The 57,671-nt window shown below is 69.2% G+C and carries 43 protein-coding genes and 1 pseudogene (2 of these 44 running past the window's edge); 20 read left to right on the forward strand and 24 right to left on the reverse strand.

Translation table 11 applies throughout. From position 1 onward, the window contains the following. From OG787_RS36220 to OG787_RS36235, 4 genes are all read left to right on the forward strand, one after another. Positions 1 to 782 carry the 3' portion of a hypothetical protein gene (locus tag OG787_RS36220; protein ID WP_369030833.1) on the forward strand. Its footprint begins 217 nt before the window's first position, so the window shows 782 of its 999 coding nt (coding positions 218–999); the start codon falls outside the window, past its left edge; it ends in the stop codon at positions 780 to 782. 6 nt (positions 783 to 788) lie between these two features. Beyond that, entirely contained in the window at positions 789 to 1,304 is a 516-nt protein-coding gene (locus tag OG787_RS36225; RefSeq protein ID WP_405538061.1) for a hypothetical protein, read from the forward strand. Between the two features lie 51 nt (positions 1,305 to 1,355). Then, positions 1,356 to 1,859: a hypothetical protein gene (locus OG787_RS36230; RefSeq protein ID WP_369030835.1), complete on the forward strand. Its 504-nt coding sequence runs from the start codon at positions 1,356 to 1,358 to the stop codon at positions 1,857 to 1,859. A gap of 206 nt (positions 1,860 to 2,065) precedes the next feature. Further along, on the forward strand, positions 2,066 to 6,223 hold the full coding sequence (locus OG787_RS36235; RefSeq protein ID WP_369030836.1) for a Tat pathway signal protein: 4,158 nt from the start codon (positions 2,066 to 2,068) through the stop codon (positions 6,221 to 6,223). 5 nt (positions 6,224 to 6,228) lie between these two features. On the opposite strand, the gene OG787_RS36240 is transcribed toward OG787_RS36235, so the two are convergent. The 5 genes from OG787_RS36240 to OG787_RS36260 form a co-directional block, all read right to left on the reverse strand. Next, complete coding sequence (locus OG787_RS36240; RefSeq protein ID WP_405538062.1) at positions 6,229 to 6,840, reverse strand: SMI1/KNR4 family protein; 612 nt, start codon at positions 6,838 to 6,840, stop codon at positions 6,229 to 6,231. 33 nt (positions 6,841 to 6,873) lie between these two features. Beyond that, entirely contained in the window at positions 6,874 to 8,628 is a 1,755-nt protein-coding gene (locus OG787_RS36245; RefSeq protein ID WP_405538063.1) for an NAD+ synthase, read from the reverse strand. A 115-nt stretch (positions 8,629 to 8,743) separates the two neighbouring features. Continuing rightward, positions 8,744 to 10,687 carry a protease pro-enzyme activation domain-containing protein gene (locus OG787_RS36250; RefSeq protein ID WP_369030839.1) on the reverse strand — a complete coding sequence of 648 codons (1,944 nt, stop codon included), beginning with the start codon at positions 10,685 to 10,687 and terminating at the stop codon, positions 8,744 to 8,746. A 205-nt stretch (positions 10,688 to 10,892) separates the two neighbouring features. Further along, positions 10,893 to 11,516 carry a DUF305 domain-containing protein gene (locus OG787_RS36255; RefSeq protein WP_369030840.1) on the reverse strand — a complete coding sequence of 208 codons (624 nt, stop codon included), beginning with the start codon at positions 11,514 to 11,516 and terminating at the stop codon, positions 10,893 to 10,895. Beyond that, positions 11,513 to 12,199, reverse strand: a complete 687-nt coding sequence (locus tag OG787_RS36260; protein WP_369030841.1) for a DUF3105 domain-containing protein — start codon at positions 12,197 to 12,199, stop codon at positions 11,513 to 11,515. Before OG787_RS36260 ends, OG787_RS36255 begins: the two co-directional genes overlap by 4 nt. Before the next feature lie 321 nt (positions 12,200 to 12,520). Here OG787_RS36260 and OG787_RS36265 point away from each other — a divergent pair, with 321 nt between their 5' ends. After that, entirely contained in the window at positions 12,521 to 13,882 is a 1,362-nt protein-coding gene (locus tag OG787_RS36265) for a glutamine synthetase family protein (protein WP_369030842.1), read from the forward strand. A 97-nt stretch (positions 13,883 to 13,979) separates the two neighbouring features. On the opposite strand, the gene OG787_RS36270 is transcribed toward OG787_RS36265, so the two are convergent. The 3 genes from OG787_RS36270 to OG787_RS36280 are packed head-to-tail and all read right to left on the reverse strand — an operon-like array spanning position 13,980 to position 15,755. Continuing rightward, entirely contained in the window at positions 13,980 to 14,423 is a 444-nt protein-coding gene (locus OG787_RS36270; RefSeq protein ID WP_405538065.1) for a VOC family protein, read from the reverse strand. Positions 14,424 to 14,466: 43 nt separating this feature from the next. Next, positions 14,467 to 14,970 (reverse strand): pyridoxamine 5'-phosphate oxidase family protein, encoded by a 504-nt coding sequence (locus tag OG787_RS36275; protein WP_369030844.1) that lies wholly within the window; start codon positions 14,968 to 14,970, stop codon positions 14,467 to 14,469. A 38-nt stretch (positions 14,971 to 15,008) separates the two neighbouring features. Continuing rightward, on the reverse strand, positions 15,009 to 15,755 hold the full coding sequence (locus OG787_RS36280) for a response regulator transcription factor (RefSeq protein WP_405538066.1): 747 nt from the start codon (positions 15,753 to 15,755) through the stop codon (positions 15,009 to 15,011). A 174-nt stretch (positions 15,756 to 15,929) separates the two neighbouring features. Between OG787_RS36280 and OG787_RS36285 the strand changes: the two genes are divergently transcribed. After that, positions 15,930 to 16,775 (forward strand): hypothetical protein, encoded by an 846-nt coding sequence (locus OG787_RS36285; RefSeq protein ID WP_405538069.1) that lies wholly within the window; start codon positions 15,930 to 15,932, stop codon positions 16,773 to 16,775. A 1,034-nt stretch (positions 16,776 to 17,809) separates the two neighbouring features. Further along, positions 17,810 to 20,818, forward strand: coding sequence for a bifunctional [glutamine synthetase] adenylyltransferase/[glutamine synthetase]-adenylyl-L-tyrosine phosphorylase (locus OG787_RS36290; protein ID WP_369030847.1), 3,009 nt, complete (start codon positions 17,810 to 17,812; stop codon positions 20,816 to 20,818). A gap of 20 nt (positions 20,819 to 20,838) precedes the next feature. On the opposite strand, the gene OG787_RS36295 is transcribed toward OG787_RS36290, so the two are convergent. Together OG787_RS36295 and OG787_RS36300 are read right to left on the reverse strand one after the other, a co-directional pair. Then, a complete protein-coding gene (locus OG787_RS36295; RefSeq protein WP_369030848.1) occupies positions 20,839 to 21,750 on the reverse strand; it encodes a phosphatase PAP2 family protein in 912 nt (303 codons plus the stop codon). 98 nt (positions 21,751 to 21,848) lie between these two features. Then, the gene (locus OG787_RS36300) at positions 21,849 to 22,883 is read right to left on the reverse strand and encodes a LacI family DNA-binding transcriptional regulator (protein WP_268828249.1); all 1,035 of its coding nucleotides are present in this window, start codon (positions 22,881 to 22,883) and stop codon (positions 21,849 to 21,851) included. A 463-nt stretch (positions 22,884 to 23,346) separates the two neighbouring features. On the opposite strand from OG787_RS36300, the gene OG787_RS36305 reads away from it, so the two are divergent. From OG787_RS36305 to OG787_RS36320, 4 genes are all read left to right on the forward strand, one after another. Beyond that, a complete protein-coding gene (locus OG787_RS36305) occupies positions 23,347 to 24,621 on the forward strand; it encodes an extracellular solute-binding protein (RefSeq protein ID WP_405538071.1) in 1,275 nt (424 codons plus the stop codon). A gap of 84 nt (positions 24,622 to 24,705) precedes the next feature. Further along, on the forward strand, positions 24,706 to 25,710 hold the full coding sequence (locus OG787_RS36310) for a carbohydrate ABC transporter permease (protein WP_369030851.1): 1,005 nt from the start codon (positions 24,706 to 24,708) through the stop codon (positions 25,708 to 25,710). Positions 25,711 to 25,729: 19 nt separating this feature from the next. Continuing rightward, complete coding sequence (locus OG787_RS36315; protein ID WP_405538072.1) at positions 25,730 to 26,644, forward strand: sugar ABC transporter permease; 915 nt, start codon at positions 25,730 to 25,732, stop codon at positions 26,642 to 26,644. A 201-nt stretch (positions 26,645 to 26,845) separates the two neighbouring features. Next, a complete protein-coding gene (locus tag OG787_RS36320) occupies positions 26,846 to 28,582 on the forward strand; it encodes an alpha-amylase family glycosyl hydrolase (protein ID WP_405538075.1) in 1,737 nt (578 codons plus the stop codon). Positions 28,583 to 28,757: 175 nt separating this feature from the next. On the opposite strand, the gene OG787_RS36325 is transcribed toward OG787_RS36320, so the two are convergent. Then, positions 28,758 to 29,228, reverse strand: coding sequence for an Lrp/AsnC family transcriptional regulator (locus OG787_RS36325; RefSeq protein WP_369030854.1), 471 nt, complete (start codon positions 29,226 to 29,228; stop codon positions 28,758 to 28,760). 95 nt (positions 29,229 to 29,323) lie between these two features. On the opposite strand from OG787_RS36325, the gene OG787_RS36330 reads away from it, so the two are divergent. Then, entirely contained in the window at positions 29,324 to 30,199 is an 876-nt protein-coding gene (locus OG787_RS36330; protein ID WP_369030855.1) for a TIGR03619 family F420-dependent LLM class oxidoreductase, read from the forward strand. Beyond that, a complete protein-coding gene (locus OG787_RS36335) occupies positions 30,196 to 30,621 on the forward strand; it encodes a nucleoside deaminase (protein WP_369030856.1) in 426 nt (141 codons plus the stop codon). The genes OG787_RS36330 and OG787_RS36335 overlap by 4 nt, the downstream gene beginning before the upstream one ends. A gap of 329 nt (positions 30,622 to 30,950) precedes the next feature. On the opposite strand, the gene OG787_RS36340 is transcribed toward OG787_RS36335, so the two are convergent. Further along, positions 30,951 to 32,288 carry a ferric reductase-like transmembrane domain-containing protein gene (locus tag OG787_RS36340; RefSeq protein ID WP_405538076.1) on the reverse strand — a complete coding sequence of 446 codons (1,338 nt, stop codon included), beginning with the start codon at positions 32,286 to 32,288 and terminating at the stop codon, positions 30,951 to 30,953. 250 nt (positions 32,289 to 32,538) lie between these two features. Between OG787_RS36340 and OG787_RS36345 the strand changes: the two genes are divergently transcribed. Further along, on the forward strand, positions 32,539 to 33,921 hold the full coding sequence (locus OG787_RS36345) for an alpha-amylase family protein (protein ID WP_369030858.1): 1,383 nt from the start codon (positions 32,539 to 32,541) through the stop codon (positions 33,919 to 33,921). A 28-nt stretch (positions 33,922 to 33,949) separates the two neighbouring features. Here the strand turns inward: OG787_RS36345 and OG787_RS36350 are convergent, their stop codons facing one another. After that, positions 33,950 to 36,019, reverse strand: a complete 2,070-nt coding sequence (locus OG787_RS36350) for a carbohydrate-binding module family 20 domain-containing protein (protein WP_405538078.1) — start codon at positions 36,017 to 36,019, stop codon at positions 33,950 to 33,952. Positions 36,020 to 36,225: 206 nt separating this feature from the next. On the opposite strand from OG787_RS36350, the gene pulA reads away from it, so the two are divergent. The 3 genes from pulA to OG787_RS36365 all read left to right on the forward strand — a co-directional run bounded on the left by pulA (position 36,226) and on the right by OG787_RS36365 (position 43,878). Continuing rightward, the gene (gene pulA, locus OG787_RS36355) at positions 36,226 to 41,670 is read left to right on the forward strand and encodes a pullulanase-type alpha-1,6-glucosidase (RefSeq protein ID WP_405538079.1); all 5,445 of its coding nucleotides are present in this window, start codon (positions 36,226 to 36,228) and stop codon (positions 41,668 to 41,670) included. Positions 41,671 to 41,741: 71 nt separating this feature from the next. Then, positions 41,742 to 43,373 (forward strand): SpoIIE family protein phosphatase, encoded by a 1,632-nt coding sequence (locus tag OG787_RS36360; protein ID WP_369030862.1) that lies wholly within the window; start codon positions 41,742 to 41,744, stop codon positions 43,371 to 43,373. A 148-nt stretch (positions 43,374 to 43,521) separates the two neighbouring features. Further along, positions 43,522 to 43,878 (forward strand): 5-carboxymethyl-2-hydroxymuconate Delta-isomerase, encoded by a 357-nt coding sequence (locus OG787_RS36365; RefSeq protein WP_369030863.1) that lies wholly within the window; start codon positions 43,522 to 43,524, stop codon positions 43,876 to 43,878. A 12-nt stretch (positions 43,879 to 43,890) separates the two neighbouring features. Here the strand turns inward: OG787_RS36365 and OG787_RS36370 are convergent, their stop codons facing one another. From OG787_RS36370 to OG787_RS36385, 4 genes are all read right to left on the reverse strand, one after another. After that, complete coding sequence (locus OG787_RS36370) at positions 43,891 to 44,616, reverse strand: TetR/AcrR family transcriptional regulator (protein WP_369030864.1); 726 nt, start codon at positions 44,614 to 44,616, stop codon at positions 43,891 to 43,893. Positions 44,617 to 44,672: 56 nt separating this feature from the next. Next, a complete protein-coding gene (locus OG787_RS36375) occupies positions 44,673 to 45,752 on the reverse strand; it encodes a PDR/VanB family oxidoreductase (protein ID WP_405538080.1) in 1,080 nt (359 codons plus the stop codon). After that, positions 45,752 to 46,615, reverse strand: a complete 864-nt coding sequence (locus OG787_RS36380; protein WP_369030866.1) for a metal-dependent hydrolase — start codon at positions 46,613 to 46,615, stop codon at positions 45,752 to 45,754. Before OG787_RS36380 ends, OG787_RS36375 begins: the two co-directional genes overlap by 1 nt. A gap of 129 nt (positions 46,616 to 46,744) precedes the next feature. After that, positions 46,745 to 48,679 carry a hypothetical protein gene (locus tag OG787_RS36385; protein WP_405538082.1) on the reverse strand — a complete coding sequence of 645 codons (1,935 nt, stop codon included), beginning with the start codon at positions 48,677 to 48,679 and terminating at the stop codon, positions 46,745 to 46,747. 188 nt (positions 48,680 to 48,867) lie between these two features. On the opposite strand from OG787_RS36385, the gene OG787_RS36390 reads away from it, so the two are divergent. Continuing rightward, a complete protein-coding gene (locus OG787_RS36390; RefSeq protein WP_235479701.1) occupies positions 48,868 to 49,323 on the forward strand; it encodes a hypothetical protein in 456 nt (151 codons plus the stop codon). Between the two features lie 115 nt (positions 49,324 to 49,438). On the opposite strand, the gene OG787_RS36395 is transcribed toward OG787_RS36390, so the two are convergent. From OG787_RS36395 to OG787_RS36420, 6 genes and pseudogenes are all read right to left on the reverse strand, one after another. Continuing rightward, a complete protein-coding gene (locus OG787_RS36395) occupies positions 49,439 to 51,031 on the reverse strand; it encodes a DUF1996 domain-containing protein (RefSeq protein ID WP_405538084.1) in 1,593 nt (530 codons plus the stop codon). 245 nt (positions 51,032 to 51,276) lie between these two features. Beyond that, positions 51,277 to 51,441 (reverse strand): annotated as a pseudogene (locus OG787_RS36400) (DNA-binding response regulator); the annotation flags it as partial. Positions 51,442 to 51,525: 84 nt separating this feature from the next. Beyond that, positions 51,526 to 52,131, reverse strand: coding sequence for a winged helix-turn-helix domain-containing protein (locus tag OG787_RS36405; protein WP_369030869.1), 606 nt, complete (start codon positions 52,129 to 52,131; stop codon positions 51,526 to 51,528). A 297-nt stretch (positions 52,132 to 52,428) separates the two neighbouring features. Next, a complete protein-coding gene (glnII, locus tag OG787_RS36410) occupies positions 52,429 to 53,457 on the reverse strand; it encodes a glutamine synthetase (protein ID WP_369030870.1) in 1,029 nt (342 codons plus the stop codon). A gap of 360 nt (positions 53,458 to 53,817) precedes the next feature. Beyond that, a complete protein-coding gene (locus OG787_RS36415) occupies positions 53,818 to 54,474 on the reverse strand; it encodes a hypothetical protein (RefSeq protein ID WP_369030871.1) in 657 nt (218 codons plus the stop codon). 97 nt (positions 54,475 to 54,571) lie between these two features. After that, the gene (locus OG787_RS36420; RefSeq protein WP_405538086.1) at positions 54,572 to 54,943 is read right to left on the reverse strand and encodes an ArsC/Spx/MgsR family protein; all 372 of its coding nucleotides are present in this window, start codon (positions 54,941 to 54,943) and stop codon (positions 54,572 to 54,574) included. Between the two features lie 129 nt (positions 54,944 to 55,072). On the opposite strand from OG787_RS36420, the gene OG787_RS36425 reads away from it, so the two are divergent. Further along, positions 55,073 to 55,381: a hypothetical protein gene (locus OG787_RS36425; RefSeq protein WP_369030873.1), complete on the forward strand. Its 309-nt coding sequence runs from the start codon at positions 55,073 to 55,075 to the stop codon at positions 55,379 to 55,381. A 151-nt stretch (positions 55,382 to 55,532) separates the two neighbouring features. Here the strand turns inward: OG787_RS36425 and OG787_RS36430 are convergent, their stop codons facing one another. After that, positions 55,533 to 57,179 (reverse strand): alpha/beta fold hydrolase, encoded by a 1,647-nt coding sequence (locus tag OG787_RS36430; RefSeq protein WP_405538087.1) that lies wholly within the window; start codon positions 57,177 to 57,179, stop codon positions 55,533 to 55,535. Positions 57,180 to 57,436: 257 nt separating this feature from the next. Between OG787_RS36430 and OG787_RS36435 the strand changes: the two genes are divergently transcribed. Then, positions 57,437 to 57,671, forward strand: partial view of a hypothetical protein gene (locus OG787_RS36435; protein ID WP_369037839.1) — the 5' portion only. The gene runs 62 nt beyond the window's last position; the window shows 235 of its 297 coding nt (coding positions 1–235); its start codon is at positions 57,437 to 57,439; its stop codon lies beyond the right edge, outside the window.

A 57,671-nucleotide genomic window follows, 5' to 3' on the forward strand; every position in this document is an offset into this window, starting at 1 on the left:
TGCCCCTGGAGGCCTACATGGAGACCTATCAGGACACCGTCGCTCTCGACGACGCCGAGCGGCACCTGGAAACCCAGTGCATGGCCGACTACGGCCTGCACATCAGTTTTCCGCCGGCCGGCCAGAACCCGCCGCCCAACGCCGACGACTCCAACATGCCTCGCCGCTACGGGATCACCGACCAGGCCATGGCGGAGAAGTACGGCTACGGCCTGCCCGACAGCATTCAGCACCAGGAGGGCACCAGGATGCCCGAACTGACAAAGGAACAGATCGAAGTGCTGACCGGCCGCACCGGCATCCGCAACAGCCCTGCCGACCCGGCTCCTGCCAAAGCGCCTTCTGCCTACCACGGCAAACAGATCCACAAGGACGGCTGCGCAGGCTGGGCGGACGACCAGATCGGCAGCCGCAATCTGGACTTCTCGCTGGTCTCCCGGCTCGACGGCGAAAGCCTCACGCAGTCCCAGCAGACGCCCGCCGTGCACAGCGCCATCACCGCCTGGTCGACGTGCATGAGCAGCAAGGGCTACACCGTCGACACCCCCTACCACGCCGACGAGATCGTCCCGCACACCGACGGCAGCCCCTCCAAGGAGGAGATCGCCGTCGCGGTCGCCGACATCGGCTGCAAGAAGAGCACCGACCTCGTGAAGACCTGGTTCACCGAGGACTCCAGGATCCAGGAGCGGCAGATCAAGGACCACCAGACAGAACTCGACGCCCTGCGTACGCGCCGTACCCGAACGGTCGACGCCGCGCAGAAGACTCTGAACGGCTGAGCGGCGATGCCACACCTGCGCCACATTCTGGCCGGAGCCGGCGTAGCCGCTGTCCTCGTCGGTGCGGCCGTCTACGGCGGCGTGCGCGCCACGCAGACTTCCGGCGCCGAATCGCGAGCGTCGTCCCACGATCCGCTGCCCACCACGCTTGTCACTCCGCAGCCTGTCGGAACGCGGGCACCGACCGCATACGGCTACGGCAGGCCGATGGCCACCGCCGAACACGGCGAAGTCCTCGCCTACACCCCGCACCGGCTTCCGTACAAGCTGCTCCAGGTCCCGTTCACCATCACCAACACGGGCCACGAAGCAGCCATGTACAGCGTGTACTTCACCGTGGAGATCGGCGACGGCGCAGACAAGGCGTCCTACCGGCAGGTCGTCACCAGCGGCGGCCTCGACGCCCACCGCACCATGGCGACCCGGGCCACGATCGGGAACGTCGGCGAGCTGCCCGCGGGAGCGATCCGCATCACCATCACCGACGTACAGAAAAGGAGCCACAGTGACCTCCCTTCGTAGGAGATCGCCGGCGACCCCGCCCTCGCGGCGCGTTCGCGGAAGGGCTGACCCGTGCCGTCCATGAAGGCGATCGCGGCTGCCACCGCGGTAGGCCTGGTACTCGTGGGCGCGGTGGTCTACGGCGGCATCCGCCTCGCCGACAGTGTCGATCACGATTTCGCGGCCCCGTTCCCCGCTCCGAGCGCGAGCAGCACCTGGCTGCCGGCGCCGTACGACACGCTCAGTCCCGCGCAGTACCACTTCGGAGACGCTGTCGCCCACGCCGCCGGCAGGGATGTGGTCGCGTATGTGCCGCAGCAGCACTCGGATCATGTGCTGACCGTGCCGTTCACCATCACCAACCACGGCAGCAAGCCGTACGACTACGAGATCACGGTGACCGTCACCGGGGCGATCGATCCCGGTATGCCGCAGAGTGCGCACATCTCCAGTGCGGGGATGCTGCCGCCGAACGCCACGATGAGCACGGAGATCAACTTCGAGAGCCGTGGCGACGAGCCGGTCCGGGACATCGATGTCCGCATCGCCAATGTCAACAAAAAGGGGGAAACGTGATAGTCCGTCGTAGGCGAAGAGCGGTGACGGTTCTCGCTGTTGCCGCCGCTGTGGCAGGACTGACACAGGTCCAGCCCGCCGCTGCGAATCCCACCACCTCCAGTCCCACGTCCACTTCGAGACCGACGCCCGCTGCTCCGAAAGGGGCCGTCAAGGCTCCGGACACCACGTTGGGCAAGGGATGGAAGACCTCCGCGGACCGAGCCGTGACCACCGCCGCCGACAGTGACGGACTGCATCTGCTCGTCGCGGACAGCAGGAACGCCTATGTGTGGAAGACGGTCACGGTGCTGAGTGAGCCTCAGCTTCCGGCCGACACCTGGATCGGCAACAGTTGCGTCATGGACGACGACCACGCGGCCGTTGTCTACGCTCCCCGCACCTTCACCAACAAGCCGGACCTGATGATGGGCGGCGCGTTCACCGCGATCGTGAACCTCGATGACGGCAGCGTCACCAAGCTGCCGTTCACCGCGTCCCTGGCCTACTTCGACCCGACGTGCAACCCGGCCACGCACACCGCCGTCTTCACCGCGCTCCGCGACACCGAGACGCGCCTGGTCACGGTGAACGCCAAGGGCTCCACCCTCGCGGACACCACGGCGAAGGGTGAGATCACCTCCGCCGTGCCCACCGGCGACGGCGTGATCGCGGCCGCCGGAAACCGGCTCGTCCACGTCGACCGCGAGGGCAGGACGGCCGAACTCACCACCACCCGGCACGCCCCGTACGGCATCCGGGTGAGCGGCGACGGCACCGTCACCTACATCGACCGCACCGGCGACACCGACGCCGACGTGCAGACGTACGCGCACGGCAGGAAGACGACCGTCGCGAGCGGCAGGCTCACCGCGATGAACCTGCGCCAGGGCACGGACGGCACGGTCTACCTCACCGGAACGGCCGACCACGGCAAGGACTTCGCGGCCAGCGGCATCAAGGCCCTGAACGTCTCACCCGACGCGGAACCATCCACCCGTGGACGCCTGGCCGTCGACCCCGTCGTCTCCCCGGCCGTGCTGGCGGGCGTCGACAACGTCCAGGGCGCGGGCCAGGGCTTCACCAGGACCACGACCAGGGAACCCGCAGCCGAGACGACGCCGGGCCGCGTCAGCCACGCGCTGACCATCACCGCCACCGTGCCGGGCACGGGCAGGCGCACGACACAGCGGGCCGCCGAGCCGGGCACCACCGCGGGCAGCCGGCCGTCACCGGCACTGACCGGCTCCCCGAAGCCGCAGCTGTCGACGATGAGCACGCTGACCACGGCCGACGACGACACCAGGGCCAACGACCCGGTCGACACCGACGCCTGGTGCTCCGTGCCCCGCAACGACACCGCGACCCAGGCTCTGCAGCCCACCCCGAACCAGGTCGAGTGGGCCGTGGACATGGCCGTCCGGGGCGACCTGCGCTCCGGCTATCTCACCCAGGGCGGCTGGCGCTCGCAGACCGGGATCTCCACCATCGACCCGCAGGGCCTGTTCCCCGTCCCGACGCTGAACTCCACCACCGGCCGGATCCCCGCACAGGTCGAACTGGGCATCCTCGCCCAGGAGTCCAACCTGTGGCAGGCCGAATCCGGCGCCATCCCCGGCCAGATGGGCAGCCCGCTCGCGGCCGTCGACGGCTACTACGGGCACCAGAGCGGCGGCACGCTCGCCGACTACTGGACCATCCACTGGGACCTGTCCGACTGCGGCTACGGCGTCGGCCAGGTCACCGACGGTATGCGCAAGGCCGGTTACGAGAAGGAGGGCGAGACCTCGCTCCCGGCCACCACCCAGCGCGCGATCGCCGTCGACTACGCCACCAACATCGCCGCCTCGCTGTACATCCTCGCCGACAAGTGGAACGAGGTGCACGAGTCCGGCCAGACGATCACCGTGAACAACGACGACCCGGCGAAGCCCGAGAACTGGTTCACCGCCGTGTGGAACTACAACCTCGGCCTCAACACGAAGGCGGACGAGGCCACCAACGGCAACTGGGGCCTGGGCTGGTACAACAACCCGGCCAACCCGGTCTATCCGGCGTCCCGGCTGAGCTTCATGAACACCGACATCGACCCCCTCGCCGCCAAGGACGCCGCCGAGCCCCAGAAGTGGCCGTACGAGGAGAAGGTGATGGGCTGGGCCGCCTGGTCCATCGACACCGGCCACTCCTACGCCACCTCGGGCCGCCAGGACTGGCCCGGCGAGTCCGGCTTCTCCTCCGCCGGCTTCCGGCCCGCCTACTGGAACGGCACGACCGCCCTCTACACCGTCCCGGGCAGCGCGACCTACAACCGGGCGCACGTCTCGCCGCCGCTGGACACGTTCTGCAACTCCCAGAACGGCTGCGACGCGGCCGATCCGCCGGACTGCTCCGACGCCGCCTGCTACACGCCGTACTGGTGGAACGCCTCCAACGCCACCTGGAAGTCCGACTGCGCCACGACCTGTGGCTTCGAGAACATCAAGTACCAGACCCTGGTCAGCGAGCCCGGGCGCGGTTACCGCCTCCAGTACGGCACACCCGTCTGCTCCGGCGCACCCTCGGGCGCCCTCGTGGTCGATGACGTACCGACGGGCACCAGCACCTGGAGCGACTGTGGGTCCACCACGACCGACGGCTCGTTCCAGTTCACCTTCTACCCCGACCCGGACGCGACCGGCCCCGGCCTCGGGCAGTACGACGCCAAGGCCGACCTGCACCAGATCGGCGGCGGCTACGAAGGCCACTTCTGGTATACGCACGCACGCGACGCCGACCATCTGGGCGGCGACGGGGGACGTATGACCGTCCTCGGCGACTGGAAACTGAACTCGGCCGTCGACGGCAGCCAGGCCAAGGTGTACGTACACATCCCGGACACGGGCGCGCAGGTCGCGGGCGCCTCGTACAAGGTCATCACCCCGTTCGGCGCGGTGACCAGGACCGTCGACCAGAACGCCAACGCGGCCGACACATGGGTCTCGTTGGGCGCATACAACTTCAAGGACCAGGCGCCGGAGGTGCAGCTGACCAACACCACCTCGGACGGCGCCGCCGACAAGGACGTGGCGTACGACGCCGTCGCGTTCGTGCCCGGCGACTACAGCGGTATCCCCTCCGACCTGACCTTCCACGACCCCGACCTCAACGCGGCGCAGCCCGCGGACATCACCACCCCGACCGACGTCGGCATGAGCGTCATCGGCGGAAGCGGACCGGCCGGGCCGTCCGCCACCTCCGCCGCCTCCGTCAGCGCGGTCGTCGCGGAGCGGCCGGGCAGCTTCGTCCTCTGGTGCAACGCGGAGCCCTTCAACCTCCTCCAGCAGTGGGTCAACCGGTCGGAGGCGTGCATCAAGAACCACGTCACCGTCGTCATCGTCGACGAGGACCAGAACATCATCGGCACCATGGAGTTCGACGAGCAGGCGGAGCTCAAGGCCTATTCGGACAACGCGACCTCCAACGCGCTGCTGAAACTCGTACCCACCGCCGCGACCGGTGTGGGAGCGACAGCGCCCGTCACCATCACCTCGGCCGGTGTCTGCTCCATCGACTGCACCCCCACCAGCCAGATCTGGAACACCTCCGACACCTGGGACTGGGCGACAGGGGACCGGCATGTCGGGGAAGTACAGACAGGGATCGTCTGGGGACAGTCCCTCTCGGAGGACATTCTCGGCATGACGTGGAAGCTCGGCGCCCTGGTGGCGGACGTTCCGTCGGAGAACGAGGCCGCCATCGGCACCGACCGCTACTCAGAACTGCGCTGCGACACCGTCGTCAAGACGACGCCCGGCTGCATCTTCGACTACTACAAGCCGACCTACTCCATGAACTCCCAGAAGTTCCCGGCCGCGGCGGCCCACGCATGGTTGGTCCAGCACCAGCTGCCTGCCCACCTCGGCCTCAGGGGTGAGGGTCAACCGCTGACCTATCTCGGCGACAGCGTGATGTCTCCGACGAATCCGAGCAAGAAGCAGAGCGACGCCAACAGGGACCTCATGTGCCCGACCGCCTGGGAGCGCAATCAGGACGTCACGCTGTCACCGGAACTCTCCTCCCAGGGAACGGACACACCCAGCTGCGACGAATTCGCCTTCGCCAAGAGCTATCAGAGCGGCGGCACGCCGACCTCTGTGGGCGGTACGAATCCCGTCGGCTCCGGTGACGACTGTCTTCAGACCTACGCGAAGAAGGACGCCGACGGACTGTGGCGGCTCCATGCGGATCTGCGCTATCCCCTTCCGACGTGGCAGGAGGTCTGCGGACGGTCCAGCATGTCCAACAATCAGAACACACAGTCCATGTCCCTGTTTCCGACGTTCCGCCGGAACAACCGGGTCATGGACAAGGACGACTACTGGCTTGACGTGGCCAAGCCGGACTGAGCCGGTCAGCTCGTCCAGCGGAGCCTTCCGTCGGTAACGGTGAAGCGCTCGTGCTCCATGACGGAGCCGGGCGCCGAACCGGTCTCCAGCAGGTTGGAAAGAGGCCGGAGATAATCATCGAGAGAGGGCAGGAAGAAGCTCGGGAAGTCGCCTTCGCTGAACGTCAGAAGGGGCGGCGGGCCAGGAGGGTTCTGCGCGTCCAGAATGACTCCGTAGGGCCCGTCGCTCTTCTCCATGATCGGGATCCACGGCGACTGCCAGTACTCGTCGTCCCCGATGTCCTGGGCGATGTGCAGATACTCCGCGTGCCGGCCGGCCATTTCCTTGCAGCCGAGGAATCTCATACCGCCAGGGAAGATGACCGAATCACGGTGCGGGAGGAGGGAGATCCCACCACCAGGAATGGGCTTCGCGGAATCCTTCGCGGTACTTCCGTTGTTCATGCGGAGCCAGGTCTCGAGAACGGTGGGGATCTCGAATCCCAGGTTCTCGTTCAGGCCCGCGATCTCCTCGTCCGAGGCCCCCGGGCGTAGTGCCTCCGCACTTGCCGGAGCGTGTCCCTGGAGCCAGCTGACGATGCGCTCCCACACCGAGGCCACCTCGTAGCCCTGTGGCATATCGGTACGTCCTTTCCGTTCCGTGTCCGGCCTTTACACCGACTCCCGCCACCCATTGGTAATAGGCAACCGCCGGTCCTTCCCGAACCCCTTAGCCGAGATCTTCGTCCCCGGCGGATACTGCCGCCGCTTGTACTCCGCCGTGTCCACCATCCGCAGCACCCGGGTCACCAGCTCCGCGTCGAACCCGGCCGCGACGATCGCATCGGCACCCGTGTCCCGGTCCACATAAAGCTCCAGGATCGCGTCCAGCACCGGATAGTCGGGCAGTGAATCCGTGTCGATCTGCCCCGGACGCAACTCCGCACTCGGCGGCTTCGTGATCGAGTTCTCCGGGATCGGCGGGGTCTGACCCCGCTCCTCCGCCGCCCGATTCCGCCACTCCGCCAGCCGGAAGATCGACGTCTTGTACACGTCCTTGATCGGGCCGTACGCGCCCACCGAGTCGCCGTACAGAGTGGAGTAACCCACCGCCAGTTCCGACTTGTTGCCGGGGGCCAGCACGATGTGGCCCTCCTGGTTGGAGATCGCCATCAGCATCGTGCCGCGCAGGCGGGACTGGAGGTTCTCCTCCGCCAGGCCCGTCAGGCCCAGGGAACCCATGTACGCGTCGAACATCGGCGCGATCGGCACCGTACGGAAGTTCAGGCCCGTCCGACGAGCCAGTTCCTCCGCGTCGCCGATCGAGTGGTCCGAGGAGTACTTGGACGGCATCGCCACGCCGTACACGTTCTCCGCGCCCACCGCGTCGCACGCCAGGGCTGCGACCAGGGCGGAGTCGATGCCGCCCGAGAGGCCGATCAACACCGACCTGAAGCCGTTCTTCGTCACGTACGCCCGCAGGCCCACCACCAGCGCCGAGTACATCTCCTCGGCGTCGTCCAGGCGTTCCGCGTACGCGCCCGTCCGGTCGGCCTCGTACGCCGGTACCGGCTCCTCCGACAGCACCACCCGGTCGATGCGCAGGCCGTCGTCCACCACGCCCGCCGGCGGGTCCGGCAGCGCTGCCGGCAGGTCCAGGTCCAGGACCACGCAGCCCTCCGTGAACTGGGGGGCCCGCGCGATCACCTCGCCGTTCCCGTCCACCACGATCGAGTCGCCGTCGAAGACCAGTTCGTCCTGGCCGCCGACCATCGCCAGGTAGGCGGTCGTGCAGCCCGCCTCCTGGGCCCGCTTGCGGACCAGCTCCAGGCGCGTGTCGTCCTTGTCGCGCTCGAAGGGGGAGGCGTTGATCGAGAGCAGCAGGCCCGCCTTCGCCGAGCGTGCCGCCGGGACCCGGCCGCCGTCCTGCCACAGGTCTTCGCAGATGGCCAGGGCCACGTCCACACCGTGTACCCGCAGCACCGGCATCGTGTCGCCCTGCACGAAGTAGCGGAACTCGTCGAAGACGCCGTAGTTGGGGAGGTGGTGCTTGGCGTAGGTGAGGATCACCTCGCCGCCGTGCAGTACCGCGCCCGCGTTGCGCGGGGAGCCCGCCGGGCGGCCGAACTTCGGGAGGTCGGTCTCCGAGCGGTCGAGGTAGCCGACGACCACCGGGAGGTGGCCGAAGCCCTCCTCCGACAGGCGCGTGGCCAGCGAGCGCAGGGCCGCGCGGGACGCCTCCACGAAGGAGGAGCGCAGGGCGAGGTCCTCGACGGGGTACCCGGTCAGCACCATCTCCGGGAACGCCACGAGATGCGCTCCCTGCTCGGCGGAGTGCCGGGTCCAGCGGAGGATCGATTCCGCGTTCCCGGCGATGTCGCCGACGCGCGAGTCGATCTGGTTCAGGGCGAGGCGTAGTTGAGGCACGCCGCCAAGTGTAATCGTCAATGCGACGCGATGGGGTGGCGGCGGGAGGGATGTGGGTCACCCCACGTCTCTCCCGCCGCCACCCGTCACCACCTGGAACCGCTGGAAAAGCGCCTCAGCGGCGGTACGACTCCACGTAACCCTTCGCGGGCGTACCCACGCCGGTCACGTCGTCGTAGCCGCGTACGGCCTTCAGCGAGCTGTCCTTGCCGAGGCTGCGGACAGAGGTGAGGATCCCGTCCGTGGCGTCGTACCCGTTGGTGAAGTCCAGGCGTGCCACGGCGAGCCCGTACCCCGTGGGGTTGTCGGTCACGTCGTGGTAGAGCCCCGCGTGGGAGGCGTACCTCGCGTAGATCGCCGGGTTGGCGAAGCCGATCGGCGCGCCGCCGCGGGCCTCCTGCGCGAGGGCCTGTACGGCCGCGATCACCGGTGCCGCAAGGGACGTACCGCCGATGCGGTACTCGCTGTACGCGACGCCGCCCTCCGGCAGGGTCTGGGTCTGGCCGACCTTGAAACCGGTGTTCGGGTCGGCGATCGCCGCGATGTCCGGGACGACCCGGTTGCCCTTCTCGCTGTTGGCCTTGGCCAGCGAGTTCGGGACGATGCCCTTCTGGTAGAAGGGCTCCGCGACCGTCGCGCTGGTGCCGCCGCCCGCGCCCGAGGTGAAGGCGCCCGGGAAGTCCGTCCAGCTCTTGCCGTCGGCCGACAGGGTGGCCTTCTCGGTGCCCCAGCCGGTCTCCCACTGGTACGCGTCACCCTTGCCGACCGCCAGCGAGGTACCGCCGACCGCCGTCACCCACGCCGAGTTGGCCGGGGTGTCGACCTGCTTCGTACCGGTGTTGACGACCTCGTCGCCGTTGTCGCCGGAGGAGAAGTAGAAGCCGATGCCCTCGACCGCGCCCAGCTTGAACACCTGGTCGTAGGCGGCGGCCAGGTCCGGCGTCTGGTTGGCCTCGATGTCGCCCCACGAGTTGGAGACGATGTCGGCGAGGTGCTTGTCGACGATCGTGCCGAGCGAGTCCAGCAGGTCGTCGTCGGTGCAGGACGCCGAGCCGACGTAGGTGATGTCCGCCGCCGGCGCGACCGCGTGCACGGCCTCGACGTCGAGGGTCTCCTCGCCGTACCAGCCGGCCGCGGAGCACTCCTCGGTGTACCGGTAGTCCGTCGGCAGAACCTGCTTGAGCTGGCCGCTCCGGTAGGCGGCGTCGCCGTGCTTGGCCGCGTAGGTGGCGGCGTCGCCGGCGATGTACGGCGAGGCGTAGGCGTCGGTGATGGCGACGCGCACCTTCTTGCCGGTCCAGCTGCCCGCGCCGTACGCGGCCCGCAGCTGCTTGCCCGTGTAGCCCTGGACGGCGTACGGGATCTGCTTGCCGTACGCCGTCGGCAGCGTGGTGGCGGTGTTCGAGCCGTAGTACGTCGAGAACGGCCCGGAGTTGCGGAACACCGTCTCCGGCGCCGGCAGCGTGTCGTCGTGGGTCGCCGTGTGCGGGGCGTTGTCCAGACCCGTGACGGTCAGGACGGCACCGTTCAGGCTCTCCGGCGCGGACGCCGTCTTTGCGGGAGCCCGATAGGTCCGCTTGCCCTTGGCGTAGTTGTGCAGCTGCGTGCCGAAGGCCTTCTCGGCGGCGGCCACGTCACCGGTCACCGTGACGTAGTGCGCCGTGACGCCGGTGACCTTGAGGCCCGCCGACGTCAGCCACGCCTTGACCGCGGCGACCTGGGCCGGGGAGGCCCCGAAGCGCTGCTGGACCTGGGCGGCGGTGAGGTACTTGCCGTACACGGCGGACGTCGGGTCGGAGACGGCCTTCGCGTACGCGGCCAGGCCGGTGGCGTCCCGGCCGGCGAGGTAGACCCGGGCGGAGACCTTGGAGCTGTCGGACGTGGCTCCCTTGTCGGCCTTGGCGGTGGCCCACGCGGGCCTGGTGCCGGCCAGCGTGTCCCGGCCCGGGGCGTCCGCGGCATGGGCCGCGGGTATGCCGAGCGCCAGCGCGCCGGCGAGCAGAGGCAGTGTCGCTGCCAGGCTCACCCCGGCGCGCTTGATGGCGCGATTGGATCTCATGGAACCCCCTGATGCGGTTCAACGCGAGCAAGACGAGTGATCACTCGCCGCTGGCCACTCTCGCGATGAACCGTTCATGCCAGGGGAATCCGGGGGGAATGGCTGGGCCAAGAAGCCCCCAAGGAACCGTATACGCAAGCGATTTGGGGCCGTACGCCCCAACAGTCCCGCTGAACCGGCTCCCAGGAACTGCTGAACCGGGCTCCTAGGAGAGGGCCTTGGCGCCGCGCTCCTTCAACATCCCCGCCATCAGGGAGATCTCCGACTCCTGCGCGTTGACCATGCCCTGCGCGAGCCGCTTCTCGACCCCCACCTCGCATCGCTCCACACACCCCTCGGCCATGTGGACCCCGCCCTGGTGGTGCTCGGTCATCAGCTGGAGGTAGAAGACCTCGGCCTGCTTGCCGCTGAGCTTGCCCAGCTTCGTCAGGTCGCTGTTGGTCGCCATGCCCGGCATCAGCGCGCCGTCCTTGCCGTCGGCCATGCCCGCCATGTCCATCCAGGACATCGGCGCGTCCGAGGACACCTTCGGCAGCTCCCACAGGTCGAGCCAGCCCAGCAGCATGCCGCGCTGGTTGGCCTGCGTCTGCGAGATGTCGTACGCGAGCCGCCGGATCTCCTCGTTGTCCGTCCGGTCGCGCACGATGTACGACATCTCGACGGCCTGCTGGTGGTGGACGGCCATGTCTCGGGCGAACCCGGCGTCCGCGGAGTCGGCGGCGGGCGCCGTCATCCCGGAGTCGTCGCCGTCGGCGACCGCGTAGGTGATCGCGCCGGCCGCGACGAGCGCCGTCACGGCGGCAGCGGCGATCCAGGGCGCGCGATTCACTGCGACAGCCCGTTCGTGCAGGCGGCACCCGGCTCGGGGGTCTGGTCGCCCTGGACGAACTCCGAGAAGAACTTGTCCACGTTCGGGTCGGTGGCGCTGGTCACCGTGCGCTGCTTGCCCCACGCGGAGAGCATGATCGGGTCCGCCTGCTTGTCGTCCGGGCTCATCAGCGTGTACGGCGTCTTCTTCACCTTGGCCGCGAGCGCGTCGATGTCGGTCTTCGACGCCTTGCTGTTGTACGTCACCCACACGGCGCCGTGTTCCAGTGAGTGCACGGCGTTCATGTTGTTGATCGCCTTGGTGTATACGTCGCCGTTGCAGTTCATCCAGACCTGGTTGTGGTCACCGCCGACCGGGGGCTCCATCGGGTAGTTCACGGTCTTGGTGACGTGGTTCTGGGTGAGCTTCGTGTCCCAGGTCTTGACGCCGTCCGCGCCGGTGACGAACTTGCCCGTGCCCTTGGAGTCGCTCGCGGCGGTGCTGCTGTCGTCGTCGGACTGCGACCGCACGAGAACCGTCGCACCGACCACGAGGCCGGCCACTATGACGACGCTCACGCCGATCGTGAGGATCCGGTTCCGGCGCTCGCGCGAGCGCTCGGCGCGCCGCATCTCCTCTATGCGCGCCTTGCGCGCCGCGCTGCCGCTGCCGCTGTCTTTGGCGCTCTTCTTGGCGGAACCCATGGGATCGATCCTTCTGGGGAAAGGGACGGGGAAAGGGACGGTCGGTCCCCTGATCGTAATCCGTGGCGGCCGATCGCCGGTCCCGATGGCCCGCAACGGTTCCGGTCGGTGGTCGCCCATTACGGATATCGCCGCGAACAGGCAAGATGGGCTCCAGAGCGGTCCACCCGCCGTACGCGAGGCGTTCACTCCGAGGTCGGCTGGACGATCAAGGTGCGCAATGCGCATGAAATGCTGTTGTGGTGGGATGCTCAGGTGCCCGACCGCCTTCCGTGGTGCGGGAGACAGGCGGCCTGACCAGCAAGGATGGGGAAGCGGAAGATGGACAAGCAGCAGGAGTTCGTGCTCCGGACGTTGGAGGAGCGTGACATCCGGTTCGTCCGGCTGTGGTTCACGGACGTGCTGGGCTTCCTCAAGTCCGTGGCCGTGGCCCCGGCCGAGCTGGAGCAGGCCTTCGACGAGGGCATCGGTTTCGACGGCTCCGCGATCGAGGGCTTCGCCCGCGTGTACGAGTCCGACATGATCGCCAAGCCGGACCCGTCGACGTTCCAGATCCTCCCGTGGCGCGCGGAGGCCCCCGGTACGGCCCGGATGTTCTGCGACATCCTCATGCCGGACGGCTCCCCGTCCTTCGCGGACCCGCGCTATGTCCTCAAGCGCGCCCTCACCCGCGGCTCCGACCTGGGTTTCACCTTCTACACCCACCCGGAGATCGAGTTCTTCCTCCTGAAGGACAAGCCGCTCGACGGCACGCGCCCGACCCCGGCCGACAACTCCGGCTACTTCGACCACACCCCGACCCACGTGGGCCAGGACTTCCGCCGCCAGGCGATCACGATGCTGGAGTCGATGGGCATCTCGGTCGAGTTCTCCCACCACGAGGGCGCCCCCGGCCAGCAGGAGATCGATCTCCGCTACGCCGACGCGCTCTCCACGGCGGACAACATCATGACGTTCCGCCTGGTCATGAAGCAGGTGGCGCTGGAGCAGGGCGTGAACGCGACGTTCATGCCGAAGCCGTTCTCCGAGTTCCCCGGCAGCGGCATGCACACGCACCTCTCGCTCTTCGAGGGCGACCGCAACGCGTTCTACGAGTCGGGCTCGGAGTACCAGCTCTCCAAGGTCGGCCGCTCCTTCATCGCGGGCCTGCTGAAGCACTCGGCGGAGATCGCCGCGATCACCAACCAGTGGGTCAACTCGTACAAGCGCATCTGGGGCGGCTCGGAGCGCACGGCGGGCGCCGGCGGCGAGGCCCCCTCGTACATCTGCTGGGGCCACAACAACCGCTCGGCCCTGGTCCGCGTCCCGATGTACAAGCCCGGCAAGACGGGCTCCGCGCGCGTGGAGGTCCGCTCCCTGGACTCGGGCGCGAACCCGTACCTGGCGTACGCCGTCCTGCTGGCCGCCGGCCTCAAGGGCATCGAGGAGGGCTACGAGCTGCCCCCGGGCGCCGACGACGACGTATGGGCCCTCTCGGACGCGGAGCGCCGCGCGATGGGCATCGAGCCGCTGCCCCAGAACCTGGGCGAGGCGCTCACGCTGATGGAGCGCAGCGAACTGGTCGCCGAGACGCTCGGCGAGCACGTGTTCGACTTCTTCCTGCGGAACAAGCGGCAGGAGTGGGAGGAGTACCGGTCCGAGGTGACCGCGTTCGAGCTGCGCAAGAATCTGCCGGTTCTTTAGGGGCTGTTTTGGGGTCCACCGGCCGCTTTCCCCTGTTGCGGCCGGTGGGGGCTTGTCGCGCAGTTCCCCGCGCCCCTAAAGGGGGGCTGCGCCCCCTTTAGGGGCGCGCCGCCAGTTCGCCGAGCAGCTCGTGCAGGGGCTTCTGTGCCCGCACGCGGTACTCCTGGATCGCCCAGCCGTTGCCGTCCGGGTCCTTGAAGTACATGAACGTGGCGCCGTCGTCCGGGGAGTACTGCATCGGGTCCGAGATCTCCAGGCCGCGTTCCGTCAGTTCGGCGTGGGCCGCCTTGATGTCGGGGACGCAGAGTTGGAGGCCCTGGTACGAGCCGGGGGCCGGGGTGGGGCCGTCCATCGTGTCCCAGATGGTGTCGCCGAGGGCGATCGAACAGCCCGAGCCCGGTGGCGTGAGCTGGACGATGCGCATTCCCGGCATGACCTCCTGGTCGATGTCGACATGGAAGCCGGCCTTGTCGCGGTAGAAGTCGCGGGCCCGGTCGATGTCGCTCACGGGCAGCGGGATGACTTCGAGCGTGTACTGCATCGCTGGTCCTCCAGATAGCTTCACGTCGTCCTTGACGGGCGCCTCAGTCGAACCGCCAGCGCGTCTGGCTGAACGGCTCCCCCTTACCGAAGCCGAAAACCGTGCGGGGCGCCACCGAAAAGACCACAGCGTGTCCGGAGCCGTGCTGGAAGTGACCGTCCCGCACGTCGAAGTGCCAGAAACTGCCGTACTTGGCCTCCCAGGCGGCGGCCAGCTCGCGCAGACGGTCGTCGTCCGACACCCGTACCGCCTCGCCCTCGACCACCAGGTCGTAGCCCTTGTTCCAGGTGTTGGTGCCCGTCGTCAGCACGACCTGCGGGTTCTGGGCGAGGTTGCGGGCCTTGCGCTCCTCGGGGCCCGTGCAGAAGTGCAGGGCGCCGTGCGACCAGATCGCGGGCAGCGGGGTGACGTGGGGGCGGCCGTCGGGTCGTACCGTCGAGATCCAGAAGAGTTCCGCGGCGCTGAGCCGTGCTTCTGTCTCGGGCCACGGGGGAGCGGTGGCGGTCTCCTCGCTGTAGCGGGGGTCCAGCTCGGCCTGCGGTTCCATGGGATCCCTTCGCCGGAGTCATGGCGTCATGGGGCTCGTCAGAGAGCCTCCGGTTCAGGGAACACCCGTGCCACCGCCGCCGCGCGGCTGGAGACGCCCAGGCGGCCGAACGCGTTCTCCAGGTGCTTGCGGACCGTGCTCGGGGAGACCGTCAGCTGCTCGGCTATCTGCGGGGTGGTCATGCCCAGGGCCACACAGCGCAGGACGTCGAGTTCGCGTTCGGTCAGGCGTACGGGCTGACGGCGTCTGAGGGCCGCTTCGCGGTAGATCGTGTACAGGTGGGGTGCCAGCAGGTAGAGGGTGGTCATCTCGGCGTCGGTGAACGGCTTCGGGTCGTCACGCAGGAGCTGGTAGACGCGGGTGCGGCCCGGGGCGGTGGGCAGGGCGATGGCCGCGATGCACTTGGTCGGTCGGAGGAACTCGGTGTAGATCGCCAGGTTCGTCAGCCGGCGGACCGGCATGAAGTCCGTCAGCTGGGTGATCTCGGGGCTGCTGCGGGGCTGCGAGGTGACCCGCTGGCACTGGAGGTGCTGGTGGCGCCAGCGCCAGTACGGCTCCATCTCGCAGTTCTCGTCCTCGACCACCGTCTCCTGCGCGTTGATGTGGCGCCGGGTCGGGATGTCCAGCTCCGAGAAGCTGACGGCGTCGCAGGGTACGAGGCTTTGTAGACCGGTCAGCAGGCACCTCGGCGGTACGTCGTCCGACGTGTCCTCCCGTGCCTCGGCGAGGACGTCCGCCATGCGTCGCAGGTGGGCCTGGGCCGTCGTACCGGCTGCTGCTGTCATGACGGCCTCCCGGGGCCGGTTCTCGCGTGGTTCCGAATGTACGCCCGCGGGTCTCCGTGACGCCGGGAATGCCGGAGATTCGCCAAATGACGAATGGGCTGCGGGCGTTGGCGCGCGCAGTGTCGAGGCAGGCGGTCGAGTCGGCCGCCCGCGTCGGCCCGACGGAGGCATACCATGCGCGTCCACTGTTCCTACGTATCCCACTCGTCCTGTCTCGCCGGCGCAGCCGCCCTTGTCGCCGCGCTCCTCACCACCGGGTGCGAGGGCGCGCCCGCCACCGCCGAGGCAGCGAGCGACAGCACGGAGTTCTCCGACGTGAGGTTCACACTCGGGTCCCGGGGCGGGGTCCGGATCGACGGGGAGTCGCGTGCCGCCGTCCGGTCGGCCGGGGCGTTCACCTCGGCCGAGGGACGCGCCCACCCCTTCACCCGCCCCGACGACCAACTGCTGGTGGTGCTCCGCCACTGGCCCGCCCCGGAGCGAGCCTCCCGGGGGTGGGCATCCCGGCCGTGGCCCCCGGAGGACCCCTCGGTCGAGTCGGGGTTCCTGGTGGATACGGCGGACCAGGTGCGGGCCGACCTCGACGGGCACCCGGTGGAGCAGCTGCGCCGGGGGGTCATCCGGATCGACGTCACGGGAACGGATGCCGACGACCTCGTCCGCCTCACGCTGTCCGCGTCGCGCGAGACCACGGGGCCCGCGCGACCGGACCCCCCGGCCTGCGAGGGCCTCGATCGCCGATCCAGTCACCGGGTAGTCCTCCCGACGGTCGAGCCCGGGACACCGGTACGGGACGCGGCCGAGGCACTCCGAGAACAGTGCCTGGACGTCCAGTACGCATCCCTGCGGACCGACGGCCCGCCCGGCACGGTACGCCGAGTCCTCGTCCCCGTCGCCGTCCAGCCCCTCACCGCAGCCGTCCTGCCACCCCCCGACGGCACCGCACCCCAGGGCCACGCCCCGGGCGACACGATCACAACCGACCTCACCCGACCGGCCACGCTGATCGTGGCTCGGTGACTCGGCGGGCTGTCGCTCCGCGGGCGGACATCGCCGGCCTGTTCGGCGCCGTCGACCGAGTCGAGGGCCGGGCCCGATGGCGCGGGCCGCCCTCTGCCGGTCGGCCACGTCCTGTGGGGCACAGGGGGGGCGCGGGGCGTCCGCCCCGGGGCGGTCCGGGCGCCGGCGACCGCGCCGGACCGGTGGGTGGCACGCCGCCCACGACGGCTGGCGCGTCGGCCGGGACCCGGAGCATGGGGCTCCGGCGGCCTGGTCGGCGATGTGGCCCGACTTCCTCCGGTCGGCCACGGTCGTCGTCGCCGACTGACACCGGCAGCCCTGCCGGTCGGTGGCGCGGCGAGCCCGTCCTGCCTCGGGCGGACCTCGGCGTCGTCGATTGCGCCGGGCCGGTGGGCGGGGCCGCGCCGCCGGGGTGGCTGCCGGGAAGCGGTGCGGTGGGTCTGCCGGTGGCCGGAGCTTGGGGTTCGGTGGCCGGGGCGGCGGCGCGGCGAGCCCGTCCCTCCTCGGGTGGACCTCGGCGGTCTGGTCGGCGTCGTCGATTGCGCCGGGCCGGTGCGCCGGGCCACGCCACCGAGGCGGCCGCCGGGAAGCGGTGCGGCGCATATGCCGGGAGCCGGAGCTTGGGGTCCGGTGGCCGGGGCGGCGGCGCGGCGAGCCCGTCCCTCCTCGGGTGGACCTCGGCGGCCTGCCCGGCGCCGCCGACCGCGCGGGGCCGGTGAGTGGCGCCGCGCCGCTCACGCGTGGCCGAAGGGAATCGGCGCGTCGGTCGGGAGCCGGAGAACCCGGGGCCCGAGTGTCGGTCGGGAGCCGGAGAACCCGGGGCCCGAGTGTCGGCCGGGACCCGGAGCCCGGAGCCTGGGGCCGGAGCCGGAGCCTGGGCCTGGGCCTGGGCCTGGGCCGGGAGCCCGAGCGTCAGTCGGGGCCCGCCCCGGTGGCCGCCGGGCCTGAAACCCCGTACCCCGCCCCGGTGCTTCCCCCACCCTCTCCGGTTACGCTCAAGGCCGCACGACCTAGATCCGATGGGGAGGCCCAGGATGATGGCGCCGGGGCGCAGGAGCAGTACCTTCACGCGGCTGCTGCGGCACGGTTTCACCGATCCTTCCGGGGCCGAGCGGCTGCTCGAAAGTGCCGGGCTGGCCTCTCTGCGGGACGACCCCGTGCTGCTCGACGCGCTCGGAGCGACCGCCGACCCCGACCTCGCGCTGCTCGGGCTCGTCCGGCTCGTCGAGGCGCAGGAAGGCCGGACCGCTCAGCACGAGCTGCTGGACACGGTGATAGCGGCCAAGCCGCTGCGCGACCGGCTGCTAGGGGTGCTCGGTGCCTCCGCCGCCCTCGGGGATCACCTCATCCGGCATCCACGCGACTGGCACGCCCTCGTCATGTACGAGCCCCGGGATCTTCACCCCGGGGTGGAGGAGTTCGAGCGGGGGCTCGCCGAGGCCACCGACCCCATCTCGCTGCGCGTCGCCTACCGGCGCTGCCTGCTGTCCATCGCCGCCCGCGACGTGTGCGGCACCACCGACATCGCCCAGACCGCCGCCGAACTCGCCGACCTCGCCACCGCCACCCTCCGCGCCGCCCTCGCCATCGCCCGGACCGCCGCGCCCGAGGACGCCTCGATCTGCCGGCTCGCCGTGATCGCCATGGGCAAGTGCGGCGGCCACGAGCTGAACTACGTCTCCGACGTCGATGTCATTTTTGTCGGGGAAGCCGTCGACGGGGCCGATGAGCAGAAAGCCATGCGCGCCGCCACACGCCTCGCCTCCCACCTCATGCGCATCTGCTCCGAGACCACCATCGAGGGCAGTATCTGGCCCGTCGACGCCAATCTGCGGCCCGAGGGGCGCAACGGACCCCTCGTGCGGACGCTCAGCAGTCATCTCGCCTACTACCAGCGCTGGGCCAAGACCTGGGAGTTCCAGGCGCTGCTCAAGGCCCGGCCGGTCGCCGGCGACCCCGAGCTGGGGGAGCAGTACGTCGCCGCGCTCGCCCCCCTCGTCTGGCACGCCGCCGAGCGCGAGAACTTCGTCAACGACGTGCAGAAGATGCGCCGTCGGGTCGTCGAGAACATTCCCATCGCCGAGGTCGAGCGGGAGCTCAAACTCGGGCCCGGTGGGTTGCGTGACGTCGAATTCGCCGTGCAGCTGCTTCAGTTGGTGCACGGGCGGGCCGACACCTCCCTGCGGAGCGGGACCACCCTCGACGCGCTCGACGCGCTCGCCGCCGGTGGGTACGTCGGGCGCGCCGATGCCGTACAGCTCGACGACGCCTATCGGTTCCTGCGGTCCATGGAGCACCGGATCCAGCTGTTCCGGCTGCGGCGCACCCATCTCGTTCCCGAGGACGAGGCCGATCTGCGGCGCATCGGGCGCTCGTTGGGGCTGCGTACCGACCCCGTCGCCGAGCTGAACCGTGAGTGGAAGCGGCACGCGTCCGGCGTACGGCGGCTGCACGAGAAGCTCTTCTACCGGCCGCTGCTCGACGCCGTCGCCCAACTCGCCCCCGGCGAGAGCAGGTTGAGCACCGGTGCGGCCCGGGAGCGGCTGGTCGCGCTCGGGTACGCCGATCCGGCCGCCGCCCTGCGGCACCTGGAGGCGCTGGCGAGTGGGGTGAGCCGGAAGGCCGCCATCCAACGTACGTTGCTGCCCGTCCTGTTGGGGTGGTTCGCCGACTCCGCCGATCCGGACGCCGGGCTGCTCAACTTCCGGAAGGTGTCCGACGCGCTCGGCCGAACCCCTTGGTATCTGCGGCTGTTGAGGGACGAGGGCGCCGCCGCCGAGAACCTGGCTCGGGTTTTGTCCGCCGGGCGGCTCGCCCCCGACCTGCTCATGCGGGCCCCGGAGGCCGTCGCGCTCCTCGGTGACGGCGACGGCGGAGGCCAGCTGGAGCCCCGCGAACGCGACCACCTGGAGCAGGAGATACTGGCCGCCGTCGGACGCTCCGAAACCGGCGAACAGGGCGTGTACGCCGCCCGCGGTGTCCGCCGACGCGAACTGTTCCGTACGGCCGCCGCCGACATCGTCGGCTCCTACGGCACAGAGCAGTCGCCCGCCCAGGCCGACCAGGGCGCCCTCGTGGACCTCGTCGGCAGCGCACTCTCCGACATCACGGCCGCGACCATCGCCGGGACCCTGAGGGCTGTCGTGCGAGACGGGTGGGGCGACACCCTGCCCACCCGGTTCGCGGTGATCGGCATGGGCCGCTTCGGCGGGCACGAACTCGGCTACGGCTCCGACGCCGATGTGCTCTTCGTGCACGAGGCCCGGGAGGGCGTCGGCGAGGAGGAGGCCGCCAAGGCCGCCAACGCCGTGGTCTCCGAGATGCGGCGACTGCTCCAAGTGCCCAGCTCCGACCCGCCGTTGCTCATCGACGCGGATCTGCGCCCCGAGGGCAAGTCCGGGCCGACCGTGCGCACCCTGACCTCGTACGAGGCCTACTACCGGCGTTGGTCCCTCGTCTGGGAGTCGCAGGCGCTGCTGCGGGCCGAAGTCGTCGCCGGGGACCTGGAGTTGGGGCGCCGTTTCATCGAGCTGATCGACCCGCTGCGCTACCCGGCGGAGGGCCTCGGCGACGACGCGGTGCGCGAGATCCGGCGGCTGAAGGCACGGATGGAGTCGGAGCGGATGCCCCGCGGCGCCGATCCCACCCTGCACACCAAGCTCGGCCGGGGCGGCCTCTCGGACGTGGAGTGGACCGTCCAGCTGCTGCAACTCCAGCACGGCTGGGCCGAACCCGGGCTCCGGACCACCCGTACCCGCGAAGCCCTCGCCGCGGCCTGCGCCGCCGACCTCATCTCCGGCGAGGACGCCGCGATACTGGACGAGGCGTGGGTCCTGGCGACCCGGGTGCGCAACGCCGTGATGCTGGTGCGCGGACGGGCCGGGGACACCTTCCCCTCCGACGGGCGTGAACTGGGCGCGGTCGGGCGGTATCTGGGGTACGGGCCGGGACATGTCGGCGACATGATCGACGCGTACCGGAGGACCACCCGACGGGCGCGCGGTGTCGTGGACACCCTGTTCTACGGGGCGGCGCCCGCGTAGGAGCGGCCCCGGTCAGCCGGCTATGGCTTGACCGGGAGCAGCGGCCCGCCCTGCCCCTGCACCGGGACCAGCTTCGGGAGGGCGTACGGGAGCTTGCCGTACCAGAGGCGGGCCACCAGGAAGCCGAAGCTCAGGCACATGAGGCCGCCCACCGCGTCCAGCCAGAAGTGGTTGGCGGTGGCGACGATCACCAGCAGGGTCGCCATCGGATAGAGCAGACCGAGGACGCGCACCCATGGCACGCTCGCCAGGGCGAAGATCGTCAGACCGGCCCACGTGGACCAGCCGATGTGCATCGACGGCATCGCCGCGTACTGGTTCGACATGTGCTTGAGGTCGCCGGAGGCCATCGAACCCCAGGTGTGGTGGATCATCACCGTGTCGATGAAGTCGCCGCCGTTCATCAGCCGGGGCGGGGCCAGCGGATACAGGTAGTAACCGACCAGTGCGACGACCGTGGTGGCGAAGAGAGTCAGACGTGTCGCCGCGTACCGGCCCGGATGACTGCGGTACAGCCACACGAGAACACCGAGAGTGACGACGAAGTGCAGTGTCGCGTAGTAGTAGTTCATGCCCACGATCAGCCAAGTCACCGAGTTGATCGCGTGGTTGACCGATTCCTCGAAGGCGATGCCCAGGCTGTGCTCGGTCTTCCAGATCCAGTCCGCGTTGCGCAGCGCCTCGGCCTTCTGCTCCGGTACCGCGTTGCGGATGAGTGAGTACGTCCAGTAACTGACCGCGATCAGCAGGATCTCGAACCACAGCCGCGGCCGGCGCGGAGCGCGGAGCCTGCGCAGGAAGGCATTGCCCGCGCGGCCGTTCACCTCGGCATCCGTCGCGTCTGCCGGGTCCGGTCGGCCGGCCTGGCCCGCGACAGAGTGCGGAGCGGCCATGTCGTGGCCTTCCTTCGTCGTCACGGTCGTCTCACCCATGGACACAGAGTCTGCCAGATACGGCCCCCTCCCAGATCATCCCCTGGTCCTGTACGACCCGCACGTTCTACGGCAGGGGAGGCGCCCCGAACTCCTACCTAGGAACGAGTACGTTCCCCGGGGGCCGAGGCCGTCGAACCCCGAACCACCAGCTCAGGCATGAAGACGAACTCGCTGTGCGGGGCGGGCGTACCGCCGATCTCCTCCAGGAGCGTGCGTACGGCGGCCTGGCCCATCGCCGGGACCGGCTTGCGTACGGTGGTGAGGGGCGGGTCGGTGAAGGCGATCAGGGGGGAGTCGTCGAAGCCCACGACCGAGATGTCCCGAGGGACCTCCAGACCGCGCTGCCGGGCCGCCCGTATCGCGCCCAGCGCCATCATGTCGCTCGCGCACACCACCGCCGTACAGTCACGGTCGATGAGCGCCGTGGTCGCCGCCTGGCCGCCCTCAAGCGTGTACAGCGAGTGCTGGACGAGGCGCGTCTCGACGTCCTGAGCCGTCAGGCCCAGCAGATCCTGCATCGTGCGGACGAAGCCCTCGATCTTGCGCTGCACCGGCACGAAACGCTTCGGGCCGAGCGCGAGACCGATGTTGGTGTGGCCGAGCGAGACGAGATGCGTGACCGCGAGGTTCATCGCCGCGCGGTCGTCGGGGGAGATGAACGGCGCCTGCACCTTGGGGGAGAAGCCGTCGACCAGCACGAACGGCACGCCCTGGGCGCGCAGTTGCTCGTAGCGCTGCATGTCGGCGGAGGTGTCCGCGTGCAGTCCGGAGACGAAGATGATGCCGGCCACGCCCCGGTCGACGAGCATCTCCGTCAGCTCGTCCTCCGTGGAGCCGCCGGGCGTCTGGGTGGCCAGGACCGGGGTGTACCCCTGCCGGGTCAGGGCCTGGCCGATGACCTGCGCCAGGGCCGGGAAGATCGGGTTCTCCAGCTCCGGGGTGATGAGGCCCACCAGGCCCTCGCTGCGCTGCCGCAGCCGGACGGGGCGCTCGTACCCCAGTACGTCGAGGGCGGCGAGCACGGACTGGCGGGTGGTGGCGGCGACGCCCGGCTTCCCGTTGAGGACCCGGCTGACCGTCGCTTCGCTCACCCCCGCCTGGGCGGCGATGTCGGCAAGCCGTGTGGTCACAGGGCTGGACTGTACCGGCCGCCCCTCTCCTTGCACACCGAACATCCGTCGGGCACGGGCGGTCGAACGACCCACCGGACGGCCGGAACGGCCGCCTGCCGCTGGGGGTTGCTGCGTCATCGCGCTCCCTCGGTGTTCTGGTCGGGCCTGGTTGGCAAGAGCTTGCAGAGTCTTGCACAAGAGTCCCGGATCGCGCTGATCGACGGTAGAGAGCAGGCCCAGGGCGGGGTCAGGGCGGGTGCGGGACGGGTTCGAGGCGAGCTCGGAGCGGTGTCGGACGGGTCACGGCACGGTAACTGTCGTCGGTTCTTGCACTTTTTTTCTGCAAGGTCTTTCGTAGCGCTTACATGGCTGTTACGTTCACGTCGCCCGGCGGCGGCAACGAAGCGGCCGGCACATCGGTGGAAACGGCGGACGGGGCCGTTACCGCCAGTACACGGGCTTTCACCCTCAAGGAGAACTCATGCGGCGTGGCATAGCGGCCACCGCGCTGGTGGCGTCCATCGCCCTCGCGGCGACGGCCTGCGGCGGAGACGACAGCGGCAGCGACAAGGCCGACGGCCCGGTCACCATCACCTGGTGGGACACCACGAACGCCACCAACGAGGCACCGACGTACCAGGCCCTGGTCAAGGAGTTCGAGGCCGCCAACAAGAACATCAAGGTCAAGTACGTCAACGTCCCCTTCGACCAGGCCCAGAACAAGTTCGACACCGCCGCCGCGGCCTCGGGCGCCCCGGACGTGCTGCGCTCCGAGGTCGGCTGGACCCCCGCCTTCGCCAAGAAGGGCTACTTCCTGCCGCTCGACGGCACCGAGGCCCTCGCCGACGAGGCCAAGTTCCAGCCCAGCCTGATCGAGCAGGCCAAGTACGACGGCAAGACGTACGGCGTGCCGATCGTCACCGACACCCTCGCGCTGGTCTACAACAAGGCGCTCTTCGAGAAGGCCGGTATCACCGAGGCCCCGAAGACCTGGGCCGACCTGAAGACGGCCGCCGCCACCATCAAGACCAAGACGGGCGTCGACGGCTACTGGGGCTCCACCCAGGCCTACTACGCGCAGAACTTCCTCTACGGCGAGGGCACCGACACCGTCGACGCCGCCGCGAAGAAGATCACCGTCAACTCGGCCGCCGCCAAGAAGGGCTACGAGACCTGGCTCGGCCTGTTCGACGGCAAGGGCCTGCACAAGGCCGACACCACCGCGGACGCCTACGCCCACATCCAGGACGCGTTCGTCAACGGCAAGGTCGCCGCGATCGTCCAGGGCCCGTGGGAGATCACCAACTTCTACAAGGGCACCGCGTTCAAGGACAAGGCCAACCTCGGCATCGCCACCGTCCCGGCCGGCTCCACCGGCAAGGCGGGCGCCCCGACCGGCGGCCACAACCTCTCCGTGTACGCCGGTTCGGACTCCGCGCACCAGAAGGCCGCGCTGAAGTTCCTCAACTTCATGACCTCGGCGAAGTCCCAGGAGACCATCGCCCTGAAGAACTCCACGCTGCCCACCCGCGACGACGCCTACACCGCCCAGGTGAAGGCCGACCCGGGCATCGCCGGCTACCAGAGCGTCCTCTCGGCCGCCCAGCCCCGCCCGGCCCTGCCCGAGTACAGCTCGCTGTGGGGTCCGCTCGACACCGAGCTGCCGCAGATCGCGGCCGGCAAGGAGTCCCTCGACAAGGGCCTGAGCAACGCGGAGACCGCGATCGCCAAGCTGGTCCCGGACTTCAGCAAGTGACCCCGCGTGGCCGTCGGAACCGACCTGTTCCGACGGCCACCGGTGTGTGCCGCAGCCCCCTGATCTTCCAGAAGGTGTCGAACCATGACAGTCGCCATCGACCGCGCGACCGGCAAGCGCCGCGGTGAGCCCGGGCAGCGGCCCGGACGGCTCGATCGTCTCAAGCACGCCTACCAGCGGTACTGGTACGCGTACGCGATGATCGCCCCCGTGGTCGTCGTGCTCGGCGGACTCGTGCTGTACCCGCTCGTGCGCGGCCTCTATCTGACGCTCACGGACGCCAACAGCCTCAACTCGGCCCGCACGATCGGCGTCAACCACATCGACGCCACCTACAAGTTCATCGGCCTCGACAACTACGCCGACATCCTGTGGGGCGACACGGCGTACGACCGCTTCTGGTCGCACTTCATCTGGACGATCGTCTGGACCGCGCTCTGCGTGACCCTGCACTACTGCATCGGCCTGGGCCTCGCCCTGCTCCTCAACCAGAAGCTGCGCGGTCGCACCTTCTACCGGCTGATCCTGGTCCTGCCGTGGGCCGTGCCCACCTTCGTCACCGTCTTCGGCTGGCGGTTCATGCTCGCCGACGGCGGCATCATCAACTCGATGCTCGACGCGGTGCATCTGCCGGCACCGCTGTGGCTGGAGGACACCTTCTGGCAGCGGTTCGCCGCGATCATGGTCAACACGTGGTGCGGTGTGCCGTTCATGATGGTCTCGCTGCTGGGCGGCCTCCAGTCCATCGACTCCACCCTCTACGAGGCCGCGGACATGGACGGCGCGAGCGCCTGGCAGAAGTTCTGGTACGTCACTCTCCCGGGCCTGCGCTCGGTCAGCTCGACGGTCGTCCTCCTCGGCATCATCTGGACGTTCAACCAGTTCGCCGTGATCTTCCTGCTGTTCGGCACCACAGCGCCCGACGCGCAGATCCTCGTGACCTGGGCCTACTACCTCGGCTTCGGCCAACAGCCGCGCGACTTCGCGCAGTCGGCGGCCTACGGCATGCTGCTGCTGGCCATCCTCGTCGTCTTCACCTCCTTCTACCGCCGCTGGCTGAACCGCGATGAGCAGCAGCTCGCGAACTGAGGCAGGAGCTTCCGTACCCATGAGTGCCATGACAGTTGAGAAGTCCGAGCCGACGGAGCCGACGGGCCCGGCCGGGACACCTGTGCCCCCGCAGTCCGGGGGACGCGGCCGACGCGGCCTCGCCACGACCCTCGCCTCCCACGGCATCCTGACCGTCGCGAGCCTGATCGCGCTGTTCCCGATCGCCTGGCTGTTCTTCCTGTCCCTCGGCCCGGACAAGGACGACTATCTCCACCCCGGGCGCATCTGGGACAAGATGACGTTCGACAACTACTCGTTCGTCCTCCAGCACACCAACTTCTTCGACTGGATGAAGAGTTCGCTGATCGTCTCGCTGGGTACGACGGTCATCGGCGTGCTGGTCGCGGCGACCACGGGGTACGCGGTCTCGCGGATGCGCTTCCCCGGCTACCGCAAGTTCATGTGGGTGCTCCTGGTGACCCAGATGTTCCCGATCGCCGTACTGATCGTCCCGATGTACCAGATCCTCTCGGACCTCCAGCTCATCGACAACTACTTCGGCCTGATCCTGGTCTACTGCTCGACGGCCGTGCCGTACTGCGCGTGGCTGCTCAAGGGATACTTCGACACGATCCCCTTCGAGATCGACGAGGCGGGACGCGTCGACGGGCTGACCCCCTTCGGCACCTTCGCGCGACTGATCCTGCCGCTCGCCAAGCCGGGCCTGGCGGTCGCCGCGTTCTACAGCTTCATCACCGCGTTCGGCGAGGTCGCCTTCGCCTCGACGTTCATGCTGTCGGACACGAAGTACACCTTCGCGGTCGGCCTCCAGAGCTTCGTGAGCGAACACGACGCCCAGCGCAACCTGATGGCCGCCACAGCGGTACTGGTCGCGATACCCGTCTCGGCCTTCTTCTACCTGGTCCAGAAAAACCTGGTGGCGGGCCTCACAGCGGGCGGCACAAAGGGCTGACACCAACTCCCGTACGGCTCCGCCGTACGGGTCGGCGGCCCACGGTGTCCATCCGACCCCGCTGACACCGGGGGCCGCCCATGTCCAACGGCCCGGTTCCAGGGGCGCGGGGAACTGCGCGACAAGCCCCCACCGGCCCGCAGCCGCAAAGCAGCCAGAAACCACCCCATGACCCAAACTCCGTTACATATCAAGGACGTTATGAGCCAGCACTCCGCCGCTCCGGCCCCGACCTCCGCCGCCCCCGCCGTCGCCGCCCACCGAGACTGGTGGCGCGACGCGGTCATCTACCAGGTCTACCCCCGCAGCTTCGCCGACAGCAACGCCGACGGCATGGGCGACCTGGAAGGCGTACGCTCCCGGCTGCCGTACCTGCGCGACCTGGGCGTGGACGCCGTGTGGCTCAGCCCCTTCTACGCCTCCCCGCAGGCCGACGCCGGCTACGACGTCGCCGACTACCGGGCCGTGGACCCGATGTTCGGCAACCTCCTGGACGCGGACGCCCTGATCCGCGACGCACACGACCTGAACCTGCGGATCATCGTCGACCTGGTCCCCAACCACTCCTCCGACCAGCACGAGTGGTTCAAGCGGGCGGTGGCGGAGGGCCCCGGCTCACCCCTCCGGGACCGCTACCACTTCCGCCCGGGCAAGGGCGAGGACGGCGAACTCCCGCCCAACGACTGGGAGTCCGTCTTCGGCGGCCCGGCGTGGACGCGGATCACGGAGCCCGACGGCACCCCCGGCGACTGGTACCTGCACCTCTTCGCGCCGGAGCAGCCCGACTTCAACTGGGAACACCCGGCGGTGGGCGACGAGTTCCGCTCCGTCCTCCGCTTCTGGCTGGACATGGGCGTCGACGGTTTCCGCATCGACGTGGCACACGGCCTGGTGAAGGCGGAGGGCCTCCCGGACCTCGGAACCCACGACCAGGTCAAGCTCCTGGGCAACGATGTCATGCCGTTCTTCGACCAGGACGGCGTGCACGCCATCTACCGCGAATGGCGCCTGATCCTCGACGAGTACGCGGGAAATCAGAAAGGGCCCGAAGGGCCTTCCTTGGAAGGGCGGGGGCGGGAGACGGGCGGGCGCATCTTCGTGGCCGAGGCCTGGACCCCGACCATCGAGCGCACGGCGAACTACGTCCGCCCGGACGAACTCCACCAGGCGTTCAACTTCCAGTACCTGGCGACGTATTGGGACGCGACGGAGCTGAAGACGGTCATCGACCGCACGCTGGACGCGATGCGCCCGGTAGCCGCCCCCGCCACCTGGGTCCTGTCGAACCACGACGTGACCCGCCACGCCACCCGCTTCGCCAACGAGCCCGGCCTGGGCACCCAGATCCGCCTCGCCGGAGACCGCGCCCTGGGCCTGCGCAGGGCCCGCGCGGCCAGCCTGCTGATGCTGGCGCTCCCGGGTTCGGCGTACGTCTACCAGGGCGAGGAGCTGGGCCTCCCGGACGTGGTCGACCTCCCCGACGAGGTCCGCCAGGACCCCGCGTACTTCCGCGGCGCGGGCCAGGACGGCTTCCGCGACGGCTGCCGCGTCCCGATCCCATGGACGCGCGAGGGCTCGTCGTACGGCTTCGGCGCGGGCGGCAGCTGGCTTCCGCAGCCGGCGGACTGGGCCGACCTGAGCGTCGAGGCACAGACCGGCACGCCCGGCTCCACCCTGGAGCTGTACCGCACGGCACTCGCGGCCCGCCGCGAACACCCGGGCCTCGGCGCGGGCGACTCGGTCGAGTGGCTGAAGGCGCCGCAGGGCGTCCTGGCCTTCCGCCGCGGCCAGTTCGTGTGCGTGGCGAACACGAGCGGCGAGGCGGTCACGATTCAGGCGTACGGCGAGATCCTGGTCGCCAGCGGCGAACTGACCGTGGTCGACGACGAGGCGAAGCTGCCGGCGGACACGACGGTGTGGTGGACGACCACGGTCTGAGAAGCCGGCGAGGCCGCTTCGCGCAGGCGCTTGGGGTCGTACAGGTCGTACCTTCAGGGCCCGCTGCCCAGTTGTCGGGGCAGCGGGCCCTGCTGCGGTCGGCGACTCGTCCGGACTGTTCTGCGTCTGCAACTACCGGTCAGCGATCGTCAGTTGCACAGTGAAGCATCCGGGTCTACCTGACGGTGTTCCCCCGAGGTACCCCCGGGCCCCGCAACGGGAGCGTCCGGCTGAGGACGAGGTTGGTGGTGGTGCTCCCGAACTCTGCCAGCTCGTCGACGATCTCCTCCAGGTGGGCCGTCGACGTGGCCGCCACCTTCATGATGTAGCAGTCGTCTCCGGTGGTGCGCAGGCACTCCAGGATCTCCGGGCGCTCCGCCAGCAGCCGGCGCAGCGGCTCGTGCCGGGTTCCCGGCCCCGGGTACTTGAGCCGGACCACCGCCATCACTGGGTAACCGGTCCGCTCCGGGTCCACCTCCGCGCGGTACCCCGTGATCACCTCGGCCTCCTCGAGTCGGCGCACTCGCTCCTTGGTCGCCGACGCGCTCAGGTTCACCCGCCGTGCCAGCTCGGTGAACGGGATCCGGCCGTCCCGTTGGACTTCTGTCAGGATCGCCCAGTCCGTCACGTCGAGACTCTCGGTCATCCGCCCATTTTACCGGCGGATCCACGGCTGAACCGCCCCTGAACAGGCGGGAATCCCTTCTGACGACCCATACCTCCTGCCTAGGGTTGGGCCCTGTGAAGATCGGAGTGAACGTCCCCAATTTCGGCCCGGGCACTGACCCCGGAGTGCTGCGCAGCTGGGCCCGGACCGTAGAGGGCCTCGGCTTCGACCTGCTGATGATCTCGGACCACATAGCCATCACGCCGGATGTCGCCGAGCGCTATCCGGCACCCTTCTACGAGCCCTTCACCACCTTGTCCTGGCTGGCCGGCCTCACCACCCGTATCCAGCTCGGCACGACGGTCCTCATCGCCCCCTACCGGCACCCGCTGCTCACCGCCCGCATGGCGGCCAATCTGAATGAGCTGAGCGGCGGCCGGCTGGTCCTCGGCTTGGGAGTGGGCTGGGCATGGCAGGAGTTCGCCGCCCTCGGCATCCCGTTCTCACAGCGCGGACAGCTGACCGACGACCACCTGCGGGACATCCGGGCCGCCTGGAAGGACACCGCGTCCTACGGGGAGCGCCGGATCCCGGTGTGGGTCGGCGGAAACAGCGACGCGGGGCTGCGCCGGGCCGTACGACTCGGAGACGCATGGCATCCGCTGCGCCCCACCGTGCCGTGGCTGCGCGAAGCCGCGGGCAGGCTGGAGACGTACGCGGCCGAGCAGCACTTGCCCGTGCCCGCCCTGGCTCCCCGCATCGCCCTGCGACTCACCAGGGAACCGGTCGACGGAGCGGGACGGCTCGCCGGTGAGGGCACCATCGACCAGATCATGGACGATCTCGGCCAACTGCGGCTGCTGGGCGCCAAGTCCGTCGTCCTCGACACCTACCCGGGCGACCCCCGCGCGACGTGTCACCCGCAGGCGGCCTGGCAGGCCCTCGCCACCGTGGCCGCACACTTCTACGAGCCCGGCACCCCATCCCGCACCACGACGGAGCAGTCATGACCCCCGACGACCACACCCTCCTCCGACAGGCCATCTCGCTCGCGGCCGAGGCACGCGCGAGCGGCAACCCGCCCTTCGGATCTCTGTTGGCAGGACCGGACGGGACGATCCTGGCCGAGGAGTACAACACCACCCTCACCGACAACGACGTCACCGCACACCCGGAACTCAAATTGGCGAGGTGGGCCGCAGGAGAGCTCGACGCGCAGACGGCGGCAGGCACCACGATGTACACCAGCTGCCAGCCGTGCGGGATGTGCGAGGCCGTCATCCAATGGGCAGGTCTGCGGCGAGTGGTGTTCGCCCTGTCCAACGAACAGCTCCTGGACATCAGGCCGGGCAGCAGCCGACTGCCCGTGCCGCAGGACGGCCCCGCGCTGCTCGACGAGGTACGGGCCGCGGTCGAGCCCTACTACCGCTGACCGCCGGACCGGGAGCGGAGCCCGCCACCAGCGGAACGCACCTGGGTACGCTCGTCCTCCACCTTCCTGTCGGTGGCTCATCGGCGGTGACGCAGCCCCAGCCGCCGGCCGAGACGTGGCCTTCCCATCGTTCCTCGAAGCGTTGCATCGAGAAGAAGGGATCAGCGGCGTTGTCCTCCGCGTATACGTCGGCGTACACGTCCAGGACGGTTCCGCGGATCTCTGTCACGCGACCGCCGGCGCGAGTGCTTCGGTTCCGGCCGCCGCAGCCTCTTCCAACTCACCTGCCGCTGCCAAGGCACGCCCGAGCCGCACCTGCCTGCTCCCGGTCAGGCCAGGCCGAACTTCTCGGCGTGGACCTGTCGCGAGGGGACCCGCAGCTCTCGCAGGCCGGCCAGCGCGGCCGCCGTCATGGCGGGCGGGCCGCAGACGTACACGTCACGGTCGGTGACGTCGGGGACCAGCCGCTGGAGGCTGTCCGGGCCGAACGGCGGGGTGCCCTCGGCGGTTCTGCCGGTGAGCAGGTGCAGTCGGCCGCCCCGGAGGGCGATCAGGCGGCGGATCTCGTTCAGGAGTACCGCGTCGGCCTCGCTGCGGACGCGGTACAGCACGACGATGTCACCGGCCGACTGCTCCTCGAGCATGGCCCGTACGGGCGTGATGCCCACGCCGCCGGCGATCAGGAGGGCGCCGGGCCGGCTCCGGTGCAGTGAGGTGAACGCCCCGTACGGCCCCTCGACGAAGGCGCGGCTGCCGACCGGGACGTTGCGCAGGCCTGCGCTGGTGCTGCCGACCGCCTTCGCGGTGAGGCGCAGCCCCCGTCCGTCGGGCGCCGCCGACAGGGAGAAGGGGTTGGCCAGCCACCAGTGGTTGTGTCCGGGGAAGCGCCAGATGCAGAACTGGCCCGCGCGGGCGGGGAGTTTGTCGAGGTGCCGGCCGGTGACGTACACGGAGACCACGTTGTCCGACTCCGGTACCACGGCCGTGACTTCGAAGCGGTGGTAGGCATTGCGCCACAGCGGCACGGCGATCCGCCCGGTCAGCAGGGCGCCGAAGGAGAACAGCCAGAGGATCCACCAGTAGGCCTCGGCGAACGCGGAGGACGTGAAGGTCGTCGTCTCCTCCAACTGGTGGACGAACGCCAGCCCCAGGGCGACGTACAGCAGCAGATGCAGCCCGTGCCAGACCTCGTACGGCAGCCGCCGCCGCAGGGGCCGGGTGGAGATCACGCCGATGACGAGGATGATGCCGGCGGCGAGCATGCCCAGCAGGGAGGCCGTTACGCCGCTCAGTGCGACGAACGTCTTCCCCATGGACGCGTCGTCGAGGGTCGCGTAGCCGAGCACGACGAGCGTGGCGTGGGTGAGGACGGTCCACAGCAGGGTGAAGCCGACCCAGCGGTGCCACACCGTGAGCCGGTCCATCCCGATCCGCCGGTCCAGCCACGGCAGCCGGGCCACCAGCAGCAGCTGGAACAGCATCAGCAGCGCCGCGTGCAGCCCGAAGAACTTCGCGACCGTGAGCACCCCGTTCTTGCCCGAACCGGCGCTCACGAACAACGCCTCGACGATCACCACGTTGACGACGACGAACGTCCACATCGCCCACCGCGCCGCATCCACCGGAAGCACGGTGCCTCTTCGCACCGAATTGCTCGTCGCCGCCATGATCGCCTCTCGTCCCCCACGGCCGCGGTACTCGCGGCCCGCCTCGGTCGGGTAAGGGTACGGCGGGCGGACCCGGCTCAACATCCCTCTCTGTGAAGAGATTTCGCGCGCGTGAAGAGGAAGTGTCCCAAGGCTTGACCGCTCCACAAGCGGACTCGTACCTTCTGGTCGGCTGAAAGTTTTCAGTCATCTTGCAGCAAGAATCGGCAACGGATCTTGCTTGGACCTTCAACGGAGAAGGACCCCCGACATGGCCAGCAGAACCCTCTCCGGCGCGCTCGCCCTCGCGGCCGGCGCGTCCATCGCGCTCGCCGTTCCGACGGGCACCGCCTACGCCTCCCCGCCCGGCACCAAGGACGTCACCGCCGTCCTGTTCGAGTGGAACTTCGCCTCGGTCGCCAAGGAGTGCACCAACACCCTCGGGCCCGCCGGGTACGGCTACGTCCAGGTCTCGCCACCCGCCGAGCACATACAGGGCTCGCAGTGGTGGACGTCGTACCAACCCGTCAGCTACAAGATCGCCGGGCGGCTCGGTGACGCCACCGCTTTCCAGAGCATGGTGAACACGTGTCACGCGGCCGGGGTGAAGGTCGTCGTCGACACCGTCATCAACCACATGTCGGCGGGGAGTGGTACCGGCACCGGCGGGTCGTCGTACACGAAGTACAACTACCCCGGTCTGTACTCGTCCTTCGACTTCGACGACTGCACGGCCACCATCAGCGACTACACCAACCGCACCAACGTCCAGAACTGCGAACTCGTCGGGCTCGCCGACCTGGACACGGGTGAGGAGTACGTCCGCTCCGCCATCGCCGGGTACATGAACTCCCTGCTCGGCTACGGAGTCGACGGCTTCCGGATCGACGCCGCCAAGCACATCCCGGCCACCGACCTCGCCAACATCAAGTCCCGGCTCAGCAACACCTCGGTGTACTGGAAGCAGGAGGTCATCTACGGCTCCGGCGAGGCCGTCCAGCCCACCGAGTACACCGGTAACGGGGACGTCCAGGAGTTCCGGTACGCCTACGACCTCAAGCGCGTCTTCAACAACGAGAACCTCGCCTACCTGAAGAACTACGGCGAGGGCTGGGGCTACATGAGCAGCTCGGTCTCCGGTGTCTTCGTCGACAACCACGACACCGAGCGCAATGGCAGCACCCTCAACTACAAGGACGGGGCGAACTACACCCTCGCCAACGTCTTCATGCTCGCCTATCCCTATGGTGCTCCGGACATCAACTCCGGGTACGAGTTCTCCGACACGGACGCCGGTCCGCCCAACAGCGGCTCCGTGACCGCCTGTTGGCAGGACGGCTGGAAGTGCCAGCACGCCTGGCCGGAGATCCTCCGTATGGTCGCCTTCCGCAATGCCGTACGCGGGGAGTCCGTCACCAACTGGTGGGACAACGGGGGCGACGCGATTGCCTTCGGGCGGGGTGCCAAGGGGTTCGTCGCCATCAACCACGAGTCGAGCAGTCTGAGCCGTACCTACCAGACCTCGCTCGCCGCGGGGACGTACTGCAACGTGCAGAGCAACACGTCGGTGACCGTGAACTCCAGTGGGCAGTTCACGGCCACCTTGGGCGCCAACACGGCTCTGGCGATCTACTCGGGCAAGACCACCTGCTGAGCCGCTGTCGCTACCACTGTCACTGCCACTACTTCCACGTGTCAGTCGTCGTGTAGCCGCTCGAACTGCCCGTCGTGTACGAGCGGTTGGTGCCCGACTCCCAGGTCACGTTCCCGGAGCCGTCCTTCTTGATGTACTTGTACTCGAAGGACGTGCTCCTGGGGACGATGACCGCCCTGGACCAGACCGGGTACGCCGCCGAGGACAGCGGGATCGCGTCCGCCGTGTTCCAGGCGCCCAACGCCCCGACAGAGCCGACGACATAGACGTTCGTGCCCAGGGTTGTTGTGGCCGTGACGTTGAAGGTGACGTCCGTCGCGTTCGAACTCGCCACATTCCAGCTGTTGTTGAGGGTCAGCGCCGAAGTCGCCGTAGCCGCTGTCCTGTTGGCGTTGGACTCCCAGGTGACGTTCCCCGACGCGTCCAATTTCACGTATTTGTACTCGAACGTTGTGCTCGTCGGCACACTCACCCCGCCCGACCACACCGGATACCCCGTCGACGACAGCTTCACCGCCTTCGACGTGTCCCAGCCGCCCAGTTCCGCGATCGAGCCGACGACGTACACGTCCTGGCCGGTCGTGGTCGCCGCGTACTCGTTGAAGGTCGCCGTGACGGTCGTACCGCCGCCGCCACCGCCCTCGCAGGTCGTGCACGGCGTGAACTCGCCGTTGTAGAAGGCGATCGCGCCCTTCGCCGGCACCGTCAGCGTCGCATTGCCGCCCGATACCGAGACCGTCGTCGCGCCGTTGTCGACGACGTTGGCGTACGTGCCGTCGGCCATGCCCGTCGCGAAGGTGTAAGTCGCCGTCGACGAACCGTTGTTGATGGCGATGTAGCCGCCCGTGCCCCGGCCGAAGCCGATCACGCTCGACGACTTGGTGGACCAGTTGGACACCGCCTCCGAGCCCACCGCGTTGTGCCACTTCACCATGCCGGTGATCGCGGTGTCCCGCTGCAAGCAGTACCAGCCGCTTGAGCAGTTCGTGTCGGTCACGAAGCCACTGGAGTTCGGCGGGGCCTGGTCCGACGACGACCACTCGAAGCCCGAATAGACCGTGGGCGTCGACCACTTGTAGGCGAGCTGGAACACGTTGGCGAGCCGATACGTGTCGCCGTCCTTGTAGCTCATGTGCAGGCCGTTGCGCTCGGTGTCGTGGTTCGTCACGAAGGAGACCGAGTTGGCGGGGGTCAGGACACCCGACGACGACAGCGACTCCAGGTCGCTGACATTCCCCTGGAACGCCGACTTCAGCTTGCTCGCGTAGGTGAAGTCCAGGACGTCACCGGCCGCGTAGTAGTCGGAGGCCGCCGGGGTGGAACCCGGGTACACCTCCTGGAAGATGTACGGGTCGACGCCCGCCGTCGTGTTGTCCAGCTTCCCCCAGATCGCGTTCAGGTCGGCCACCGGCATGTGCTTCGCCGCGTCGATCCGGAACCCGTCGACCCCCACCGCGATCTGCTTGTTGAGGTAGGCCGCGATGCCCGAGCGGACGTCGTCGTCCTCGGTCTCCAGGTCGGGCAGGCCCAGCAGCTCGCAGTTCTGGATCTCGGACAGGTTCGACCAGTCGTCGATGATCAGGTCCGAGTCGTTGCACTCCGCCGACGTGTGGAAGTCGTCCGGGTCCCAGTCCGGGGTGTCGTACTTGTTGCTGATCGTCGTGCCGGCGTACCCCGTGCCGGTCTGCGCGGCGGTGTGGTTGATCACCGCGTCCGTGTACACCTTGACGCCCGCGTCGTGGCAGGCGTCCACCATGGTCGCGAACTCGGCCGCCGTCCCGAAACGGCCGCTCAGGTTGTACGAGTACGGCTGGTACACGTCCCACCAGTAGTAGTTGGTCTGCCGAAGCGACTCGGCGGGCGGTGCGACCCACACCGCGCCGTAGCCGTTCGGCCCGAGCACGTTCGTGCACTCGGCGGCGACCGAGTCCCAGTTGTACTCCCACAGGTTGGCGATCACATCGCCGGACGTCGTGGCGTCCGCCTGCGCGGGGGTGGCGGGCAGGGCGATCGCCCCGGCGAGGGCCAGCGCGGCGGCTGCCGTGGCACTCGCCGTGCGCCGGAGGACACCCGGAGGCCTGGGTCCATGTCTGGTCATGTGCGGCTCCGAAAGGTTTCAACAGGGGGCGGGGGGCGGTTTCAGGCTTCAACAAGTCGTGACAGTGGGGCAGTTGAGAAGGGCACGTCAAGGTTTCCGGTGAAAGTTCTTTCCATCAGTTTCAAGACTCTTGCTGTAAACCTTTCGTTAGCGATACGGTCGCGCCGGGTCGGACCCAAGAGCCGTACGCCGCAAGGAGTGCCCCTGTGATACCGAGATGGACGGCGCCCTCAACGCGCCGTACCGCGTCCGCCGCACGGATCGCGGTCCTCACCGCGACCGCGCTCGCCGCGGCCCTCGTCCAGCCGCTGGCCGCCGGGTCCGCCGGAGCCGCCACCCCGCCCGCGCCGCCCTCCGACGCGCAGTTGGCGAAGACCGCCGCCCGCAACGACCTCACCCGCGAGCAGTTCTACTTCGTCCTCCCGGACCGCTTCGCCAACGGCGACAAGGCCAACGACCAGGGCGGGCTCACCGGTTCACGCCTCGCCACCGGCTACGACCCCACCGACAAGGGCTTCTACCAGGGCGGCGACCTCAAGGGCCTCACGAACAAGCTCGACTACATCAAGGACCTCGGGACCACCGCCATCTGGCTGGCCCCGATCTTCAAGAACGAGCCCGTACAGGGCACCGGCGCGAACGCCTCCGCCGGCTACCACGGTTACTGGATCACCGACTTCACCCAGGTCGACCCGCACTTCGGCACCAACCAGGACCTCGAAACCCTCATCTCCAAGGCGCACGCCAAGGGCATGAAGGTCTTCTTCGACGTCATCACCAACCACACCGCCGACGTCGTCGACTACGAGGAGAAGTCCTACGACTACCTCTCCAAGGGCGCCTTCCCGTATCTGACCGAGGACGGCGAGCCCTTCGACGACGCCGACTACGCGGACGGCAAAGCCGACTTCCCGGCCGTCGACACCGACTCCTTCCCGCGCACCCCCGTCGTCCCCGCCGCGAAGAAGAACACCAAGGTCCCGTCCTGGCTCAACGACCCGACGATGTACCACAACCGGGGCGACTCCACCTGGGCCGGCGAGTCCGCCACCTACGGCGACTTCGTCGGCCTCGACGACCTGTGGACCGAACGTCCCGAGGTCGTCTCCGGCATGGAGAAGATCTACGAGAAGTGGGTACGGGACTTCGACATCGACGGCTTCCGGATCGACACCGTGAAGCACGTCAACATGGAGTTCTGGACCCAGTGGGCCACCGCGCTGGACGCCTACGCGGCCAAGAAGGGCCGCGACGACTTCTTCATGTTCGGCGAGGTCTACTCCGCCGACACCTCCGTGACCTCGCCGTACGTCACCCAGGGCCGCCTGGACTCCACGCTCGACTTCCCCTTCCAGGACGCGGCCCGTTCGTACGCCTCCCAGGGCGGCAGCGCCCAGAAGCTCGCCTCGGTCTTCGGTGACGACTACAAGTACACGACCGACAAGGCCAACGCGTACGAGCAGGTCACCTTCCTCGGCAACCACGACATGGGCCGGATCGGCTACTTCCTCAAGCAGGACGACCCGACCGCCACCGACGCCGAACTCCTCGCCAAGGACAAGCTCGCCAACGAGCTGATGTTCCTCAGCCGGGGCAACCCGGTCGTCTACTACGGCGACGAGCAGGGCTTCACCGGCGCGGGCGGTGACAAGGACGCCCGCCAGACCATGTTCGCCTCGAAGGTCACCGACTACCTCGACGACGACGAACTCGGCACCGACCGCACCCACGCGAGCGACGCCTACGACACGAGTGCACCGCTCTACAAGCAGATCAGTGCTCTCGCAAAACTCCGACGCGACCATCCCGCCCTCACCGACGGCGTCCAGACCGAGCGCTACGCGGCCGACGGCGCCGGCGTCTACGCCGTCTCCCGCACCGACGCCAAGTCCGGCACCGAGTACGTCGTCGCCTTCAACAACGCGGCCGAGCCGAAGACGGCCACCTTCGAGACCGGTTCGGCCACCATGGCCTTCAAGGGCATCTACGGCACCGACGCCATGCTGACCAGCGGCACCGACCGCAAGATCACCGTCACCGTCCCGGCCGGCGCCTCCGTCGTCCTCAAGGCCACCGGCAAGCTCGCCGCCCCCGCCACCAGGCCGACCCTCGCCCTCACCGCTCCGGCCCCCGGAGCCACCGGCACGGTCGACATCACCGCAGACGTCGACGGCGGCACAGGCACCGACCAGCTCAACCGCGTCGTCTTCGCCGCCCAGATCGGCAACGGCAAGTGGCAGACCCTCGGCTCCGCCGACCACGCGCCCTACCGGGTCACCCAGACCCTCGCCAAGGACATTGCCCCCGGAACAGCCCTGCGGTACAAGGCGGTTGTGATCGACCGCGCCGGACGTACGGCAAGCACCACGGCGACCTCCACCACGGGCACCCCGCCCGCCCCCGAGGTCCCCACGGCCTCCTCGCGCGACTACGCGATCGTCCACTACAAGCGCGCGGACGGCGACTACACCGACTGGCGCCTGTACGCCTGGGGCGACATCGCCGACGGCGAGGGCACCACCTGGCCGGCCGGCCACGACTTCATCGGCCGTGACGGCTACGGCGCCTTCGCCTACGTCAAGCTCAAGCCCGGTGCCTCCAGCGTCAGTTACCTCGTCATCGACAAGGACGGCAACAAGGACGTCTCCACCGACCGCTCGATCGACGTGACCAAGACCGGCGAGATCTGGGTCGAGCAAGGCAAGGAAGCCGTCCTCACGGAGAAGCCCACCGCCGACTACCCCGACCAGGACACGACCAAGGCCGTCCTCCACTACCACCGCGCCGACGGCAACTACGACGGCTGGGGCCTGCACGTCTGGTCCGGCGCCGCGAACCCCACCGACTGGGCGCAGCCCCTGGAGCCGGTCCGCACCGACACCTACGGCGCCGTCTACGAGGTACCGCTCAACGCCGGTGCCACCAGCCTCAGTTACATCATCCACAAGGGCGACGAGAAGGACCTCTCCACCGACCAGGCCCTGGACCTCAAGGCCAACGGCCACGAGGTATGGCTCCTGAACGGCCAGGAGAAGTACCTGCTCCCACAGCCGGCGGGCAGCTCGGCCGCCCTCGACCTGACCACCTCCAAGGCGGTCTGGATCGACCGGAACACCGTCGCCTGGAACGGCAACGACACCGCCGCCTCAACCCAGTTGCTCTACTCCCGCACCGGCTCGATCACGGCGAACAACGGCACGCTGACCAGCACTGACGAACGCTGGCTCCGCCTCACCAGGTCGGCCCTCACCGACGCCCAGAAGGCCAAGTTCCCGCACCTCGCCACGTACACCGCCTGGACGGTCGACCCACGCGACCGGGACAGGGTCCGCGAGGCCCTGCGCGGCCAGCTCGTCGCCTCCCAACGGGCAGCGAACGGAGCGGTGTTGGCGGCGACGGGCGTCCAGATCGCCGGCGTACTGGATGATCTCTACGCCACCGCGTCGAAAGCCGACCTGGGTCCCACCTTCAGCAAGGGCCGCCCCACCCTCTCCGTCTGGGCACCCACCGCACAGTCGGTGCAGCTCGACCTCGACGGCTCCACGGTCGCCATGAAGCGGAACGACACCACCGGCGTCTGGTCCGTCACCGGCTCCAAGTCCTGGAAGAACAAGCCCTATCGGTACGTAGTGAAGGTCTGGGCGCCCAGCGTCTCCGCGATCGTCACCAACGAGGTCACCGACCCCTACTCCGTCGCCCTGACCGCCGACTCCGAGCGCAGCCTCGTCGTCGACCTTGGCGACAAGTCCCTCGCCCCCAGCGGCTGGACGACGTACACCAAGCCCAAGGCCGTACCCCTCAACGACGCCCAGATCCAGGAACTGCACGTCCGGGACTTCTCGGTCGCCGACGACACCGTGCCCGCCAAGGACAAGGGCACCTACCTCGCCTTCACCGACAAGGACAGCGACGGCTCGAAGCACCTGCGTGAGCTGGCGAAGGCAGGCACCTCCTACGTCCATCTCCTCCCCGCCTTCGACATCGCCACCATCCCCGAGAAGAAGGCGGACCAGGCGACCGTCGACTGCGACCTCGCCTCCTACGCCGCCGACTCCGACCAGCAGCAGGCGTGCGTCGCGAAGATCGCCGCGAAGGACGCCTACAACTGGGGCTACGACCCGTACCACTACACCGTCCCGGAGGGCTCGTACGCGAGCGACCCGGACGGGACGCGGCGCACGGTCGAGTTCCGGCAGATGGTGAAGTCGCTCAACAGCGACGGGCTGCGGGTCGTCATGGACGTCGTCTACAACCACACCCCGGCCAGCGGGCAGGCGAAGACGAGCGTCCTCGACAAGGTGGTCCCCGGCTACTACCAGCGGCTCCTCGCCGACGGTACGGTCGCCAACTCCACCTGCTGCGCCAACACCGCGCCCGAGAACACCATGATGGGCAAGCTCGTCGTCGACTCGATCGTCACCTGGGCCAAGGAGTACAAGGTCGACGGCTTCCGCTTCGACCTCATGGGCCACCACCCCAAGGCCAACATCCTGGCCGTCCGCAAGGCCCTCGACGCGCTCACCCTCAAGAAGGACGGCGTCGACGGCAAGAAGATCATCCTGTACGGGGAGGGCTGGAACTTCGGCGAGGTCGCCGACGACGCCCGCTTCGTCCAGGCCACCCAGAAGAACATGGCCGGGACGGGCATCGCGACCTTCTCCGACCGCGCCCGGGACGCCGTACGCGGCGGCGGCCCCTTCGACGAGGACCCGGGCGTCCAGGGCTTCGCGTCCGGGCTGTACACCGACCCCAACTCCTCCACGAGCAACGGCACTTCGGCCGAGCAGAAGGCCCGCCTCCTGCACTACCAGGACCTCATCAAGGTCGGCCTCTCCGGCAACCTCGCCGCCTACCGGTTCACCGACACCGACGGCGAGGCCGTCACCGGCGCCCAGGTCGACTACAACGGTCAGCCCGCCGGATACGCCGACGCACCTGGCGACGCCCTCGCCTACGCCGACGCCCACGACAACGAGTCCCTGTTCGACGCCCTCGCCTTCAAGCTGCCCGCCACGACGAGCGCGGCCGACCGGGCCCGTATGCAGGTCCTCGCCATGGCCACGGCCACCCTCTCGCAGGGCCCGGCCCTCTCCCAGGCGGGCACCGACCTGCTGCGCTCCAAGTCCCTCGACCGCAACTCCTACGACAGCGGCGACTGGTTCAACGCCATCCACTGGAACTGCACCGACGGCAACGGCTTCGGACGGGGGCTGCCGACAGCGGCCGACAACGCCTCCAAGTGGCCTTACGCCAAGCCCCTGTTGGCGACCAGTACCGTCGGGGTCGGCTGCGCTCAGATCGAGGGTGCCTCAGCCGCGTACCAGGACCTGCTGAGAATTCGTACGACAGAAAGCGTCTTCTCCCTCGACACGGCGGGCCAGGTGCAGGCAAAGCTTTCCTTCCCGCTGTCCGGCAAGGACGAGACACCCGGCGTCATCACCATGGAACTCGGCGATCTCGTCATCGTGTTCAACGCGACGCCCCAGCGCAGTGAGCAGCGGGTCGGCTCGCTCGCCGGGACCTCGTACGCGCTGCATCCCGTTCTGCGGGCGGGAGTTGACGCCGTCGTCAAGTCGGCCACGTACGAGCGGGAATCGGGCACGTTCGCCGTTCCGGCAAGGACCGTCGCAGTATTTTCCCGCACGTCCTGACAAGGGCATTATCTTGGTGGGGCAGACCCTGAACCCCGGTCTGCCCCACCGGTGTGTCCAAGGGCGGCCAGATGGACGGCAACGGCAAGTGGTCAGACACGGCGGACACCACCGTGCTCGTCGTGGACGACACGGCGGCCGGCCGCTACGCCATGGGCGCGCTGCTGCGCCGCGCCGGTCACCAGGTCGTGGCCGTCGCCAGCGGCAACGAGGCCCTCGCCGAACTCGACGTACGGCTGCGCAAGGGCATGCTGCCCGACGTGGCCCTGATCGACGTCCACCTGCCCGACATGAGCGGGGTCGAACTGTGCCGCCGCCTCAAGGCCCGGCCGCACATGGCAGGACTGCCCGTCGTGCACTTCTCGGCCGGTGCCGTCACCCCGGGGGACCGCTGCGACGGGCTCGACGCGGGCGGGGAGGCGTATCTGTCGGTGCCCGCCGAGCCCGAGGAGATCGACGCGGTGCTGCGGGCCGCGGTGCGCGCGGCCCGGCTGCGCGCCGACGACCAGGCACTGGCCCGGCGGCTGACCCGACTGTCGGAGACGATCTTCACCATCCAGGCGGCGCGCTCCCTCCAGGAACTCGCCGACGCCGCCGCCGAGGGCTGCGCGCGCCTCACCGGCCAGCCCGCCGCCGTGTTCTTCCTCGGCCCGGACGACGAGCTGTACCGCGCGACCTCCCGCGACCGCACCTCGCTCGCCATGCCGGACGAGGGCGCCCACCGGGTCGTGGCGGGTCTGCTCCGGCGCCTCTCCCGTGGGCAGAGCGGGGTGCAGATCACCACCGTGCCCGCGCCGCTGTGGCCCATCGGGTTCTTCAGGCCGGGCGTCGAGCACGACGCGCGCCTGGTGCTGATCCCGACCCACGACGGCAGAGCGGCGGTGTGCCTGGCCACCCCGACCCGCAGTGTGCGCCGGGTCAGCCCCGAGAAGGAGTCCCTGGTCGCCCGGCTCGCCCAGGCCACCGTGCTCGCCGCCGAACCGCTCCTCATGTACCAGGTCGAGCGGCATGTCGCCCTCACCCTCCAGCACAGCTTCCTGCCCCGCCCCGACCGGCTCCCCGAGCTGCCGGGCATCGACGTCGTCGTCCGGTACGTGCCCGCGTCGCAGGACGCCGAGATCGGCGGCGACTTCTACGCCGCCCTGCGCACCGACGACGGCGTGCTCACCGCCGTCGGCGATGTCGTCGGGCACTCGCTGGACGCGGCCACCGTCATGGTCGAGATCCGGCACGCGCTGCGCGCCTACAGCGTCGAGGAGAGCGACCCGGCCGTGCTCGCCGAGCGCCTCGACCGGATGCTCCAGCGCTACCACCCCGAGGTCACGGCCACCGTCTGCCTGGTCCACGTCGACCCCGGCACCGGGCGCACCCTCATCGCCAACGCGGGCCACATCCCGCCGCTGCTCATCCGCGACACCGGCAGCGCCGACTACGCCAAGGCCGAGGGCCCGCTGCTCGGCATCGGCCTGCCCCATCCGCCGCCCACCGAACTCTTCCTCGAACCCACCGACCGGCTCCTCATGGTCACCGACGGCCTGATCGAGACCCGGGGCACCGACCTCGCGGACTCCCTGGAACACCTCCGAGCCGCCGCCACCGGCGCTCTGCCCGGCCTGGACGCCCTCTGCGACACCCTGCTGGTCTGCTTCGGCCACGAACGGGAGGACGACATCGCGATGCTGGCATTGCGGCTCGCCGAGTAAATGCTCCGCGGACAGGTAGTTCGTCGGCCGCGAGCCGGTGGGGGCTGGTCGCGCAGTTCCCCGCGCCCCCTTGCGGGGCCCGCCGGTTAGGGTGAGCTGGCCATACCGTCGCAGAAGTCGTACCAGTCCTAGAACAGGGGATTGACCCATGCCGCAGATCACCGTCGACTACTCGGGTCCGCTCACCGAGGCCTTCGACCGGCGTGCGTTCGCGCTCGCGCTGCACGAGGAGGTCGTCGCGACGGCGAAGGCGACGCCCGAGGCGTGCAAGACACAGTTCCGCCGCACCGAGGACGCCACGGTCGGCGCGGACACCGACGGCCACGCCGTCGTGCACGTCTGGATCGGCATGCTGACCGGGCGCACGACCGAGACGAAGAACCAACTGACGGAAGCGGTACTGGAGTTGGTGCGCACCCACGTGAAGCCCGTCGAGGGCCTCACCCTGCACGCCTCGGTCGAGGTCCGCGAACTCGACGACTCCTACCGGAAGTTCGACGCCTGACCCGCCCCTCGTCTACGACGCGAGCGAGATGAGCCGTCCGACCAGATCGGTGAACGGGCCGTCGGTGGGCTCCTGTTTGAGCATCCGGCGCAGCAGCGCGGCCATCTCCTCGTCATAGGCCGCGCTTACGGCGGCCAGCGCGGCGAAGTCGTGCACGAGCTGCGCCTCCAGCTCGGCACGCGGCACGCGCCGCCCGTCCAGCCAGATCAGCGCGGTCGACTCGACGAGCGATATCCACGTCCGGATGACCAACTCCAGCCGGGCGGGCGCGTGTTCGGCGTCCAGCTCCAGATGCGACAGGATCTGGACGTACGCGGCCTGGCGTACGGCGTCGATGAGCGCGTTCGTCGCCGAGGCGTTGCCGGCCGCCGAGCGCACCCCGTCCGCCGACACCGCAGGACCGCCGCGCATCAACGCCGCGAAACCGGGCCCGTGTTCGTCGACGAAGTCGAAGAACCGGCGCATCACGCGCAGCAGCCGCGCCCCCAGCGGACCCTCCTGCGGCTCCACGAACCGGCCCGCCAGATCGTCCGACGCACGCTTCAACGCGGCCTCGTACAGGCTGAGTTTGCCGGGGAAGTAGTGGTAGACCAGTGGGCGCGAGATGCCCGCGGCCGACGCGATCTCATCGATGGAGACCTCGTCGGGCGAGCGGCGGCTGAACAGTTCGAGGGCGACGCCGATCAACTGCTGCCGGCGTTCCTCGACTCCCATTCTGCGGCGAACCCCGGTTGTCATGCGAACACCTTACCGATCGATTACGGCCCTCAACGGACCGGTCCGACCCGGGGTGTTCACAAATCCAGCACAAGCGGACCACGTCGTGCACGCGACACACAGATCAGCATCGAGTCCGCCCGCTCGGCATCGGTCAGCAGCTCGTCGCGATGGTCAACTTCCCCTGCCAGTACGCGTTGTCGGCACGTCCCGCAGAACCCCTGCTCGCACGAGTAGGCGGTGTCAGGCAACTCCTTCCGTACGGCGGCCAGCACGGTCGAGTCGGCGGCCACCGTCAACGTCCGCCCGCTGCACCGGAGTTCGACCTCGAAGGCCTGGTTTCCCGCAGCCGACGTACGCGGAGCGAACCGCTCCAGCCGCAGCACGGCCCCCTCGGGAATCCGCGCCTCGACCGCCGCCGTCAACCCCTGAGGGCCGCAGCAGTGCACGGCGGTGCCCTCGGGCAGCTCCGCCGCCACGCCCGCGAACAGCGCGTCGAGATCGGGCAGCCCGTCCTCGTCCTCGGCGACGACGGTGACCCGCCCGGAACCGGCACCCGAGCCCAGCTTCTCGATCTCGGCGAGGTACGGCATCGAGGCCCGGCTCCGCCCGCCGTACAACAGCCGCCATTCCAGGCCGGGTCGGTCGGCGACGGCCCGGAGCATCGGCAGGATGGGTGTGATGCCGATCCCGCCCGCCACGAAGACGTACGCCGGAGCCGGGGCGAGCGGGAAGCGGTTGCGCGGGCCGCGCACCTCGACGGTCATGCCCGCCCGCAGCCCCTCGTGCACCTCGCGCGAGCCCCCACGCCCGTCCGGCACCAGCCGCGTGGCGATCGTGTACGCGGAGGTGTCCGCCGGGTCCCCGCACAACGAGTACTGCCGCACAAGCCCCGACGGCAGCACCAGATCGAGATGTGCGCCGGGCTCCCACCCCGGCAACTCCCGCCCTTCCAGCCGTAGTTGTACGACTCCCTCGGCAACCACCTCATGGGCGGCGACCGTCAGCCGCAGGGACCGGTGGCGCGGTCGGCCGGAGACCGGCTCCGCCAGCGCGGGCAGCGGCCACAGCGGCGAACCCTCGATCCGGCGCCGCACGGCCCGCCGGGCGAGCAGCGCGGCCCCGGCGGTGAGCGCGAGGGCCAGCGGCCGGGACATCAGGCGGCGCCCTTGTCGGCGGCGACGGCGGCGGGAGAGGAGGCCAGATAGGCGACGGCCTGCTCGGTGGACCCCTCCTGGGAGGGGTGATAGTCACGGCGGAGATAACGCGGCACCGATCTCGCCATGGCCCAGGTCGACGGCAGTAGACCGCGCTTCCCACGCAGGTAGAAGCCCCGGAAGGTCGGCTTGCGGAGTCCTGGGGCCGGGTCGTTCGCCATGAAGAACCGCACCCCGCGCTGCCACAGGAAGAACAGCGCCAGCAGCCCGGTCAGCCAGGTCCGCACCCGCCGCCGGTAGCCCCCGTCGACATGCGTGAACAGATCGAAGGCGACCGACCGGTGCTCGACCTCCTCGGCGCCGTGCCAGCGCAGCAGATCCAGCATCGTCGGATCGGCGCCGCGCCGGTCCAGCTCCGACGCGTTGAGTATCCAGTCGCCGAGGAACGCCGTGTAGTGCTCGATGGCCGCTATGGCGGCGACCCGCTCCATCAGCCACCACTCACGGCCCCGACGACCGGACAACGGGCTCCGGTCCCCGAGCAGCTTCTCGAAGAGCCAGTCCACCTGTGCGGTGTAAGGCGTCGGATCGAGCCCCGACTCCCGCAGATGCGGGAGGACTTCGTCATGGGCCTGGGAGTGCATGGCCTCCTGCCCGATGAACCCGACGACCTCCGCCCGCAGCCGCTCGTCCCGTATGTAGGGCAGCACCTGCTTGTACACATGCACGAACCACCGCTCCCCGGCAGGCAGCAGCAGATGCAGCACATTGATGGTGTGCGAGGTGAACGGATCTCCCGGCACCCAGTGCAACGGGGTCCCTTCCCAGGAGAAGGACACCTTGCGCGCCTTGATATTGGACATGGCGTCAATGTACTGACGGGTAGGGGGCGGGGAAACCCCCGTGCGAGGACTTGTTGACACCAACGTCAGCAGGAGCGCCCCAAAGGGGCGCGGGGAACTGCGCGACCAGCCCCCACCGGCCCGCAGCGACTAACGCAACCCCCCAATACCCCGCCCATCCTTCAACGTCCCCTTCAACCCGGCCTGAGCCCCCTGCTCGGTCCTGGCCGCCAGCAAGGCACCCCGCACAGTAGAGGCAACCCCACCCGTAGCCGTAATGGACGCCGTGTTCTCAGCACCGGCGGCCAGCATGAACCACTCACCCGCCCCCGACTTCCACAGCACCCCAGCCAGCACATTCGGATCCCGCGGCCCACAAGCCGCAGAACTCTCCGACTTGGCCGCCACCGCCCCGTACTGCCCACCAGGCGTATGGAACTGCGCCAACACCCGAGCCCCACCACCCCGCCAGGTCTCCGCCCGGGTGCACACCCAGTCCGCCGCCCCGCTCCCATCGGGCAGCGGCTGCTCCGCGTACTGCCAGGCATTCACCGTGCGCACCCCCTGCGAGTGCATCGCGGCGAGCGAGCAGGCGAAGGGCGACCACGTCGCCAGCGCGGCCGGCGCCGACGCCTCGCGCGGCGCACCCGGGCGCCCCGCAGTCAGATGCGCCGGAACGAGTTCCGCGAGGTCGCTCAGCAGACGCGCACCCCCGGTGTCCGTCACCTGGAGCGTGTTCCAGGACTGACACGCGCCCTTCTGTGCGATCGGGCTGGCCAGCGGCCCGGTCACCCCGTCGGTGAGCCCGAGGTCGATCGGCGTCGCCGCCGGCTCGCGCAGGTCCCGCATCTCCGCCTTGAGCACCCAAGGCGCCGTCAGATAGCGGACGTTGCCGTCGGCCCGGTCGAGGACCACCGCGTCGGCCTCGGCGCCGGTCGCGCCGTCGACCCGGGCGAAGTCGAGGGCGGCCCCGGCCGTGCCGTCCTTCGGTTCGGCGTACCGGGCGATGCGCAGACCGTCGTACAGGATCACCACGCGAGCCGCGTCGACCGTGCCCGCGTACAGGAGTTGGGGCGGTCCCGCCGGGCCGCCGGACGGGGTGGCCGGGGTCGCCGAGACCTGGACCGTCTCGCCGGGGCGGGCCCAGACGGCGAGGGCGCGGCGCAGCAGGGCGCTGTCCCCGACGAGGTCGCCGCGCGCGGGCCAGACGGAGAAGTCGGTGCGGGCGGAGGACTTCCAGGCAGCGGCCGGTACGAGGGTCAACCGGGCGGGATCCAGGGCGGCTTCGGCGGCCGGGTTCTGCGCGTACGCGGGGGCGGCGGCGCCGTCCGGGGCCCAGCCGCCGCCGGGCAGGCCGAGCAGCGTGCCGCACACCGCGACGGCCGTCGCGGCGACGAGCGCCGCCTTGAGGTGCTGCCTGCGCCGCATCAGGTCGGTCGGGCGGGCCTGGAGCGAACAGGGGTCGAACTCGGCGGAGGCGAGCAGCGCGTACTGCGTCGGGACCTCGTCCGCCTCACGGATTGCCTCGGTCGGCCGGTCCACCCCGGCGGCCTCCAGGGCCGTGCGTACGTCGCCGTCCGGGAGCTTCTCCAGGCCGCGCAGGACGTACGCGGCCCGGGCGGGTCCGGACAGGGCCGACAGCCGCTGGTCCAGGGCGAGTTCGTCGGCGCCGCCCGACCGCGGGAAGAGGCGCAGGCCCCACACCTGGGGGAGCAGCGGCGGCAGTTGCGACCGCTTCGGCAGCGTACGGCCCCGCCACGGCTGCCCGGCCGTGAGCGCCGTACGCAGCACCTGGAGGCGGACCAGCGCGTAACCGGCGTCGCCCGCGCGGCCCTTGGACTGGGCCGGGATCACGGTCGAGGAGGTGCGGCCCCGGGGCAGCGCGCGCTGTACGAGGGCGTGCGCGGTCAGGACGCGCCTGTTGCGGCCGAGGCTCGGCGGCAGCACGAGATAGGCCAGCCGGACGAGCCGCGGGTAGTGCTCGACGAGCGCGGCCTCGGCCTGCTCCACGTCGACGACGGGGCGGCCCTTGGCGTTGGTGCCGGTGGTGGGGTGGGAGTTCGAGGCGACATCCTGTGACTGCACGTTCAGCAGAACGAGCGAATCGGTGGATGGTCACCTGGCGCGCCGAAAGGCGGCCCGGGTGCGTGGCGGAGGTGAACCGATTGAGCGTTGGGCGCGTGGGAGCCGTATCGAAGAAGAGGCCCCTTGCCTGGGCCCTCTGCGGCATGGGCCGAACGGGCTCGGCGTCGGAACGACCGGAGGAACGACAGATGAGGTTGACGCGACCGAAAAGTGCGGCGGTCGGAGCCGTGGCGGTGCTGGGGCTGGCGCTCACGGCCTGCGGGGGCGGTGACGAGCACGCGTCCGGGCACGATGCCACCGACGCGGTGCCGGTGGCCGCGACCGGCAGCCTCGAACACCTCGCGAGCGAGGCGGGCTGCAAGCCGAACATGCAGACGGACGCGGACACGATCCGCCAGGCCATCTGCAAGAACTCCGACGGCAAGTTCGTCCTCGCGACGTTCGCCACCGACCGCGGTCAGGCCGAATGGCTCAGCGGGGCGAAGGACTACGGCGGCTACTACCTCGTCGGCCGCAAGTGGGTCGCCGTCGGCCCGGAGAAGACGGTCGCGGCACTCCAGGACTCGCTCGGCGGGGCCCTGGAGGAGGGATCCGCGCACATGAATCCCGGTGGCAGCCACAACAGCAGCGGTCACAGCAGCTGACCGCAAGGCGTCGGGCCCGGCTCAGGAAGTCGGAGCGGCGGGCCCGGGAAGGCAAGCGAAAGCCGGCGGTGGGAAATCCCACCGCCGGCTTCTTCAGTGCTTGCTGCTCAGTCGGTCACTGGCAGTTCTGACCGCTGTTGATGCACTGGACCATCTGGTTCATCGTGTTCTGGTCGAAGAAGTTGATGAAGTCGTTGTGGTCGGTGATCGGCTTGTGCAGCTGGTCCGGGAAGGAGTCCACCGCGAAGGGGTTGACGACCTGCCCGTTGTTGATCTGCGGAGCGGCGACCTTGTAGACCAGGCGGACCTGGAGCTGCGGGATGGCCTGGAAGCCGTTGGAGCAGCTGCCGTCCTGCTCGACGAAGTCGACGTGCGTCCGGTGGTTGGCGCTGTCGATGTTCTGGCCGTCCCAGCAGCTCTGGAAGAAGGACGTCCGTACCACGTCACTGCCCTGCGGGCAGATCGGGTACTTGTCCGTCAGCTGGCGGTCCTCGAAGCCGGTGCAGCTCCAGTTCGTGTTGGCGTTGTTCAGGCCGTTCACGAAGGACTTGGCGTCACCGGTGATGATGCGCAGGGCCGTCGGCATGGCGACGACATCGCTCGTCTTGTTGCCGACGAACTTCAGCTGGGCCTCGCTGGCCTGGATGATCGTGCCGACGTTGCCGTCCTGGCCGCCACCGGGGGCATTGGCGTCGATGTCGTTCTGACCGTCCTGCACACGCAGCACCGGCCAGAAGTACGACGACTTGTCACCCTGGTTCTGGCAGGTCGTGTTGCCGTTGGCCAGGTCCTCGTCGCTCGCGAAGGCGTTGTTGGCCTGGTTGCCGACATAGTCGTGCTGGTGCTGGGCACCGTTGCTGACACCCGGGGCGACGATCACGTTGTCCGAGTTGCGGTTCTCGTTCTCGTTGGTGCCACAGGACGTGGTGAACGTGCCCGTCGAACCCGAGTCACCGTTCGCCGGGAGCCCGTTGCCGTTCACACCCTGCGGGCCGCCGTTCGGCTGGACCTGCGTGATGTCCTGGAAGTCGGCGGCTACCGGGCCGTTGCCGGCCTGACCGCCGTTGCCCTGGTCCTGACCGGCGTCGCCGCCCTGGTCCTGGCCGTCATTGCCCTGGTCCTGACCATCGTTGTTCTGGTCCTGACCGTCGTTGTTCTGGTTGCCGTCGTTGTTGTTCCCGCCGTTGTTCTGGTCACCACCGTTGTTCTGGTTCCCGTTGCCGTCGACGACCTCCGGCTGCTCGGCCGGCACACCCGTGCACCCGGCGAGCTGGTCGGCCTGACCGGCCTGGCCGCCCGCGTTCCGGATGTTGATGTTGATCCGGTCGATCGTGGCAGCGCGCTTGGACTTCAGCGGGCTGAGAATCGCGTTGTCGACGTAGCTGGCGTCCCCCGCCTGAGCCTGACGCGTGTCAGCGAGACGCTTGTACGCGTCCGTGACCTGCTGGTCCAGCTTCGACAGCTCCAGGGCAACGGCCTTGCGGGCCTTGCGCGGCACCTTGGTGAGCTTCTGGCCGACATCCGGGCAGTCGATCGTCGCTACCTGCGCGGCAGCGGCCTTGGTCTGGTTCTGGGCGCCGTTCTCCTCGTGCGCCGAGGCGTAGAAATTCGCCCAGACAAGTCCACCACCACCGATCGCGAGGGCCGCGGATGCGGCCACGGCGCGAACGGCCAGTGGTGAGCGTCGTTTACGTGCATTGCGTCCCATGGAACTCCTCTGACTTCCTTGCGGGGCTATCGAGGCGCCCGACAGGAGTGAAGCGGCGCCATCAGATACGCGGGGCGTCCCAGGAGTGTTCAGCCGCCTCAGAAATTGGTGAGAGATTCGCGGGACAATTCGACCCCAACTTCACCTGCAATACCGGGAGTTGCGGATCTCTTACAACAAGTGCCCGACCAGGGGGCGGATATCGTCGAACGGGGACGGACATCATCGACTTTCGTGCGCTTTTGACGCCCCTGGTCCAGATAGGCGAGTACCGCCAGGACATGGCGATTGTCGCCGTCCGGCACCGCAAGTCCGAGTTCGGCGAAAATGTTGGACGTGTGCTCGGTGATCGCCCGCTCCGTGACGACAGGATGCCCCGCGATCACCGCGTTCGAACGTCCCCGAGCCATCGGATACGGGCCTGCGGGGTCACTGACGCGAACACCCGTACCGGGGGGTGGTGCGAAGCACACCCCTGGGTACGGGTGACAGGGTCAACGCGCGGTCGGGGGCGTGTACTTGTACCCGACGCGCCGAACCGTCTGGATCGCCTGCCGGTGCTCCGTACCGAGCTTCCGGCGCAGCCGGGCGATGTGGACGTCGACGGTACGGCCGTCACCCACATGCCCGTAGCCCCACACCGTGGTCACCAACTGGTCGCGGGTGTGCACCCGGTTCGGGTGCGCGACGAGATGGGCGAGCAGCTCGAACTCCAGGTACGTGAGATCCAGCGGCTGCCCGTCGACCTCGGCGGTGCGCTGCACGTTGTCGACGCGTACGAGGGGCCGCCCGCCGTCCGTACCCGGCTGCTCCGGCGCGAGGGCCGGCTCGGGGTCCGGGAGCGCGAACGGCAGCACGGGAGGCTGCTGGTCGGCCGGTACGAGCACCAGGTAGCCGATCATCGGCGGCTGGCCCGGCAGCGTGGGCAGCGTGTGCGGGGGAGCCGGCAGCCAGGTGGCGCCCGGCGGCAGGAAGTCCGTGACGTCGACCACCTCGTCCCGGTCCACGGCACGCAGTCGGTGCCGTGCGGAACCGTTGGGGGACGCGGGGGCCGGGGAGAGGGGAGAGACGGGGGAGAGGGAACGAGTGGTGGTCGCCATGAGAGGTCAGCTCTTTCGCGCGAGGAGGTCGTCTGGATTGACGTACGTCGACTGCGCGCTGGCCGAAGGCCGGGAGTACGGCGTTAGAGGGCCGGCGCGTTCATCGCGCGACAACACACCCGGTCGAAGTCATGGTGCTGACGGGAAGGCCAGAAGGGCTCGAGGTCGTGACGACCTGTCGCGAGGTACTTCTGGAAGCCGGCCATGGTCCCTATTGAAGCAGAGAAGAGGGGAAGCAGAGAAGGGGTGTCCACCGTGTGGTGGACACCCCTTCTCACTATCCGGTCAATCCGGCGATCAGACCTGGCCGGCCTTCTCCAGGGCCTCGCAGCAGGTGTCGACGATCAGCCGCGTCACGACGTACGGGTCGACGTTGGCGTTCGGGCGGCGGTCCTCGATGTAGCCCTTGCCGTCCTTCTCGACCTGCCACGGGATACGGACCGAGGCGCCACGGTTGGAGACGCCGTACGAGTACTCGTTCCACGGGGCGGTCTCGTGCAGGCCCGTCAGGCGGTCGTCGATGCCGGCGCCGTAGTTCTTGACGTGGTCGAGCGGCTTCGAGCCCTCACCGAGGGACTCGCACGCGGTGATGATCGCGTCGTAGCCCTCGCGCATCGCCTTGGTGGAGAAGTTGGTGTGCGCACCGGCGCCGTTCCAGTCGCCCTTCACCGGCTTCGGGTCCAGCGTCGCGGAGACGCCGAAGTCCTCGGCGGTGCGGTAGAGCAGCCAGCGGGCGATCCACAGGTGGTCGGAGACCTCCAGCGGGGAGACCGGGCCGACCTGGAACTCCCACTGACCGGGCATGACCTCGGCGTTGATGCCGGAGATGGCGAGACCGGCCTTGAGGCAGTTCTCCAGGTGGGCCTCGACGATCTCGCGACCGAAGATCTCGTCGGCGCCGACACCGCAGTAGTAGCCGCCCTGGGGGGCCGGGAAGCCGCCCTCGGGGAAGCCCAGCGGACGGGAGCCGTCGAAGAAGGTGTACTCCTGCTCGATGCCGAAGATCGGCTCCTGAGCGGCGTACTTCGCGGCCACCTCGGCGAGCGCGGCACGCGTGTTGGACGAGTGCGGCGTCATGTCGATGTCGAGGACCTCGCACATGACGAGGATGTCGTCACCGCCACGGATCGGGTCCGGGAAGGAGGCGACAGGCTTGAGCACGCGGTCCGAGGAGTGCCCCTCGGCCTGGTTCGTGGAAGACCCGTCGAAGCCCCAGATCGGCAGCTCGGCGCCCTTGGCGTCGTCGGCCAGGATCTTGGTCTTGGAGCGGAGCTTGGCCGTCGGCTCGGTGCCGTCGATCCAAATGTACTCAGCCTTGAAGGTCACGGGACCATCCTTCGGGGTGGGTCTAGGCGCACTTGCGGGTGCTGCGGCGCTGCGGCACTGGGGCGCCGCTTCCTGTTACCCGCGAGCCTGTCAACAGGCGATTTCCCGATCATTGCTCGAATGTGAACCCCGTGTTACCTGGTGTTCTTGTGGTGCGTTTCACGTGCGGAGGACGGCGGGGAGCGGTGGGGGAGGGGCGGAGGAGAACCGAGGGCCCCTGAGAGCAGGCGGCGCCGGATACTCGTATGCGAAGGGGTTGAGAACACCCCGGACGACGACGCGCCCGCACACGGAAGGGCCCTGCCGCTCCTGGCCGAGAGCGACAGGACCCTTTTCCGAGCAGACGCCGGCGCTGGAACCTCACCCCACCTTCTCGATCAGTGCCCGGCGGATCAGGAACTTGCCGGGCTCGCGGACCTGCTCGAAGGCCGCGTTGTTGAGGAGGGCGCAACTGCCCGAGACCGAGGTGACCTTCACTGTCGTGGACTTGTTGTTGTCCAGGTTGGTGACGCGCAACGTGGTCCCGGCGGGGAACTGGTTGCTGGACGCGGCGGGCGCACCGGCCTCCCCGGAGAGGGTGACGGTGGACCCGGTGCAGACCTGCTGCCCGTTGGCGGGCGCGGCAGGGGCGGCGGGCGCCGCGGGCGAGGCGGTCTGGGCCGGAGACGGGGCCTGAGTGGCAGGCTGCGCGGCGGGCGGCGTGACCTGGGAGTCCTGAGCCGACTCCCCAACCACACACCCGGACGCTTCCTGCTGGACCTTGATCTGCGCGATGACCGCTTCACGGTTGGCGATCCGGGCGGCCGACTGGGCGTCCGGGCTGGCCTTCTGCCCCGCGATGAAGCTCTGGTTGTTGCCGAGGGCGGTGGCGAGCCCCTGGCAGACGGTCGAATCGGCGGCGGTCTGGGCGGCGTTGGAGGTGGCGGCCATCGCAAAAGCACCACCACCCGCCACAGCCACCGCACTGACGAACAGCACGACCTTCTTCTTGGTACCGACAGTTCTCCTACGCGACATGCGCGCCTCCTGAAGAGATAGGGGAGCGGACGTCGCTATGTACGAGATACCGAACGGTGTTACTCAGCGGTTACGGGAGCCACCGAAGTAACGTACGTCACATGACCGGACGCCGGGACAAGGCATCCCGTACAGCGTCCTCCGTACGAGCAACAACGGCACTCCCGTCATCGGCGGTGATGATGGGCCGCTGAATGAGCCGAGGATGCGCGACGAGCGCGGCAACCCACCGCTCCCGATCCGCCTCCTCCCGCCCCCACTCCCGAATGCCCAACTCCTTGGCGACGGCTTCCTGGGTCCGGGTGATGTCCCAGGGTTCGAGCCCGAGCCGTTCGAGTACGTCGAGAATCTCGCCCTCGCTGGGCAGCTCCTCCAGATACCGCCGGACGGTGTATTCGACACCCTCGGCGTCGAGCAGCGACAGCGCTCCGCGGCACTTGGAACAGGCCGGGTTGATCCAGATTTCCATGGGGCTCACGGTACGCGAGAGGCCTTGTGGCCAGGGCCTTTTGTCAGTGCCAGGCAGTAGAATAGAAGCAGTGTTCGAGGGTGTCGCCGGGCGTTCCGGCGCCACCCTGACCGCGACAGGAGGATGCCTGTGCCCGCTGCCGCTCTCAAGCCGTCGCCCACCCAGTCCACCGCCAGGAGGGGGGTCCTGCTCGAACTGCCGTACGCCCCCGTGGAGAAGCGCCCGCTGCCGCCGGGCCGCCCCCGTGAGTGGTACGTCACCCACAACCGCCGCCTCAAGGCGATGCGGTTGGCGATCGCCCTGCTCGACTCGGGCGTCTATATGCCGAACCAGGCCCGCAACGAAACGATCCGCAGCGCGGCAGACCTGATCGGCATCCACCCCCCGTCGGACACGACCTGCCACATGGTCCGAGCGCTGATGCGCTACTCCCGCTGAACAAGCGGCCGGACGGGCTGATTTTCAGCCCGTCCGGCGTTTGAGGACGAGGCCGTTCAGGCCGACAGCGGGGGTCTGGGGGCGCAGCCCCCAGGAACGGGATGGGACGGGTAGGGGCGGCGGGGGCGAAAAAATCCAGCCCACCCACTTCTCACGCATACCGCTCCAACAACCCACCCACATACTCCCGCAACCGCCCCCCAAGCACCCCAGCGGCCAGATCCCCCCGCCCCAACTCCCTCCAAGGCCCCGCCAATTTCCCCGCATCGCCCGCATACCCCAACGCATCCAACAGCCGCCAGTACAAGTGCTCCCGCCCCTCGGCCAGCCGCCGCCCGCCCAGCGACGCATACCGCTCCCCGAACCCCAGCCCGTACTCCGCCCCGTACAACAGCGCGACCGCAGTCGAACAGTGCGCGACATCGAGATCCGCAGGCCCCCACGAGGTCTCCACCCAGTCCACGACCCCACTGACCCGCAACTCGTCACCCTCCCCCTCGAACAGCACGTTCCCGGGATGAAAGTCCCGGTGCAGAAAGCACCCTTCGTACGCGGGAGCCGCCCGCCGAATCACGTCCACGGCCCGCTCCCACAGCACCCCGCCGGGGGTACGCACCCGCTCCGGAGACGTCCAGGCCTGATAGTCACGCGGCAGCTTCTCGGGTACGACCTCATGGATCCGTACGAGTTGACCCGCGAGCAGATCCAGCCGCCGCTCCAGGTCCTCCTCGGAGGCGTCGACCCGTACCCGCCCCGGCAGCAACGACATCAACAGCGAGGGATGGTCGCAGTGTTCGGCATCGGCGTCGACCGCGATCAGCCGAGGCGCGGGCACACCCTCCCGCGCCGCCAGCAGCGTCATTACGTCCGCCTCCCGGGCCAGCAGCCCCGGCCCGTGATACCGGAAGAACGGCTTCACGAACGACCGCAGCACCACACCACTGCCGTCATCCAGGGTGAGCCGCCGCATCTGAGAGCTCCAACCGCCGTACAGCGTCCGCGAGTCACGCACGGCGGCCCCCGCCGGCAACTGCTTGGCCACCCAGGCCCGCGTCGCCGTCCACCCCCGGTCGCCAAGACCGGTGAGCACCGCGTCCACGAACTCCCGCCGGTCGTCGGCGTGATCGCGGAACCGGAGCCCCAAGAAGTGGTCTGCGTCGGGGAGTTCGAGGCGAGTGAACTGCGCCCGCGCCGCCAGCGACTCCGTCACCGCATCGGTCACCTCGGCCGGAATGACGTGATCGGCGCCAGGAACAACCAGCACCGCCCGCCCGTCGTACGCTCGCAGCGCGTCCAGCGCGGGCGCCCCGCGCCAACTCCCCGGCGTCCGGATCAACTCGCTGAAGCGGCCGTCCCCGTCACCGAACGGCACGTCCCACGCCTCGCCCCCGTACACGGCGGGCGCGCACAACCCGAGCGCGGCGACCCGCTCCCCGTAGTGCCCCGCGAGATCCGCCACCGTCTGGCCGCTCATGCTGAACCCCACCAGCACGAGCGGGCTGTCAACCGGAACCCGCGCCCCGATGACCCCGACGGCCTGCTCGAACCGCCGCCGCAGGCTCAACTCGCCGAGTGCGCCCGTACTTTCACCGTGCCCGGAGAAGTCGAAGGCGAGCCCCTGGCAGCCGCGCGCGACGAACTCGGCGAGCAGCGGCAGCAGTCGCTCCTTGCTTCCGTTGCCGGCGCCGTGCAGCAGAACGACGGTCGCCGCACCCGGATCCCCGCCCGGGTCATCCCCGTACACCCCGCTGAGCAGTTCACCGTCGACGTCGTACGAGAAAGGAAGCAGCTCACTCATGAGCCCATTCACTCATGAGCCATTCACTCACGCCGTGCGCGGGAGAAATGCAGATGCGCCGCTTACCCCTCCGTCCCTACGCTGGACAGGCGTAGCGAAGCCGTAGACACCGCTTCTCGCCGGACAGGCGTCACTCACGGGACTCGGGGCTACTCTCTACGCACCGGCGGAGGGACGCCCACCCCCAGCGCCCCGCCGGAGCACACCGTCACGCACATCACCGCTCAACCACCCACGCCACCACAAGGAGTCCCGTCATGGGCACCTTGATCATTTCCGCGACCGTCGTTCTGATCATCATGGGCTTCAACAACAGCATCCTGTGGCTCGGCGCCGCAGGTCTGCTCTACGTCTACTTCCGCTACGGCCGTACGGGGAGCGGCACAGCGGCCCCCTCGTCCGGAGCCGGAGGAGCGGGCGGCCCGGCCGCGGGTTCCTCGCCCGCGAGCTACCGCGCCTACCGTCAGCGGAGGGACCAGCAGGCCAAGTGGG

This window comes from Streptomyces sp. NBC_00075 (assembly GCF_045041225.1).
Taxonomy (GTDB): Bacteria; Actinomycetota; Actinomycetes; order Streptomycetales; family Streptomycetaceae; genus Streptomyces; species Streptomyces adonidis.

Excerpts from the sequence above, each read along its gene's own strand:
- OG787_RS36365 (WP_369030863.1), top strand. The coding sequence starts at position 43,522 with ATGCCGCAGATCACCGTCGACTACTCGGGTCCGCTCACCGAGGCCTTC.
- OG787_RS36325 (WP_369030854.1), bottom strand. The coding sequence starts at position 29,228 with ATGACCGAGAGTCTCGACGTGACGGACTGGGCGATCCTGACAGAAGTC.
- OG787_RS36375 (WP_405538080.1), bottom strand. The coding sequence starts at position 45,752 with ATGTCCCGGCCGCTGGCCCTCGCGCTCACCGCCGGGGCCGCGCTGCTC.
- OG787_RS36240 (WP_405538062.1), bottom strand. The coding sequence starts at position 6,840 with ATGCCACAGGGCTACGAGGTGGCCTCGGTGTGGGAGCGCATCGTCAGC.
- OG787_RS36390 (WP_235479701.1), top strand. The coding sequence starts at position 48,868 with ATGAGGTTGACGCGACCGAAAAGTGCGGCGGTCGGAGCCGTGGCGGTG.
- OG787_RS36225 (WP_405538061.1), top strand. The coding sequence starts at position 789 with ATGCCACACCTGCGCCACATTCTGGCCGGAGCCGGCGTAGCCGCTGTC.
- OG787_RS36295 (WP_369030848.1), bottom strand. The coding sequence starts at position 21,750 with ATGGGTGAGACGACCGTGACGACGAAGGAAGGCCACGACATGGCCGCT.
- OG787_RS36290 (WP_369030847.1), top strand. The coding sequence starts at position 17,810 with ATGATGGCGCCGGGGCGCAGGAGCAGTACCTTCACGCGGCTGCTGCGG.
- OG787_RS36350 (WP_405538078.1), bottom strand. The coding sequence starts at position 36,019 with ATGACCAGACATGGACCCAGGCCTCCGGGTGTCCTCCGGCGCACGGCG.
- OG787_RS36395 (WP_405538084.1), bottom strand. The coding sequence starts at position 51,031 with ATGGGACGCAATGCACGTAAACGACGCTCACCACTGGCCGTTCGCGCC.
- OG787_RS36260 (WP_369030841.1), bottom strand. The coding sequence starts at position 12,199 with ATGGGTTCCGCCAAGAAGAGCGCCAAAGACAGCGGCAGCGGCAGCGCG.
- OG787_RS36430 (WP_405538087.1), bottom strand. The coding sequence starts at position 57,179 with ATGAGTGAGCTGCTTCCTTTCTCGTACGACGTCGACGGTGAACTGCTC.
- OG787_RS36285 (WP_405538069.1), top strand. The coding sequence starts at position 15,930 with ATGCGCGTCCACTGTTCCTACGTATCCCACTCGTCCTGTCTCGCCGGC.
- OG787_RS36340 (WP_405538076.1), bottom strand. The coding sequence starts at position 32,288 with ATGGCGGCGACGAGCAATTCGGTGCGAAGAGGCACCGTGCTTCCGGTG.
- OG787_RS36315 (WP_405538072.1), top strand. The coding sequence starts at position 25,730 with ATGAGTGCCATGACAGTTGAGAAGTCCGAGCCGACGGAGCCGACGGGC.
- OG787_RS36305 (WP_405538071.1), top strand. The coding sequence starts at position 23,347 with ATGCGGCGTGGCATAGCGGCCACCGCGCTGGTGGCGTCCATCGCCCTC.
- OG787_RS36360 (WP_369030862.1), top strand. The coding sequence starts at position 41,742 with ATGGACGGCAACGGCAAGTGGTCAGACACGGCGGACACCACCGTGCTC.
- OG787_RS36380 (WP_369030866.1), bottom strand. The coding sequence starts at position 46,615 with ATGTCCAATATCAAGGCGCGCAAGGTGTCCTTCTCCTGGGAAGGGACC.
- OG787_RS36370 (WP_369030864.1), bottom strand. The coding sequence starts at position 44,616 with ATGACAACCGGGGTTCGCCGCAGAATGGGAGTCGAGGAACGCCGGCAG.
- OG787_RS36320 (WP_405538075.1), top strand. The coding sequence starts at position 26,846 with ATGAGCCAGCACTCCGCCGCTCCGGCCCCGACCTCCGCCGCCCCCGCC.
- OG787_RS36250 (WP_369030839.1), bottom strand. The coding sequence starts at position 10,687 with ATGAGATCCAATCGCGCCATCAAGCGCGCCGGGGTGAGCCTGGCAGCG.
- OG787_RS36335 (WP_369030856.1), top strand. The coding sequence starts at position 30,196 with ATGACCCCCGACGACCACACCCTCCTCCGACAGGCCATCTCGCTCGCG.
- OG787_RS36345 (WP_369030858.1), top strand. The coding sequence starts at position 32,539 with ATGGCCAGCAGAACCCTCTCCGGCGCGCTCGCCCTCGCGGCCGGCGCG.
- OG787_RS36270 (WP_405538065.1), bottom strand. The coding sequence starts at position 14,423 with ATGCAGTACACGCTCGAAGTCATCCCGCTGCCCGTGAGCGACATCGAC.
- OG787_RS36275 (WP_369030844.1), bottom strand. The coding sequence starts at position 14,970 with ATGGAACCGCAGGCCGAGCTGGACCCCCGCTACAGCGAGGAGACCGCC.
- OG787_RS36405 (WP_369030869.1), bottom strand. The coding sequence starts at position 52,131 with ATGGCGACCACCACTCGTTCCCTCTCCCCCGTCTCTCCCCTCTCCCCG.
- OG787_RS36420 (WP_405538086.1), bottom strand. The coding sequence starts at position 54,943 with ATGGAAATCTGGATCAACCCGGCCTGTTCCAAGTGCCGCGGAGCGCTG.
- OG787_RS36310 (WP_369030851.1), top strand. The coding sequence starts at position 24,706 with ATGACAGTCGCCATCGACCGCGCGACCGGCAAGCGCCGCGGTGAGCCC.
- OG787_RS36265 (WP_369030842.1), top strand. The coding sequence starts at position 12,521 with ATGGACAAGCAGCAGGAGTTCGTGCTCCGGACGTTGGAGGAGCGTGAC.
- OG787_RS36415 (WP_369030871.1), bottom strand. The coding sequence starts at position 54,474 with ATGTCGCGTAGGAGAACTGTCGGTACCAAGAAGAAGGTCGTGCTGTTC.
- OG787_RS36280 (WP_405538066.1), bottom strand. The coding sequence starts at position 15,755 with ATGACAGCAGCAGCCGGTACGACGGCCCAGGCCCACCTGCGACGCATG.